The sequence below is a fragment of the uncultured Cocleimonas sp. genome (assembly GCF_947495625.1).
In the GTDB taxonomy this organism is placed as follows: domain Bacteria; phylum Pseudomonadota; class Gammaproteobacteria; order Thiotrichales; family Thiotrichaceae; genus Cocleimonas.
The window spans coordinates 1-57671 of record NZ_CANLZW010000014.1 but is presented as its reverse complement, the minus strand read 5'-3'; the positions used below and the strand labels follow the sequence as shown (position 1 = coordinate 57671).

Below are 57671 nucleotides of genomic sequence, written 5' to 3'. Positions count from 1 at the left end.
ATCTACTGATTAAAATTCTGGGAATCTTTGCGGTTGCTTTGTTAATTTTTAACGCAGTAACATCAGTCATATAAAATAACTCCATTTGTAGTCCTAAAAAATAATCAAAAAACGCCACAAATTTGTGGCGTTTTTTGATTAATTATCTAGTTCTAGCATTATGCTTTTTGCGATATATATTTTTTGATGCGCGATTCTGATGTTTATGAATTCTTATACGCTCACGCTTGGTAAAAGTACCATCTGCTTTTAAACGACGCTTTTGATGGTTAATTCGTTTTTGCTGATGACCTAGTCTAAACGCTTCACCTCTTGTTAACTCACCCGAACGTATGCCCTGACCAATCCGTCTTGCCTGATTGAATTGTCGATGGTTTATTCCGGGGTTTCTAATGCCTGGGCTATTTGCACCCTGCACTTGTCGATCATGCTTTTGCACATAAATGCTTTTAGATGACTTGAGTAAATCTCGGTGAATTACGGCTCGTTCACGACGTGTAAATTGATCATCCGATTTAAAACGTTGCTCTTTATGGTAAATTTTTCCTTGTTGTTTACCCAGACGCCATGCTTCTTTACCGGTAAGTTCGCCAGAATCTACACCTTGTAAAATGCGGTCTTTCTGGTTCTGTTGTTTTGTATCTATACCTGGGCTATTGGTATTTGCGACTGCCACTTGAGTAAAAAATGCGGAAGTAAGTAATAAGCTAAATGCGCTTAGTGCTACAATTTTGTTTTTGTTAAATAATTTCATAATAGTATCCTCGTTGTTAATTGGAAGCGTGGTTAATAGAAAGCTTGTTTAACACTTTAAATAATTTATATAGAGTGGAATTATCCGCCTATGCCCATTACAACGAGTTAACTTGAATTTGGTTGACAATTTTGTTTAAAAAATTTTTTTATCTTTGTTTGTCAACCAAATCTAAGATCGTGCGTTATCTAGATAAACAGGAATAATTTTTGAATACTGATAACGACAATACCTTTGAGAATCTCGAGCAATTCTTAATCCATAGTGAAAAGCGAGCTTTCATTATGGCGCGAGTTGCAACCAGAGATGAGGACGTTGCCTTTGATATCGTTCAAGATGCGATGATCAAATTGGTGAGTAAGTATTCAAATAAAAACAGCCATGAATGGCCACCTTTGTTTTACCGAATCGTGCAAAGTAGAATTAATGACTGGCACCGTCGGCAAAAAGTAAGAAACCGTTGGCGCAGTTGGTTAGGAAACGACAAATTGTCCACTCAAGGTGAAGGTTTTAGAGATTCACCATTAGAAAACAAAAGCAATGAAAATGACCAATTACCCGAAGACAATATAAGTAGTTTTGAGTTTAGCGAAAAAGTTGAAGTGGCAGTCAGTGCATTACCACTCAGACAGCAACAGGCATTTATGCTTCGAGCCTGGGAAGAAATGAGCACAAAAGAAACTGCTAATGCCATGAAATGTTCTGAAGGTAGCGTTAAAACACACTATTCAAGAGCGCTTTCTAGCTTAAGAGCGAGTTTAGAGGAATTTTCTTTATGACAAACGAAGATAATCAATCAGATATTAGTCAACATGCAAAGCAGGCATTTGACCAACAAGTCGAATCACTCAATAGTGATACTGCGCAGCGCTTGCGTGAAGCACGCAATATAGCCTTATCTCAAACAGAAAAAAGTGTTTGGCTTTCTAAAAAATGGCTGACTGGTGCAGGTGCAGGATTGGCAATCGCCAGCGTCCTGGCTTTTATGATTGTACCTCAGTTAACTGCTAGCAAGCTCTCACCGCTTGAAGATCTTGATATGCTTAGTGCTGATGTAGATATGGATTTATACACGCAACTCGATTTTTATCAATGGTTGGATGAGTCACTGGATGAAAGCTAAACCTGCCATTTTACTCTTCATGGTAATGACAATGTTATCAGCCAAGGCGAATGCAAACAGCAATGAAGGTCAGGATCAAAGTCATGAACAGGTGAGTTCTGACTTCCTTGAGTTTCTCGCAGATATGACAGAAGTCACTGGAGATGGCTTTGAAAACTGGCTTGAGTCAGAAGCCGAATATAACGATGGTAGTGATTTTGATAAACACAGTACGGAAGACCCATTACAATGATTAACCATACACAACTAATAAGAACGTTGATACTCAGTGTATTTCTAGTGTTGAGTTCACAAGTGAGCGCGCTAGATTGGCAGTCTCTAACGCGAGAACAACAGCAAACACTTAAACCATTTGTGAACCAGTGGAACAGCTTTAGTGAGCAACGCCAACAAAAACTGAGCAAAGCGGCATTACGCTGGAAGACACTTACACCAGCACAAAAGAAACGTCTAAAGAAACGCTTTAAAAACTGGAAGAAGCTAAATAATGAAGAAAGAAAGCTAGCTCGAGAGCGTTATAAACAATTTCGTAAGCTTACTCCCAGACAGAAAAAAAGAATCATCAGACAAAGGCTGTGGTTTAATAATCTACCCAATAAGCAAAGACGTGCGTTAAGAAATAAATTCCGTTCTATGAGCCCATCAGAACGTCAATCACTGCGCCAAGAATTGCGTCAGATGGATCAGCAACAACGACGACAATTTCTTAGGGAATTCGCCAATTAACTAAAGAATTATTAATCTAGGAAGCAACTAATGCTTGCTAATAGTTACTGTATAAGAATGGTCATCATCGCTTAAAAGCAGCTCACCATCCTCAATATTGCATTGCAAAACCATATTGCGTTTAACCAAGTTTTCAACGCCTTCTGCTTCGATATGCATTACGCTTAAATTTTTATATCGAGCAAGCTTTGCATTGATCTGATTCCACCAGATATCAGATTTTTGACTGTTATAGGTATACACAATCACCTGATCAGCTCTGCCACAGGCTTTACGAATTCGCTTTTCGTCCAGCTGACCAAAATCAATCCAGAGCTCAATATCACCCGTCAGAGACTTCTGCCAAATCTCGGGTTCATCATCGACACACAAGCCTTTGGTGAACGTCAATTCTTCATTCGCGTTTAACGCATAGGCAATAATTCGCACCATAAAGCGAAAATCAGTCTCTGACGGGTGTTGCGCGGCAGTAAGCTCGTGACTTTGATAATAATGCCGATCCATATCTGCAATATTGAGTAATACTTTATTGATGGTGGCGCTGATTGCCATACAGGTGTCCTGAGCGATTGCGAATAATGAGAAATCGAGATTAAAACACACCCCCCTACTTTCAGGCACTTTTTTCTGGATTCTAGTTATTGGAATTCTAGTTATCGGTTGTTCTAGTTATCTGGATTCAAGATTTTTCGACATTAATGAGCTAATACGCTGAAACTCTGAGAGTTCTTCTTCAGAGAGGTTTTTCGTCATCATCTGCATTGTATTAGCATCTATTTTGGCAATTTCGTCGACTAACGCAGTCCCCGTTTCTGTGACGCATAAATATTGACTGCGCTTATCGTTAGGGTTGGGTTCTTTACTTATCAGATCCTTTTCGATCAGTGTATTCACCAAGCGCGTTACCTGTGCTTTATCGCGCCTTAGAAAACTGGCGATATCTATCGCAGTACACGGTTTCTTGCGATCGATAATTTTCATCACCCGAATATGCATCGGCGTGAGATTTACATTGAGTTGTTCTGCTTGTTCAAATAGTTGCCGTTTTAAGGCATGAACCAGGTGAAAAAGACTTTCTGATGATTTTCGATCAGACATTTATTCACTTCCTAAAAGAATTATAGTTGACATTATCAATTACATTACTATATGGTTGCTATTATCAACTATATTTACACTTATTACAAGATTGAGCGTTTTGTTAAACACAACATTCACTCAATCTAGTAAAAATACAGGATACATAATGAACATTATCGAAAGAGTTAAAAATGCCAAAACCCGTCGTGTACCCAGAACACTACAGGTAAAGTCAGCCAATAATCTGACACCCAATATGCGCCGGGTAACATTGCAGGGCGATGCGCTGGCTAGTTTCCCCAAAGATTCGGAAGGTGCTTATATCAAGCTTCTTTTTAATCAGGCAGGTAAAGAAAAACCAGTCATGAGAACCTACACAGTTGCAGAACAACGATCTGATCAGAATGAAATCGATGTGGATTTTATGCTACACAATAGCCTCGACAACAATACTAATCATGGTATTGCTGCGCCCTGGTCGTTAGACACTGCGGCTGGCGATGAAATTTCAATCGCAGGCCCGGGGCCAGCTAAATTCATCAATACGGATGCAGAGTATTTTTTACTTGCGGGCGATATGACGGCACTTCCTGCACTAACAGCGAATCTAAAACGTTTACCGGAAAACGCCAAAGGTCAGTTATTTATTGAAGTTTTATCGGAATCGGACATACATAACCTGATTAAACCCGAAGGTATTGAGCTACAGTGGGTAATCAATGACAACCCCGGCTCAGATGCCTCACCGCTGTTTCATGCCATAGAGAAAGACCTGAGGCAAGCGCAAGGTTTATCCACATGGGTTGCCTGCGAATTTAAGACGATGAAAAAAATCAGACAATACCTGAGAGAAGAATGCGCTATTGAAAGATCACATCTATATGTTTCCAGTTACTGGAAACAAGGCAATACCGAAGAGGAGCACAAAAAGGCAAAACAAACTGATGCCGATCAAGCAAACGCTTAGTTTTAAAACCTCAGGTGTTTGTGGCGAGTATTATTTATCGCAGTCATTATTTGTAGCAATCATTATTTACTACAGTCATAACAAAGGTTAGTAACACATTTTAATAGCATTAAGCTTACAAATTAACCTATAGCAATAGGAAGAAAATATGAAAATCGCAGTAACCGCAGCAAGCGGACATTTAGGAAAAGAAATTGTTAAGGCATTACTCGCTGTAGTCCCCAAAGATGATGTCATCGGTTTGGCTCGCACACCTGATAAAGCGAAGGACTTGGGTATTGAAGTGCGACCTGGCGACTACAATGACCTTGACGCCTTGGAAACATCGCTAGAATCGGTAGATACTTTATTATTAGTCTCTGGCATGGATGATCCGGATAAACGTATCCAGCAGCATCGAAATGTGATTAATGCCGCCAAGAAAAGTGGCGTGAAGAAGATTGTCTATACCAGCGTTCAAGGCGCTGAAGAAGGCACGGCTTTTTCTCCAGTGATTCAAAGTAATCGACAGACCGAGCAGGATATTATCGACAGCGGTCTGGATTGGGTCATCGGACGCAATGGCATATACATAGAGCCTGATATTGAATATATCGAAGCGTATAAAAAAGCGGGAGTGATTGCCAACTGTGCGGCTGATGGCAAATGTGGTTACACCTCACGCCCAGAACTCGCATACGCCTATGCAAAAATGCTCACCGAAGATAAGCACAATGCGCAGATCTATAACTTACATGGTGAAGCTATTAGCCAAAGCCAACTTGCAGAATACCTGAACGCAGCATTTGGCACGGATTTGCGTTATGAAGCGATGTCTGTCGAAGCATTCCGTGAAGATCGGGTGGCTGAATTAGGCGAATTTTTAGGTACTGTTATCGCTGGGATTTATCAAGGGATTCGCGAAGGTAAGTCGGATAATCCGAGTCAATACAGTAAAGCGGCAGGCAGAGAACACCAGAGTTGGACGGCTTATTTCGCCACGCTTAAATCCAAGGCGTTTTAATACAAGGCATGAAACTATTTTTAGGGCGATTAGGAGTCTGACTAAAATAGCATAGTCACCCCCCTACTTTGAGGCTGTTTTTTCTATTGATGATAAAACAGCCTTCCAGGAAAACACGAAAGTTATTATTGAGTTACAGTCATTCTTTAACTTAAATAAACGACTTATTGCACCTGCCATTCAACGTCTACAAGTAAGTCATCATTCTCAAAGATCTTACCCACAAATACATCACCCTTGTTTACCACACCCACGCCTTTAGGCGTACCAGTCATGATAATGTCGTTATCAGCAATCGTCATGAATTTGGACACTTCTTCCAGTATTTCACTGGGCTTATAAAGCATAAGCGGGGTACCGCCATATTGAATTAACTCACCATTGATAAACAATTCAAGACGCAACGCGTGTATGTCGCCATCGAACGGTTTGAAATCACTGAGCACCGCTGAATTATCAAAGGCTTTGGCTCGCTCCCACGGTAATCCTTTACCTTTCAGATTTGACTGGACTTCTCTTTTGGTTAAATCCAGGCCGAAACCTACCGCAGACAGTTGCTTATCATGCACTAAAAAACTGATCTCAGCTTCGTAATGAATTGCATCTATCTCGTGAGTAACGATTTCATGTGAAATTGCTGAGTTCGGTTTAAGAAAAATCACCGGCTCATCGGGCATTGCATTATCCAACTCCTGAATATGCTCCACATAATTTCTGCCAATACAGATTATCTTAGACGGAATTATGTCTTTACCATCGCAACTAATTGTTTTCATTTATTTAATCCCTGCATTTACTGGTGCTACGCTATGTTAACGTCTGATTATCCGATGATTTGTAACGCACTTTCAAGTCTCCCGGACGATCATGAGTATAGACAAAAAATTAATTTAAGCGTTAAAAAAGCTCTGAAGAATTAACATCCATTCAGAGCTCTTTTGTACTAGCTAGTTTTAGGTACAAGCACTTGGCATCAGTAAAAATGCCAGTGTCAATGCGTCTAGAAAACAGTTCCCGTTTTGAAATAAAACTTATCTTTATTTCTGCTAGAACGGCCTAACACGTTAAACATCGTACCATCAGGGTCTTTGGCGTATCCATGACAGCTGAACTCCATCCGTTTTTGCGGCGTAACACCCACGGTTGCAGCAGCTCTGACATTACAACTCTTCATGTCTTGTCGCATGGTGAAGGCATTAATTGCGGATAATCCAAGGGCTCTATCTTTTTGTACTAATTTAGATAATTTCCAGTAACCATTACCCGTAATGGCAGAAATTCCCTTCTCATCACCAGTTGTATGAACCGCATAAATATCGCCTGTTCCACATTCGGTGATCAGTGACAGGTTTTCTGAATAGGCTAAACCTTTAGGCCATTTAGAAGGTTTCTGGGTGGATGATTGATTGATGAGTTTTAATGAAGAAGGACGACCGTTAGACGTTTCTAGAATATAAAACTGATTATAACGTGGTCTATTATCTTGTCCGCCAGGGCCAGTAGTTACAACTAGATGACGATCATCAGCCAGTTTTACAATACCCAGACCACCGCCAAAATTCGCCTTTTCAATCGGCAAACTAAATTCAAGGTCTTGATTCTGGCTATTGATATCCATGAAATGAAGGCGTTTGCCTAAACCATACACCAGGTATTTACCGATAATATGCACACCACTCGGATGTCTGCCCTTGGTACGGTGCAACGTCGACAAATACTTTGTGCCATTACCCGATTGTTTCACAACAAAGATGCCGCCGCGTTTTTTATGACTATGGCTTCCGGCATAAGGGTAAAGCGATGAGTTAGTGCGCACAAAGCCTTGAACATGCGTATCAGGAATACCTAAAGCATGCGCAGGATCACCATTAAAGATATCCAATGGTCTTAGGTTTTGCGGCGGATATTTTTGTGGCCAGGTAAATGACCACGGCTTGGTTTGCCATCTGATTTGATTCGCTGCTGCGCGCTTGAATTGCTGTTGTACGTTCGCCGCACACATATTGCAGTTAGGTTGCCCAATTCTACAGTTGGTGTCACCTTTGGATAAATTTCTTTTTCTATCACGTCGATCACCACGGTCTCTTTTGTTATCAAAATAACCGTTATTGGTAGTCGTTCTTTGCACTTTGGTATTACGCGCCGAATCACTTGGGCCAAAAACTAAACCATCATTATATGATCGGCTATTCCCTTTGTAATTGTCTTGTGCATTTCCATATATGACCGTATTGCTATGTCTAGTGGTATTGCTATTTACCCGAGTTCCTAAAGAACCTGCGCCATGTCGATGCGCAAAGCCCTGAGCAGGTAAAGGATGAGTATGCTGTCTGCCATCGTGAAAGTGCGATGAGCTAGAACCAGAGCTAATAACTGTTGTTGTCTGATTACCACTGGATGAAAAATCATAATAATCTGGTTTAGGCGGTTTAGCCGTTGGTCGAGATGGCTGAGGATTTCCGTAAACAATCGTGCCAGTGCGTCTCACAACATTAGATGTCGCCTGTCCAGGAGCTCCCCCATGTCTATGTGCAAGTCCTTCTGCAGGTAACACATGACTATGCTGTCTACCATCATGCGTGTGCGTAATTGAAATCGGACTGGCAAAACTCATTGATGTCGTTAGCAATGCCAATATTGACAATATTCCTATGTTTAAGAAAAACACTCTCATTGTTACACCCCTGTATTAGAAATTGGTAGATAGCCTGAAAGTAGCCTGAGTTAAAAGGCCAATGAATCAAAGATTGATTCTTTGTGACTATGTTATTTATTTTACATTTATGGAATCTATGAAACTTATCATAACTAAATCAAGTTACAAAATAACGCACTATGAGGGCTTATTGAAATTTAGTACTATTTGCCTGATTAAAAATCAGATTAGCGAAAATCACACAGCAACCTGCTACATGATTATTCTTGTTTCACTCTCTATGCCTGTTTCACTCTCTACTCTTGTTTCACATTCCACTCTTGTTAAACTATCTGTCTGATAATAAGCGTAAATAGTTCACAGTTTCATTTGTAAGTTTATTTTAAACTCTGTTCTAAGCCAGCTTTTAAAAAGTTGCACAAAACTGGCAACACTTTCACTACTTCAATAACCACTACGACCACAAAGTTACGAGGAACACTTATGAATGATAATGCGAATAACCCCTACACGCCGCCAGAGTCTGACGTTAATAACAATTTAGTCGCGCGCAGTTCAATACCTAAAGTCATCGGAATCATTTCAATTATATTAGGCGCATTAGGTTTAATTTTTGGTTTGTTTGGATTGGCGTCGATGATGTTTGCTTCAGGCGCATTAGACGCGCTTTCTCAAGGCGGAGGAATGATGGGTATGAGTAAAACCTACCTGATTGGTTCTACAGCTTTGTCTATTTTAACCTCTATATGGGCTATCTGGATTGGATTTAAACTTCTCAAGTATCTTGATATTGGTCGCCAACACTTTAATTACTATACAATTTTCACTATCGTAGTGAGTATTTTCACTTTCTTCTATACCAAAAGCATGATGGAAGAAATGTTTGCAGATATGAGTCCAGAAATGGCAAATGCAGCAGGCGGAATGTCTTCAATCACATCTCTCGGTGCTTTTATCGCCCCTATTATTCTTATCATTGTGGCGTTATTACTTAACCAGCAAAATGTTAAAGATTGCTTAAGTAAATAAATCGATAAAAAAGAAAACACACCCCCGTACTTTAAGTGACTTTTCATTTCGTAGTTTGAAATGACTAAAGGAACTTATGCAGAGCTTGTCACTTTTTAGAAATAGTGCCCAAAAGTACGGGGGTGTGTTATTGCTCAACTAAAATTAGTTCTAATCAAGGTTCACCTGAAGCTGAAGCAATACTCTCTGTCGCAGCATACAAATCATACCAATGCGACTCTAATTTAGAACCCGTTTCCTCAACGTTTATTGCCTGATACAGGTCCTCATTTCTAAAAACCAATCCATCTTTTTTTAATTTAGATAAAGCATCTTTCACTTCAAAATTAATCGATACATTAAAGTGTTTTTGTAAGAAGTCTTCAGCGAGTGATTTAATCAGCGATGCTTCCAAAGCTGATTGTCTGGCATTCAAAAGAATATAATAGGCAAGTACCGATTCTTTGACGTCTTCATCCAGGGCTTGATCTAGAAGTGTCGCGATGACCCCCACATTAATATCCAGACTATGCGTATAAAGACTGCGTGAAAGTACCATTTTATAATGGTTTTGCTGGTTTAACACGCTACTGACTTGCCGACCCAGTACACCGCCAAAACCAACCACCGCAATCAAAATGGTCAACGGTTTCACGGCTAAAGCCAATTTGGATAGGAAAGCCATTATCCCACCCACAGTTCCGGCACCACCTGCTGCAGTTAGTTTGATTTTATCCAGCAAAGTAAAGCGTAAGGTTGAGTTAGGAAATAACATCTCAAGATCTGAGCATGGAATGTCTCGAAACTGACGCATAAAAATATAATCATCGGAGCTTTTATCCTGCATCAAACGCTTATGTCTGCGCAGATAAAGCCATTGGTTAAAACGATTTTTACCCTTATCGATTAATAGCTGTTTTAATTCCGTTTCACCACGAAAACGAAACACCATATTCAAACGACTATAGATCGGAATATCGACATCAATTTCTTTAAGAAACAACGTTCTCCAATGCCTTTGTTTGACTCTCACCAGAGATTTACCACGGGTATAAATCAATACCTGCTGATAATCATCAAGCTCCACACCAATTGACAATCCACGTGACATTTGATTATTAAGTGCCTCATTTATATCAACTTCATCAAGCTCTTCATAATTTGCTTTTTGTAATAATGCAGAGACTTCGCTAAATAGCTTTTTCTGTAAACAGCGCTTTTCATTATCATTCCACAATCGATTTGATACCACATCTCTATCTGGATTAAACGGCCGATACGCTGTTTTTAGTGAGATATAATGGCGATGGTAACGGGCATGATAAATTGTCTGTAAGACTTCTGTGAAGGTATGCAAATTACGAACAGTCTGTTTGTCTAAACGTTCGCTTTCTCGCGCATTGCATATAATTTCTTTGATCAACTCTCTTCGAGATACAGGGATAAATGTTTTGTCCGCAGAATCCGTATTGTTTAATAAATTATCATTGAGTAAATTATTGCTGAGCATATAGAGGGGTCAGTGTTTGTGTTAACGATTAAGTAAACGCGAGAATGATTTATTTTTTAATAGATTTTTTTTCACGCGCAACCCTATCCTGCTCACGTAAATGTGTAAGCTTTTCGCCGATCTTAATTTCCAGACCCCGGGGAACAGGCTCGTAATACAATCGTTCTCCCATCTCTTCAGGAAAGTACTTCTCACCCGCAGCATATGCGCCCTCTTCGGTATGCGCATATCGATAGTCTTTACCGAAATCAAGATCCTTCATTAAAGTGGTTGGCGCATTACGTAAATGCATCGGTACATCTAAAGAGCCTGATTCTCGCGCATCTTTCATCGCGGTATTGTAAGCGGCGTACACAGCATTACTTTTGGGCGCTGAAGCGAGATAAACCAAAGCTTGTGCGATGGCTAATTCACCTTCGGGACTACCTAAACGTTCATAGGTTTTCCATGCATTTAACGCCAATTCTAAACCCCGCGGATCAGCGTTGCCGATATCTTCACTGGCCATGCGTACCACGCGTCTGGCGATATAAAGTGGATCACATCCGCCATCTATCATCCGACAAAACCAATATAATGTAGCATCAGGGTTACTACCGCGCATTGATTTATGCAATGCTGAAATCTGTTCATAGAAAAGATCGCCACCTTTATCAAAACGACGCACACCTTCGCTGGCTATCTCTTCGATGGTTGCCTGTGTGATCTTACCCTCATCAGCCAAATCAGTAGCTATCTCTAACCAATTCAAACCACGACGCGCATCTCCATCCGCGGCTTTGGCTAAAAAGTCTAAGGCATCAGGATCAATTTTAAGATTCTTCTCACCTAGCCCTCTTTCTGAATCTTGAATCGCCGATTGTAATATTTCTTTAATGTCATCTTCACTAAGCGAACGTAAAACATAGGTACGTACGCGTGATAACAAGGCGTTATTTAATTCAAAGGAAGGGTTTTCGGTAGTCGCACCTATAAAGCTGAATGTGCCGTCTTCAACATGCGGTAAAAACGCATCCTGTTGGGATTTATTGAAGCGATGTACTTCGTCTACAAATAACACTGTCGAACGACCATCAAGTTCGTGGCTTTGCTTTGCTAATTTCACCGCTTCACGAATGTCTTTTACGCCAGATAGAACAGCAGACATAGTGATAAACTCGGCTCCACTATATCGGGCAATCAATCTTGCAAGTGTGGTCTTCCCTGTTCCTGGTGGGCCCCAGAATAGCATCGAGTGTAATCGATCCTGTTCAATCGCTGCACGCAATTGTTTGCCTTCACCTAGTATGTGTTGCTGCCCCGTATATTCTTCCAATGTTCTAGGACGCATTCGCTCTGCCAGCGGTTTATGCTCAGCATGATTATTGATCATTGGCGGGTATGGTTGGCTTAGTGTTATTCACATGGGAATTGTATCACTCAAACAAATACGCGTATAACGATAACGTTCTCAGTTGTGAACAGTACGGACAGTGGAAGTGAACTGTTCTCGGTGTGGCAACTACTAAAATATGCCTATAACTAGGGGGGTGTGTTTTTAAAAGATTAATCACGTATAATCTTATAAAATACAAGACAGTAGCAAGCTTTCTTAGCTTATATACTTATTAGATCTTAATTTACCGAGATTCACAGAGGTGACCTTATTATCTACACATAACTACTTGTAAGTTATTGTAAATAGGTGAACTTGTTTGGGCGCAAGTTGACAAACCATCCATAAGTAACAAAATTATAAATATCAAAACATGAAATAACTTATAAAAAGTTAAATAAATTGGGGAATAACGTGGGCTATAACGCAACTGTAACAAAACCAGGAATAAAATCAGTTTTACTCTTACTGGTGTTTAGCACTTTAACCGCTTGTGGTGGTGGAAAAAGCAGTTCTTCTGATGATACCGTCACACCTGTTATACCGGAGCAGATAAATACTTCTGAGCTAGCCGTTTCAGCCAGCGGCGTGATAACTATATCTGGTCAAGCGTCTCCCAATTCTGTAGTGAATATAACATTTCCGGATGGCTCTAAAGAAACGGTTACTACCGACTCCGATGGCAACTACTCTGCAACCAGCACTCACTCTCAACCTCCTGGCGATACCACAATTATTAGTATTTCGAGCAATGGCCCAGAGACTATGATTATCTCTCCTACAGACGCACCCACTATTAGCAATCTAAAAGCGAATTCGGATGGTTCCATTGTAATTACCGGCAAAGCAGCCCCTGATTCTGCAATCACTGCTATTTTTCCTGATGGAAATACTGAGATTGTAAATACTAATAGCAACGGAAACTACAGTGTCACTAGTCGTGAATCACAACCTATGGGTGAGGTTTTCATCACCAGTACTGATAACGATATTACTTCTGCGCCAACAATCATAGAAAGCAATGCAATCGAAAAAGTGCTTTACCTAGCAACAGGCGTTATCCCTAAACTATCGTTTACACCATCGGTAGGTGTTAACACAGAAGCACCACAAGGTGGAGCAGATACTGCGGGAATGCCAATGCCTTTTGCTGATATTTTCAGAACGGCAAGACCCTTTGCTGAGCTTTCTGCCGAAGGTACTATTCTAGATGAGAATGGCTGGGTGGTTGAATTTGCCGATGAGTCTGAGTTCGCTAATGGCATACGTTTCGCACGCACCAAACTATTACAAGGCACCTTAGACGATTCCATTCCAGAAGGTCAATACACCGTTATCTACGAAGGCGAAGGTATTCTGGAATTCGGATCTTCCGGAGCTGTTTCGAATGTCAAAAAAGTAAGCGGTGAAAATAAATACACCTTCGATTTAAACCTTCGAAGTTTTGATCTCGAAGATGAAGTTGCCGCTTCAGACACCAATGCTTTTAATATGAACGTTAAAGACATTAACACCTCTAATCCGATCAAAAATATCAGAATAGCTATGCCTGGCGGAACCTGTGCAGGCAACCCTTTTATTAGAGTAGATTCTCAGGATGAGTGTCCCGACGGAGATATTTATGAATCATTTGCAGAACGTTTAGCAGCGGATAGAAATGCGATTATTTTCAATCCTGATTACTTAGCGTTTCTTCGCAACTTTAAAGTTGTAAGAATGATGAATCTGATGGAAGCGAGCCTTAAGAAGCTATGTTTTACTGCGGATGATTGCCCTGAAGGTGTAGGCACCTGGGATCATCGCGCGAAACTCGAAGATGCGGTTTGGGGCGGTAACGATGGGCGTACCTCTGATGAAGACCACAAAGGTGTACCGATTGAAGTGATGATTGCATTAGCAAATACCTTGCAACGCGATATCTGGGTCAATATGCCGCATGTAGCTGATAACGATTACGTTAAAACCTATGCGAAATACGTTCATGAGAACCTCGATACGAATCTGAAAGCCTATGTGGAATATTCAAACGAAGTCTGGAATCCAGGTTTTTCTGCGCATAGTTACGCCGTAGCGAAAGGAACAGAACTTGGATACGACACTGTTCCTGAAATATTTGAAGGCAGTAATAGAGATGCCGATTACTTTGCGCGTTTACGTTTTTACAGCAAACGTGCTGAAGAAATTTTCATTCTCTGGAAGGCTCAGTTTGATGCTGAAAGTGATACCCGCTTAGTACGGGTTTTAGGATCATTTATTGGTGATAAAGTCCTTACTGAGCAAATGCTAAAAGATAGTATCGTCAACATAGATAACATCGATGCAGTAGCGATCGCACCCTATTTCTTTGGTTGTCCTTACGAAGCGATTTGTATCGATGCAGAGAACAATCTACTCGATGCAACAACGGTCGATGATGTATTCGCCGCAATTGATCAATCAAGTGATATTGATGTTAAGTCTCTAGATGGCACGATCGAAGCCGTTAAAAGCCAGCTGACGATAACCGGTGCTTACAATCTCGATCTTGTTGCTTATGAAGGTGGACAACATTTAGTAACAGGTGTGCTGGGTAGCAACGATGTCAGCGAAGATGATAAAGCGAGATTGCGTGGGCTGTTCAATGATGCGAATCGTGACCCGCGTATGAAGCAACGCTATATTACCTTCCTCGATGCCTGGAAAGATCTATCGGATGAAGGTACGGCGTTATTTACGCTATATACACTCCCGCAATCGTATTACCGTTTTGGTAACTTTGGGATGAAAGAACATTTGAATATGTCGCGTTTAGATTCACCAAAATTTGATGGTGTTATGACCTTTCAAGAAGCTGCAGAAAGCTGTTGGTGGGATAATTGTGAATAAGGTTGTCGCTAGAATAGACTAGACATCTACTTAAGATAAATTAGGTCACCCCCCTACTTTTAAGTGATTTTTTATTTTGTTGTTTAAAATAATCTAAGGAACTTATGCAGAGCTAGGCGTTTTTTTTTACCGAGCATGAGTGGTTTGTCTTAACTTGTTTCCTTAGGTCACCTTCATGCTAGACGGCTTTGCTTTCAGGGTAATCTACTTAATACGGTTTCTAATCAGATGTCTTATTTCTGGTTAAGCGTTTGTTTAACGCCTGTCTAGTCAAACCGAGTATTTTCGCCGCTTCACTTTGATTATTATTGGTTCTACGCAATGCTTCTTTGATCAAATTATCGTTAAATTCTTTGATGGTTGGTAAGGTCTTGGTCTCGGGCGATATTGATAATTCAGGCGATAATCCCTCACTATCATCGATAGGATTATGATGGCTCGCATTTAAGGTAATCTGTTGTTTTAAATGTTCCACATTCAAGACAGACCCAGTCGTTTGCGTTACCGAATCATAAATCAGCATTTCAAGTTCTCTGACATTCCCCGGGAAATCGTATTGAGATAAAAACTCATACAAGGAATCGGGGATTTCTATCTTTGATAGTTGTAATTCATTACAGGCTTTAATCGAAAAGTATTCACACAATAACGGAATATCTTCCTTACGCTCTCGTAACGGTGGAATTCTAATCGTATGTATTTGCAGGCGATAGAATAAATCCTGCCTGAAATTCCCTTCGGTAATCAGCTTATTAAGCTCGTGATGCGTGGCCGTAATAATACGCGCATTATTTTCTTCGAGGGTATCGGAACCCAGCGGATAATAATTATTTTCCTGAATTAATCGGAGCAATTTGATTTGTGATTGATGATCCAGATCGCCAATTTCATCGAGGAAGATAGCGCCTTCACCTGCTTGCTTAATAAGCCCTTCACGAGATGTCGATGCACCTGTAAACGCGCCTTTTTTATGTCCAAACAAAGTATCACTAAAAGCGGTATCATCAAGCCCCGCAATATTCACCGATACCATTTTGCCTTTTTTATTCGAAACATCATAAACCGCTTGAGCCATCAGCTCTTTACCTGTTCCGGTTTCGCCTAAAATCAATACGGGTCGCTTCGATTGTGCAATCGCTTCGATATACACAAACAGCTTTTTCATCTCTTCATTAACGGTCAATATCGAGGCAAAAGCTGGATTACTGGATTGCTTCACCGACATCAAAAATTTTTGCACAGACATTAGCTCATCGCTGAGTGATTTATTCTCCAGTGCATTTCTAATAACATGTATCAGGCGTGATTGATCAACGGGTTTAACGAAATAGTCGTGAGCGCCCAATTTGGTACATTCAACGGCGATACTCACTTGATCATTAGCAGTCACCATGATCACGATAATTTCCGGGTATTCGGTTTTGATTAATTTGAGTAATTCACTGCCTTCTATTACTGGCATGTGAATATCAAGCAAGATTACATCTGGTGTGTTGTTTTTAAGGTACGGCATTACCTCTTCTGAATTTGATATCGCCGTAACATTGGTGAATTTTTCAGTACGAAATAATAAAGAAAGACTGCGCAGTACATCCTGCTGATCATCTACCAGTAAAATTGAACTCGAATTACTCATTTATCACCCTAAGGAGGATCCTTTTTTGTTACTTTAGTTACTTACTTTTTTATTGACTTTTTATTTGTTTTTTTATTTAGCTTTTATCTGATTTGGCTTGTTTAATCGGTAATTTTACGGTGAATGTAGAACCAAATCCTTCTTCACTTTCTACCGATATTTCACCCTTATGTAGTTTTATCAATGAATATACAATGGATAAACCAATACCTGTTCCGCCAATTGTTGATTTAGATGACTGGAACAAATCAAAAACCTTGGTGATATCCTTTTCTTTGATACCGATACCGTTGTCTTTGATAATGACACAAAGATAATCTTCTGTCATAGATGTGTCTATTATTACCTCACCCTGTTGATCATTTTGAAAATTCTTCGGATCACAAGCTTCCACAGCATTCAAAATCAGGTTAACAAATACCTGATTGATCAATGCGGCATTAGCATCAAATAAAGGCAATGGTTTGTAGTTATTAAACTGAATATTAACCCTACGTTTTTTAATTTGTGGTTGAAGCATTTTGATGGTTTCTACGATTATTTTAGCCAGATCACATTGACTCATCTCCAGTGTTTCTTCGCCTCTGATGAAGGTAGATAAACCCGATATGATTTTTTCGATGCGTTTACTTGCAGTTGATGTATCCTCCATCGCCCCAGTCAGTAATCCGCGCATTTCATCGTAAGGAATATTCTGTAGGTTTTTTCCTGGATGCTTTGCGTAATAATCATCCAGAATGGGCAACACTTCATTCCAACTATTCTGAATCACTTCCGCATTAATCTTGATCAGATTATTCGGATTATTGACCTCATGGGTAATACCAGTAACCATTACACCCAAGGTATTCATTTTATCTTTTTGAATTAACTTGGCTTGTTGTTCTTTTAAGCGTTTCTTCAACTGTACTGCTTCTGTCACGTCAACAAACATTAATAAAGTACCAAATTTATTATGCCAAATAGCAGCTGAGCTATAAAAAATAAAATCCTGATTGGTCTTATCTAAATGAAGTTCATTTTTTACTTTTCTATAATCTTCATTTATCTTTGTAAGCGTATCTATATTTACGTTGTAGATATCTTTACCATAATTAATTAAGTGCGGCGAAAATTGTTCATAATCGATATCTTGCAGCGACTTTAAACCAAACATCCTAAGAAACTGTTTATTGCAAAAATCGATCTTACCCTCAGTACTTATCAAAATTCCCTGATTGGAATTGTCTACTAACTGGAAGAAGTTATTTTCACTGATACGATAATTTTCCCAGAGTTCTTTCAAATTTATTAGCAACTCATTGATAGAACTGACCACCACATCTAATTCGTTTCTTCTACTGCGGTTTCCTTCTAACTTAATTTCATTGTCTAATAATTCAAAAGACTCGATCTTCTTCAGCGAGGTGGTGATTTTCACAAGGTGTCTGGTAATAAGGAAATCCACGATAAACAGGATAAAACCGGCTACCAGAAAGGTTCGAATGAAATTAATGAACAGAACGATAAAAAACTGATTAATGAGGGACTGAATAGCATTGTCTTTACTAATGTGGAAATTAAACTCCCCTATATGGATCACTTCTTCGCGTCTTTCGTATTTCAGATCTCGCTGGTGCTTTATTGAATTTTTATTATTTGCGTCACCCGATTCTGAAATTTTATCACCCTGAAACAACACACTGGCGTAAGTAACTTCGGGGATGGCAACCAAGCCATCTAGCAAAACCTGAATTTGTAATACATCCATATTCCAGGCTGCAGTTGACAGGCCCTTTACATGACTTTTTTGTATTTGCGTAGACAACGTATCGAGATAAGCGAGATCCTGTTTGTAATCTAGATATAACTGCGTGGTTGTCGCTAACATAGTCACGAAGGTACTAAAGACGAAGACATAAAAAAGAAGCGCTTTGTTTAATCTATGTGTGATTGTATTCATTTCTTATTCTTCTTTTCAGTTGAGTTCGTTCATTAAGAGTTTACTATTGACGAGTTCTTTAATTAATAAATGAGAGCCAAACTCAGTCACAGGTCCATTATTGTTATAAGCCTTACTGAATTTTTTAAAATCTATATTTTTCCATAATTCATCTTTAAAAATAGTTTCAATAACACTCAAATTTTTACTTGTTACTGTAGTGAAATGCGTTTGTTCCTGAACGTATTGAGGATATAGATGATTGAACTGATCATGCAATAGAACCATAAGCCAGGCGCCATCAAAAATATGACCACCAATAGAGCAAGCCAGATGATCTTTGTTAATTTGATCAAAAGAGACCGGTAACCAATCAATGCCACAAATCAGGATATCTTTACCCACTCTACGCTGCATAGTTTCTGCTCCACTAATAGCACCTAAAGCCATCCAATCAGATGCCGACCAAATAATGTTAGTTTCCGGATACAATTTTAATAGTCTTTCCACTGCACCCTGAGCTCTGTCTTGACTCCAGTAAGCATTAACTACATGCAATAATTTAACATCCGCATTTTCATTAACAAAACGCTTTAAGCCCTTTTCTCTACTCTTTGGCACTAAACTTCGATGATTGCCGTTAATAGCGATAATATTAATTTTTCCATCTTTATCCTGTATTCCTTTTCTTCTAGCCTGCGTCACCAGCACCTTAGCCAACTGATAACCTGATTGTTCGTCATCAGGCAACAAACTCCCAAACCATGAAGCTGAATTTTCTGCATGATATCGATCATACAATTCGGCTTCGATAGCCCCATTAAATAAAACGTTTTTTGTCCCTGATCATGCGCAAGTTTCATTAAAACCGGGGTAGAAGATATATCGTTAACCATCACCAGATAATCAGCTTTATTCTTGCGATTTATTATTTGAGTACCTTGCTCCAGGATGTTAACAGGATTATCGTTTCCATAGACCACTTCTAACGATACACCCAGGCTACTCGCCGCTGCTTGCATTATTTTAGTGACCGTATGAAAAAAATCACTTTCAGGAAACTCAGGGCTTAAAAATACGATTGATGGTTTTTTAATCTGGGGAACTGTTGAAGCTGAGGAATAAGTAATAGCAAATACACTGATGAGAAAAACTGTAAACAGTTTAGTAATAAGCCCTTTCATAAAAATTAAATCACCATTATCCCAATTGATCCGTATTGACTATTACTAACACCATTTACCAACAACCATTGCTTAAAAATAGTTTTGATATCCATGCAACTGAATATAATAGTATAAAAACCACATTATTTATAACTGTTAGATAAATTAATATCCTGTTTTCTATCGTTAACTATGCTAAATATTTATAACGAGTGTTGTCTGAAGGTCACCCCCGTACTTATAGCAAGTTTTTTTTAAACTCTAATGGATATCTGTCATGAACGATATAATAATCAAAAAAGGTCTTGATGAAATTGCTACGCATGATTCAGATGTTGCTAAGGCATTACAACTATACGGCTACCCTGAACCACGAATCCGTCCGGCTGGTTTTGAAACCTTCTTTTCAATCGTGGTCGGCCAACAACTATCCACCCATGCTGTGGCAGCGATAATAAAACGTGCACGTGATTTACTCCCTGAATTAACTGCTGAAAAAGTATTAGATCTAAGCGATGAACAATTGCGTGAAATTGGCTTATCCAAGCAGAAAACCGGATACATCAAAGGCATGGCCAGTGCAATTACTCAAGGGGATTTTGCACCAGAGTCTCTTGAAACAATGGATGACGAAGCAGCGATTAAAGCCATTGTTGCACTCAAAGGGTTTGGACCGTGGAGTGCCGAAATTTATTTAATGTTCTCTTTGCAACGCAGCGATGTTTTCCCTTCTGGGGATTTGGCTTTACTGGTAGCACTACAAAAGCTTAAAGGTCTGGACGAAAAACCAACACCTGCGGAAGCTAAAGAAATCATAAAGCACTGGTCTCCGTGGCGCTCTGTAGGCAGCTTGTTTTTATGGCACTATTACCACGGTGCTCCGACTTAACTAGTCGCTTAACGAATGTATCAATAGGACTTAAATATAAATTAAATAGAAAATAGAATAATTATTTAATTTTTGACACCCCCCTACTTTGAATGATATTACGTTTTTGTTTTCAAAAAACGTAAATAGAATTTATGCAGAGCTGGGGCTTTTTTGCGTTATTATTCGACTGAATTGAAAAACAGACTCCATTCAAATTATACTTTTTAAAATTAATTTAATAACTATTTTCCAAAATCCCAATATATTTTCAATACAAATCTAAACATATCTAAATAACCTAAACATCTATAAAAAAGAGTACCGCTATGAAATTAGAATCACTTGCACTTCACCACGGCTATAAATCAGAAGCTACTACTAAAGCAGCAGCTGTTCCTATCTATCAAACAACCTCTTATACGTTTGATAATACCCAGCACGGCGCTGATCTTTTTGATCTGAAAGTACCTGGCAATATCTATACCCGAATCATGAATCCTACCAACGATGTTCTGGAACAACGCGTTGCAGCAATGGAAGGTGGAATTGCAGGTCTTGCTGTTGCCTCAGGCATGTCAGCGATTACCTATGCGATTCAATGTATCTGTGAAGTAGGTTCTAATATCGTTAGTACCAGTCAGCTTTATGGTGGCACTTACAATTTATTCGCACACGCATTCCCACGTCAGGGCATCGAAGTTCGCATGGTCACGCATGATGATTACGAAGGGTTTGAAAATGCCATCGATGAAAATACCAAAGCGATTTTCTGTGAGTCTATTGGCAACCCAGCGGGTAATATCGTTGATCTAGAAAAATTGGCGGAAATTGCTAAAAAGCACGGCATACCGCTAATGGTAGATAACACGGTAGCTACACCTTTCTTATGTCGCCCGATTGATTTTGGGGCTGACATCGTGATTCATTCTTTGACTAAATACATCGGTGGTCACGGTAACTCAATCGGTGGAATGATTGTGGATTCGGGCAAGTTCGACTGGGTCGCAAACAAAGCAAGATTCCCAGTAATGAATGAGCCAGATCCTTCTTATCACGGCGTGGTTTACACAGAGGCGTTAGGTCCTGCGGCTTATATCGGTCGTTGTCGTGTTGCTCCATTAAGAAATACCGGTTCTGCACTTGCACCACACAGTGCATTTCTGATTCTACAAGGTTTGGAAACTCTCGGTATTCGTATGGAAAGACACTGTGAGAATGCAGAAAAACTAGCCGCTTACCTTAGCAATCATGAAAAAGTGAATTGGGTGAATTATGCAACTTTACCCGATAGCCCTTATGCCGAAACCTGTAAGAAAATCACCAAAGGTAAAGCATCAGGCATCCTAAGCTTTGGCGTTAAAGGTGGTTTGGAAGCCGGTGGAAAATTCATCGATGCACTTGATATGATTTTGAGACTCGTCAATATCGGTGATGCAAAATCACTAGCGTGTCACCCTGCAACCACAACACATCGCCAGTTAAACCCTGAAGAATTAGCCAAAGCTGGGGTCAGTGAAGACCTTATAAGAATCTCGGTGGGTATCGAAAACATCGACGATATTATTGCTGATGTGAGTCAAGCTCTGGAAAAGGTTTAAGCCACACCAAGCGTTATATACTCTATAAAAGCGCTAAGACTGCCGGGAATTCTTTCCGGCAGTTTTGTTTCTGATTAGCTAAAAATCAATTCAGGCACACTAAATACCCCATCGTTTTTCTTCGTCATTCACCCCTATTATTCTAAAAAAATGCGCTCAAACTCATTGCAAAAATAAAAGTAAATTGAGTGATAAATATCAATGCTACAGTTTTTTTAAAGGAAGATACTTTCGTTCGCGCACAAGCAATCATGGCTATCATTACTGATGATGTCATGACAAATAATGTCTAACTAATAAAGGACTAAAAAAATGGAACAAAGTATTATTGATCTAAAACGTAGAAACATTCTTAAGAAAAGCCTTTTTGGTTTATCGGCTGTTGTAGCAGCTTCAATCGTTGCACCTAGTGTTTACGCTGATGATTTACCAGAAGTCACTGAAGATGATCCAATGGCAATAGCCCTGGGTTACAAAAAAGATACAGCCACTGTAGATGGTGCTGTTCAAACTAAGCACACCGCTGAACAGAGCTGTTCTTCATGTGCTTTATACACAAGTAAATCTGACACATTAGGAACATGTACTATCTTTGCTGGAAAGCAAGTTAGCGCAAAAGGCTGGTGTACGGCTTATGTTAAAAAAGCTTAATTTGTATTAGCTTTTGTATCAGGATTTGTAAAAGCGCTGTAAAAAGTGCTCTAAAGCCGAGAAGCTGAGAATGCTTTTCGGCTTTTTTTTGCCTTGTTTAAACACGTATTTATATCCACAACACTATCAATAAACACTAAGAATAATTGTCTGGTTTGATTAGATTTGATCCAAGTTAGAATTACTTTATCAATAAATTATCATCTATATTCATTGCCTTATTGACCCACGAACCATCATTTACCCGCTATTTTTAAGCTTTAATACACTCATTACGTAAGTTTTAATAAGTAATTGTAAAGAAGTGTAAAGAACGAAACCTTCCTGACTTACACCCCTCTTACTTTACATAGGTTGTGACAATCTATTTATAAAAATTAACTAACTCAGGAAGGAGTATCAGATGAAGAACTCACTATTAATAGCATTGCTAGGCCTAACGGTTTCGGTAGTAACACCTTCAATCGTAGCAGCGGATGACTTTAAGTTTGGTCCAAATAAAAGCTATAAGAATGACCAGAACCGCAGCCAACAACACAGAAATCATAAACAAAGTGCTCAAAAGCATAGAACGTATAAACAAAACAGCCGAGATGCAAAAAAGCATGCATCTAAACAGTACAATTCAAAACACAAACAAACACATCGTGTGGTTAAAGCTAAACCGCCAAAGCCATCAAATCTTCCACATAAGCGTATTATCAGGAAGCTAGATAATAAGATTCATAACAAGCACAGAAATGATAAGCGCTATGTAACTAAACGTCATCACAAAAAGCCAAAATCATCCTTTTCAATTACCTGGAGTAGTTCTGCACCAAATGTAATTTATAACCGCGGTTATAACACTGGAAATTACAATAAAGTACCACGTCATGTCGTATCAATTTTTGAGCGTCAAAAAAGACAGCAACGCAGAATTCATCAGGGTAGAGAAAATGGTCAGTTAGTGCGTAGAGAAGTAAAACAATTGCGTCAGGAACAGCGTCAGATTCAAAACAAGATTGCTCATTACAAGCGCGATGGCAGATTGAACCGTCATGAGAAATCAAGAATCAATCGTATGCAGGATGTTGCTTCAAACAATATTCGCCATAAAAGTTCTAATCGATTAACTCGTTGGTCTCAGCCAAGACAGAATCACAACAATTACGCCTGGTATTAAACGTTACATTTACCTGTAGCGATACATTGACCCATAGTATTTAAAACAGAAAAAAAAGCCCGGCATAACCGGGCTTTTTTAATGTTACCTTATGAATTAAACATAATATCGATTAATCTTTTTTTGATATTTTGTCCTTAACTTTATCGACGATATCATCAGTAGCATCTTTGACATTGTCATAAGCTTCATCGGCTGCTGATTTCACTTCATCAGTCGCTGAACTTAGGGCATCGGTTACCGACTTTTTACAAAACGCAGGTCCTATAATTTTAGCACCCAAACAAACTCCGGTTACCGCCACAAATGCTGTTGCAATTAAACCTATAATGGCAAAAAACTTGCCAAACAATGCAGTCAGTAAAAAGACTACGGACAAACTTGCAAAGACCACGCGTAACTCACAACTTAAATTTTTCTCAAACATAACGACACCTTCTATTAATTAACTTAATTGATAGGACTATAAGCTTAGTTATAAGTTTCGACCAGTATCTTGATATCTAAATTTAAATGATTAAAATTTAGATAAAATGGAGTCAAACTGCTAAGGTTAATTTAAGTGTGAATTCAGTAAAAACTGAGTATGAATTCAGTACTAATAGACGATACAGATGGTTTTACAATGATAAAATTTAACAACTTTTTCAACAACTTAAGCGCTGAAGAAATACAACAACGCCTAAACAGGCAAGTTCCAGCTAGTTTTGATGTTCCATCGTCGCTACATGCCAATAGCTCAGCTGATAAAAGTCCACTTGATAATAATTACAACACTACTCAAAACAGCCAGCGCACTGCCCAGCTAAAAAAAGTACAACGTAAAGCCGCAGTCCTGATTCCTTTTCTTAGAATTGAAAATAGCTGGCACCTATTATTTATTCGACGCTCGATCATCGAGAATGATATGCACAGCGGACAGGTTGCCTTTGCTGGTGGTAAACAGGAAAAAACCGATCAATCATTGATAGATACCGCACTGCGCGAAACCCACGAAGAAATCGGAATAAACCCTGATGATGTGAAAGTACTGGGAGAACTAAACCCACATTTTACGGTGAGTCATTTTGAAGTAACCCCCGTAGTTGCAATAGTAAGTTGGCCTTACGAACTTACCCTGCAAACCTCAGAAGTTAGCCATGCCTTTACTCTGCCGCTAGAGTGGTTGGCGGACGAAAAAAATTACGAAGTGCGTTATCGCCAGATACCCAATGTGGAAGAACCCGTTCCTGTATTGTATTTTAAAGAGTACGGCGGCGAATTATTATGGGGTGCGACCGCTCGAATGACGCATTCTTTGATTAAAACACTAAGGTATGACCCAAAAGAATAATTTAGGTCACCCCCCTACTTTTAAGTGACTTTTCATTTTGTTGTTTAAAATGACTAAAGGAACTTATGCTTTGCGGAATGATATTAGGTTTTTGTTTTGTAAAAAACCTAAATAGAGCCGAGCTTGCGAGACAAAAGCTTTAGCTGACCCTTTAGGGTGAGGCGTAGCCGAATAATTTATGCGGAGCTAGGTGTTTTTCTCAACAATCTACTTGGTCAGTAAATCACCTTCAGCTGCGCACAATGCCAATACCTTATCAACGATTTCCTTTGTTGTATCAACATTGCCCAGAATCAAACGAATTCCGCTTCGACCTTTAAAGCTAGCGTAATCGATAAAAGCAGATCCTTTGCTTTTCAGATTTTTACAGATAGTAATATTAAGCTCGCGCAATTGTTCTTCTGTCAGTTCTGTTTCTGGTTCATATCTAAATAGGATATTCAAGTAGGCTGTGGGTGCTAAAAGTTTAAAACGAGGATGGTTTTCAATCTGCTCCACGCAATGTCTTTTCATCGCTTGTAGATGATCGACTTTATTTGCAAAACCATTGGCGCCATTGGCTTTCCAGCTCATCCAGACTTTTAGCGAATCAGCTCTGCGACCGCACTGAATGGATTTTTCGCCTAAATTAAAATCTGCATTCTCGTCTTGATGGAACAAGTACTCACCGCCACCACCCGCAATCGCCTCTTTTAATATGCCCGCTTTTTTCACCTGCACCCCCGAAGAAGTCAGCGGCACGCTTAATAGTTTATGCGCATCCCAACTCATCGAATCGGATAGGGACACATCATCCATTAAATGGCGATGTTCCTTACTAAATAAAACGGGTGCGCCCCAGGCACCATCGACATGCAACCAAAGGTCATAGCGTTTGGCGATTTCAGCACAGGGTTTAATCGGATCATAAGCACCAATCACCGTAGTGCCAGCGGTTAAACCTATATAGAAAGGCGTATGATCTTTGGCCAATGACGCTTTGATTTCTTTTTCGAGTTCATCCGGAATGATTCTGCCATCTTCATCACTGGCGACTGCGATCAGGTTATCGGTGCCAATACCTAATAAATTTGCTGCTCGTTGACTAGAGTAATGCGCTTGGTCAGAAACATAAGCGATCAGGGTTTTACCTTGTAAACCCAAACGTTTACAGTCACCCAGTTTATGATGTCGGCCCAACATCATTCCAATCAGATTAGCCTGACTACCGCCGCTGACTAACACGCCCTCACCCTGTTCGTAACCAATCAACTGATTCCATTGTTTGATTAACTCTAGCTCCATCAAAGTGGCAACAGGACTCATTTGATAGGTATGCATATTGGCATTGCTTAAACTGGCGACCCATTCACCAAACAATCCGGGCGCATTAATCCCGGAATATAATAATTTGAAGAAATCTGTCTGGCTGACATCAGGATTTAACGCCACATATTTCTTCGCGAAATCCACCAAGGTATCCTGGTCGCAACCCGAATCTGATAAGCCTACATCCAGCGTTTCGAGTACTTCTCTGGCTGAACCCGCTGTATTTACAGGTCGCTCTTTTTCAAAGTCCTGGATGACTTGCTTGAGCATTTCTAATTCATTGTTCAGACTGTGCATATTACGCTTCCAGATTGTGTGACTGATTTTGATGTATGATCTATTGTAGTTTAACAGCCGGTTAAAATTTAAAACTTTCGAGCTGGTCAAACTAACGATTGAGTATAGGTCGATATTTGAAAAATATTTAAAATCTTAACAAAGCATCTTAGCAAAGCAGATGAAAGCCCTACGAATTTAAAGCGCATTTAAACCTATATTTAACAGAACATGGATTAAACAGAACATGCATATTCCCTAAGACCTGGAAATAAGGTAAAAAGGGCTTCTGAAATAATTGAGGAAAAACGCATTAAAATTCCAAAGAGAATACAACCTCTGGTAGATGATGGCCTAGTAGATGAAGTGATCGGTCGATTAATGAGCGGTAAAGAAGCGGATGTCTATGTGGTGCGTTGTGGCAATGAAGTACGTGCAGCTAAAGTATATAAAGAAGCCGCCAAGCGTAACTTCAAAAAAGCAGTTCAATATACTGAGGGGCGAAAAGTAAAAAACAGCCGCCGTGCCCGCGCGATGGAAAAGGGCTCTAAATTCGGCCGTCAGGAACAGGAAAAAATCTGGCAGAACGCCGAAGTCGATGCGCTCTATTTACTCGCAGATGCCGATGTGCGCGTCCCTGAACCTTATGGTTGTCTGGATGGTGTGCTGTTGATGGAGTTAATCGTCGATGAAAATGGCGACGTCGCTCCGCGCCTTGGCGATGTCACCATGACCGAAGAAGAAGCGATTCAAAACTTTGCCATCGTCATGCAAGATGTGGTGCGAATGCTGTGTGCAGGAACAATCCATGGAGACCTATCTGAATTCAATGTGTTACTCGACGAATACGGTCCAGTGATTATCGACTTGCCACAAGCTATCAATGCAGCCGCCAATAACAACGCCAAATCCATGCTATTTCGCGATGTACAGAACATGGTGACTTACTTCGGCCAGTTTGATCCTTATCTACACGAAACACATTTCGCAGAAGAAATCTGGCAACTCTATGAAGAAGGCAAACTCCAACCCGATACCGTATTAACCGGTGAGTATGTTGCTGATACCACTGCAGCTGATGTCGATGGTGTGCTTGAAGAAATAAAAGCAGCGTTCGATGAAGAGCAAAATCGCTTAGAGCGTTTACGCGAGAATGACGCTTAATAATTAGTCACCCCCCTACTTTCAGGGCATTTTTTAACAAATAATCGAATTTAACGGAAAATCAAACAATCTTAAACTACGCTTATAGATCTACAATTAGTTCTATATTTGTACCTATAAAAAAAGCGTTTATTTTTAATCAGAAGGATTCATTTATGAAATCACAATTTGCGGTATTCATCGCTACCCTAGTTTTAGGTTTAACCACTAGTTTTAGCACGCAGGCAGAAACACGCGTAACGTTTAAATCTGCGAAAACCAGCTCATCATATTATCAAATGGCAGTTCAACTAGCTGAAGCCATGAAAAAAGGCAGCGATGGCGAAGTGATCGTGACCGTTGAGGAAAGTCAGGGTTCGGTACAAAATGTCATGGAAGCGGCAAAGCGCTCAGGCAATTATGTATTCACGACCCCTCCGGTTTTAGTAAAATTAGCGCAAAAAGAAATCGCGATGTTCAAAGGCAAAGGAAATCCTAAGTTTAATGACATCCGTGCATTATTCCCTATTCCATCACTCACCATGCATTTCGTAGTTAGAGCAGACAGCGGCATTACTGACTTCGCAGGATTAGAAGGAAAAACAATGCTGATTGGTAAAGGCTCATTCGGCGCTAAAGAAGGCACAAAATACCTAAAACTATTCGGTCTTGAAGGTAAAGTGAAACAAGCGGGTGCTGAATTAAATGCCGCCGTTGCAGCGTTGAAAAACAAACAGATTGATGGTTTTGTGACTGCAGGTTCTTACCCTGCACCTAACGTCATCGAAGCTGCAGCCAGCACTGGTATTTCTTTACTATCGTTAACAGATGATCAGATCAAGCAGACCAAACGCACTCGTCTAGTGATCCCTGCTGGTACTTACACGGGTGTTGATAAAGACACTGTGACCACATCATTACCTGTAGTTGCGCACGCGACAACTCAAATGGATGACGATACAGCGTATTTATTAACCAAGACTTACTGGACGCAAAAAGAAAATCTTGGAAAAGATACAGCGTGGTGGAATGCTGTTACACCAAAAATGTTAGAAAACGTTTATGGCAAACTGCATCCGGGTGCATTGAAGTATTACGATGAAATCAAAGCTGAAGTACCTGAAGCGCTTCGTTAATCAAGTAATTACAATAAGACCTAAAATAGTAAAAAATATAAAAGTATAAAAAATGCTCAATAAAAAAGAGCCACTCGGCTCTACTGAACCACTGTGGGTGCTCCTCGGCGCACTCTCAGTGGGTTTTCATATCTGGCTTATTTTCAGTGGTTTAATCCCAAGCTTAGTCAGTCGCCCTTTGCATATGGCGCTCGCACTTCCGTGGGTGTTTATCTTTCTGGCTAAAACAAAAAGTGCCCAAAAGTGGGGGGGTGTGTTTACAGTATTAGGTTTAGCAGCCTGTTTTTATATCGCCTTCAATCATGAGCTATTATCAGATCAATACGGATCTTTGGAAGGCCAATGGCAGATCTGGTTTGCCGGCTTTCTGATTATTTGTGTATTAGAAATGGCGCGTCGCGCGATCAGTTGGCCACTGCCAACGATAGCTGCACTGGCTCTGTTATACGGATTATTCGGTAATCATTTACCCGGTGAATTTGGCCACCCTGGCTTACCCATCGAAAGTTTTCTAGGAACCATGACCGTCGCTGAAGGTGGCTTATGGGGCAGTCTCACTGGCGTATCAGTAAATATCGTGGCGATATTCGTGATTATGGGTGCGGTATTAAATGCCGGTGAAGCCGGACAAGGTTTTATGAATCTTGCTACAGCAGCCGCTGGCAAACTTAAAGGGGGGGCCGCTAAAGTCTCGGTATTATCCAGCGCATTGTTTGGCTCAATCTCTGGTTCGGCTTCTGCCAATGTCGCCTCAACCGGTGCCATCACCCTGCCAGCGATGGAGCAGCTTAACTACCCGAAACGACTCGCCGGTGCAGTAGAAGCTGTAGCGTCTTCGGGCGGACAAATCATGCCTCCACTGATGGGAGCGGGTGCTTTCGTCATGGTAGAACTGACTGGAACGCCTTATACCCAGATCATGGGAGCCGCCATTCTGCCTGCGATTCTTTATTTCTTCACTGTTTGGATAGGTATAAACGCCTATGCGGATCGTTTCGATTTACAGCCATTGGCAAAAGATCAATTACCCGAAAAACGTACCGTATTTATCACAGCAAGCTTCTTCGCCGTACCTTTTATTATATTACTGGGACTGATGTTTATCGGTGGATATACACCCCAGTTTGCTGCAGCCGGAGCGATTCTTTCGGGATTTATTCTGCTATTTCTCGATGCCAATTTAAGTTTTGATCTTAAGAAAACAAGCCAACGTCTAAAAAATGTTTGCCTAAATGCGGGTGAACAAATCGCAGTGATTGCCTCCATAATTTTATGCGCAGGTTTGATTATCAGTGTGCTTGGGCAAACTGGCTTGGGCATCAAAATCACCTCTTTGATTCTATCCGTAGGTGGCGAACAAATCTGGCCCGCATTATTGCTTACCGCCTTGGCCTGTTTGATTTTAGGCATGGAAGTGCCTACCACCGCAGCTTATGTGATTTGTATATCGGTTGCAGGTCCTGCTTTACAAAAATTGGGACTAGAACCACTGATCGCTCACTTATTTGTATTCTGGTTTGCGCTTCTATCTACTATCACCCCCCCGGTTTGCGGCGCTGTTTTTATCGCAGCGGGAATGATTGGTGAAAACTGGCTGAAGGTTGCATTTACCGCAATGGCGTTAGGTGTCGGACTTTATATTATCCCATTAGGAATGATTGCAAACCCCGCGATTATTACACTTGTTACTAATCCTCTAATGGCGCTGTTAGTGTTTATAAAACTTGCGCTGGGATTGGCGTTGGTATCTTATGGGCTTATTGCAAAGCCCAAAATGATCATCAAGATTGGGTTGATTGTTGCGGGTTTATTTGTGGTATTCATTTAACACCTAATCCTAAACACCAAAATTTGAATTGATAAATGAGTTTGAAGGTCACCCCCCTACTTTTAACTAATTTTTTTCTTGTTGCAGGTTTTTTTCAATCGCTTTAGATCGTGAAAATTGTTGATAGGTCCAGTCTTTTAGGTAAGCCTTTTCACGCATGTAATTGATTGAATTCATCATTCTGTTTTCTAGAATATAAGCATCGGTTTGCAAAGACAGAGCGCCTGATTCATTAAAAAACATAACGGCGGGAAGTCGACTGAACGATGTTTGTTTATACCATTTAGCAGGGGTTGTGAGCTTACCGTTTGGTAATATCACCGGTGTCTCGCTATCATTCACATCCATGCGAACTACTTGAAATTCTTGCAGCGCATCTCTGACATTTTTTCGCTTCAATACATCATTGTGAAAACCTTCACATTCTCTACAGCCGGTCTTTTCAAACAGCACCATTAATGGCTCACTCGCATCAAAATAGCTTCGGTCCAAGGCATAAGGTGGCGTATCGAAAAGCTTATCAGTGCGTAATTGGGTATACGCAGGTGAAGTTTTATTATCCAAGGTTTTTGTTGCTAAATACTCACTCAGACTTTGTTTGTCATACGATTTGTTAGCGACATAATCCATTAAATGTACAAAACGGTCAGGGGCCTGATAACCTACCTGACGCAATACACGTCGGCCCTCGTCATCATAAAACAATAAAGTCGGAGCAAAACCAACACCTTCCTGCAAGGCAAATTGCTTCACTGACATTGTAACCCCTGCTGGTGAGACCATTTCGGTATCATCGAAGATTTCTAAACCTATCGAAGCGAAATGATTTTGTACCTGCTTGGCAATTTGAGGATTGCCGAGACTACGTTTAATAAATTGCGCACAATAGGAACATCCCTGAGTGGTAAAAAGAATCATCAACCCTTTTTTATCTTCACTTATTGCCTGATCTTTTGCTTCTTCCATATCCAGAAACGGGCTATCAATAAACCAGTCAGGATAACTATGTGAATGGCTTATTTCGAAGCCATTTGAAGCGGCGAAAGACGGTTGCAAGAGTGTAAAAATAGAGAGAACTGCGCTAAATATGACGAAAAGAATTGTTCTTATTAATTTTAGTTGCTGGCTGTTAGTAAACAATTTCATCAGAGTAACCTCAATATATCTAAATGTATTAATGAGTTACGGGGTTGTAACTAAAAATCTAAGATATAAATATGTATATATAATTAAAAGTATAACTCAAATCAAAAAATTAAATAAATTCACACCCCCCTACTTTGGGGCAGTTTTTAATTAGATATACCTTTCAACTGACGTAGTTTTTGTTTCGCTCAAATAACAAAGCCGGAGCAGTGGTGACTACTCCGGCTTTATCAAAACGAAATAACGAAAGTTTCTATCGTTGTTTTTTCATCTTATTTCTTCTTTATATAACAAGGTGATTAATTATAACGCTTCTAAATCGGCAATAACCGCATTGATATGCTTGGTCGCTTCAGTCGCTACAGCCTGAATCTCAGGATTCGTATCAAGCGTTAATACTACTTCCGGTGCCATAAAATCAAAGAAAGTTTCGCCATCAACTTCACGAACTGCAATCGTACAAGGTAATAATGCGCCCGCTTTAGGTGACGCTGTTATCACTTGTTTTGCCATCCCCGGATTACAAGCGCCCAGAATTTTGTAAGGCGGGATTTCTTCGCCCAGCTTGTTTTTAATCGTAGCCTGAACATCGACTTCACTCACGATACCAAGCTTGTGATTCATGCAGGTGGCTTTGAGTGTTTCGATAGCTTGATCGATAGGTTGTTTGATACTGGTAGATAATGTGTAAGACATATTGGCTCCAAAATAATGAATGTGATGAATTGTAAAAGTACAAGAATACTAGGGTGAAAGACAGCTATCCACATTGATATTAAGCAAATCGATCGAGTTTGGTTTGATTAGCTTCGTAGATTAAGACGCGGCACATAATCCCAAAAAATTCCCGCTGCTTTAGAACGAGGCTCTAATGGTTTACGCGCTATCACAACCCGAAAATCAGAAGCCGGACTAAGTGGGATGATTTTTACCCCTTCGATCTTTTCAGGTATCGATAATGATGAAACGATGGCATTCCCAAAGCCCGCTTTCACCATCGATAATATTGAATAGGTTTGATGGATGCGGTGTGAAATTAAAGGCTCGACGCCCTCACGATCAAACCATTTTAAAATCGCCGGGCCACTACCACCCAGTGAAAATATAAAGGGTCTATCGGATAACATAAGCGGAGAAATTTTAGCCGATGATGCCAACTCATCCTCCTCTGGAATCAATGCAACTAATCTGTCTGTGACTAAGGTGATGCTGTCAAAACCATCTCCCGGGTCTCTGATAACTGCGACATCAACACGGTTTTCTTTCAGCGCTAATAATGCGCCCTGATCTGGATCTTCCTGAATGCTCAGTGCAATATTTGGGTAGCGTTTACTAAAGCCTTGTAATAACTCCGGCAGTAAATGCGTTGAAGCGCTCGCCCCAAAAGACCCGATACGTACTGAACCTGCTTTATTTCGCCTGAATGCGTCAAGGCGCTCACCCAGAGCGATCACCGATTTATCAATCTCATTCGCATGAGAAACGACTATCTTACCTTCTTCGGTTAATTCAAGAGGGCGACTATCTCTTCTAAAAAAGCGTAAGCCAACAGCTTTCTCTAAGGTTGCGATTGAACGGCTAACCGCTGATTGTGTTAGCCCCAGTTCTTGAGCCGTTCGAGAAACACTGCCTGTTTTTTCAAGACTTTTTAAGGCGCGTAATGCGGTGAGCGAAGGATCAAATACCATACTATGACTATAAATCATTTAATTATTACTAATGATTCATTTATAACATACTTATTCGATTAATCCGTCATAAACAGATCAATAAGGTAGGTATGAATTTTGAAACATGGTTGGCATTTGTTGCCGCTTCACTCGTTTTAACCATGACTCCGGGGCCGAGCATTCTACTGGGTGTGGTGCACTCGATGAACTATGGTGCGAAAAAAACACTTTTTACCGCACTAGGTGATATCAGTGCCAACTTTATTCAAATGATTCTAGTTGCGATTGGTTTAGGTGTAGTCATCGCAAGCTCTGAATTGGCTTTTCAGTTGATCAAGTGGTTTGGTGTTTTTACCCTGGTTTATATGGGAGCCAAAATGGTGTTAAGTAAACCGAAAGCGTTAGAGCTAGCTCATCTTAAACACAATATCACCCGACGAAAACTCTATATCAATGGCTTTTTAGTTGCCGCCGGAAATCCCAAGGCAATTGTATTTTTTACTGCGTTCTTCCCACAGTTTATCGACCCTGACAAACCTTTATTGGCTCAATTAATTATTATGTGTCCGACAATGGCAATATTAGATTTTATCTGGGTGATGCTCTACGCCTTATCTGCACAACGTTTTTTAGGGTTTATGCAGAATCGCCCTGCTTTATTGAACCGAGTAGGTGGCTCAGCTTTACTCGGCGCTTCTGCTTTTTTGGCGACGACTAGTCATGCCTGATTGATTTGTAAATAGTCGTGAGCGTTAAAAATCAACAAACCACTCTGGTCTTAACAGCGGCTCTTTACAGCGGCTATTTACAACGACTACTTACAGCTATTCATCTGCATCGGACTTAGTATCTGGTTTCTTTTTCCATTGATAGCCTGCTGGAGGTGCTACGTTAGACGACCCCGCAGAGGTAGGTTTTGCCGCAGAAGGTTTCTTAGCTGACGGCTTTTTCGCCGTGGTCTTTACAGTAGAACTCGAAGGAGTAATTTTATCGGGACGATGAATCACCTGCAGACCATGCAGGAAGTTACGTAAAATCTGATCTTTGCATTCACGATAATGCTTATGACCGGGCTTTCTAAAAAAAGCACTCAGTTCGTGTTTGCTCATTTTAAAATTAGCTTTTGCCAGAATATCCAGCACATCTTCAGCTTGTAAACTCAAAGCGATTTTCATTTTCATGAAAACCTGATTGTTATTGAGTCTCTTTTCAAGCGGTGGTTTAGGGCCTTCGCGTTTACCGCGTTTGGATTCGATAAAGTTATTCAAAAATAATGCGAGTTGGCTATCAGTCAGCGCTACTTGTTCTGGATCATCATCACGTTTCAACCAATTACTGATTTGAGCACGTGTTACTTTTTCATCCGCAGAACTCATTAATGCGATCATCTTTGAATCATCAAAATTAAAGATAAAACGAACGCGACGCAAAATATCATTACTTTTCAAAAAATATACCCTCAAGGCAAATAACGGTGATTGTCTTTACAGACCTTATAGTTAAGAACTGTACCAGAGTTTTAAAATATATACTCTATTAGATCAATAGGCACCCCCCTACTTATAAGGCCCTTTTTTACGCACTGTTAAATCAATCCTTCTATAAACTGTTTTTATCAGTTTAAGCTAACATTCATGTCAGGTGAGATATAGTGTCCGAAAATTTTATAATAAATAAGGAAAAAACATGTCAGCGAATAATCCATACGCAACGCCACAAGCGCCACTCACTACTCGAGGAACAGAATCTGGTGGAGTGGGAGATCTTAATATATTTACCGCTGCTGGCAGACTCGGTCGCATTCGTTATCTGATGTATACCATGGGTGTTGGCCTTCTTGGCGGCATCATTGCCATGTTGTTATTTATGATTCCAGTCGTTGGAATTTTTCTTGGTATTGCAGCTTATGTTGGGTTGATGGCTATTACTTTCTTGTTAACTATTCAACGTTGTCATGATTTCAACAAAACCGGATGGTTAAGCCTGATTGTATTAATTCCACTGGTTTCATTGGTCTTTTACTTTTGGCCAGGTACTCAGGGTGAAAATGATTATGGACACCAGCCACCACCAAATAGCACGGCTATTAAAATAGGTGCGTTTTTACTATTAGGTTTATTCGTACTAAGCATGGTTGCGGCGATAGCATTACCTGCCTATCAAGAATATGCAATTCGCGCTGCTGGGTAATGAATTGGTCAAATAATTGAACGAAAAATTGAACGAAAAATTGATCAAAAGTTAAAATATAATAAAGCCAGCTCTATGAGCTGGCTTTATTATTTCTACAGAATGTATATTTGTCCTTACCGATCAAACAAGATTCAACTGATACTCTTCCCCGTTAAATTCAATCACATCACCATTAACGACTTTTTTTCTTTTTCTCGTTTCAGTCACACCATTTAACGAAACAAACCCTTCTGCAATTACATGCTTTGCTTCGCCACCACTCGGCAAAATACCTTCAAATTTTAATACCTTATAAAGTTCTACTGGCTCACGAGTGATTTCGATAATGTGCATGGAGGTTACTCTTCAATTAATGCTGTAATAATGGAGCATAATGACAAAGGATTAGTCGTGAAGATAGTGCGAGACGCAATTAAACTGAGTTAATTTAGACAAGTTATAGTATCGGGATACAACATTAGATTAGATCTAAATTAGTTTAGAGATGATTAGGTCACCCCCCTACTTTAAGAGGTTTTTTATAAGATCTCATATGGAGGCTGAAAAACGGGTGTATAAACTAAGAAATATCAACCACTTTGCGACTGCTTTTATAAATTGGATATAAAAACGTTTCTTCACGTGTGATTCGATCTTCTAACAGGATACCCATCTCTTTAAATTCCGAGATAAAATATTCTATATTGTCGAAACTTACAGGGATATAGGGGCTTTGACTTAGAAATGAGAAAATTGAAATCGAAATATTTTTCATCTCTGAATAAAATTCAGCCACTACTTTCTGTTCGGTAGAACTTTTATTTCTAGCCATTGATTTCAGATAGCCGTAAAACTGTTCGTCTTCCATTTGAATATGATGGGTGAATGCGGTCGAAAATTCCAAAAGTGTAAGTTGTAAGCCGGCTAAATCTCCTTCACTCGCTTTGCGCAAAACCTTTCTATACAGGGTCAAAATTTCTGCATGGTCGTTTTCTAAAGCGCCAATTAAGCTGATATCGTAGACAGGTAAAGTCGATCCGTCACGCTTTAGCTGATTATCAATTTTTGATTCAGAGCTTTTATTATTTCTGAGATTTTTAAAGGCTCGATCCTTGCTTTGATCTTTAATTCGAACTTTACTTCGACCTTTTTTGAGCTCTTTTGTTAATTCTTTAAAAGCAGACATTTAATATTCCAAAACAACATTATGTTTATAGTTTTTATAATTGTTTATTTATTAGAGAATTTGCTTATCCACTGAAATAAGATTCAAAATAAAAAAACTCAAGCAATAACAAATTTCCACTTGAAAATCATAGCATTATTTTGACTAAATCATTACCGAATCCGATAAGCCGTATGACAAGAAACGCACGCAGCCGTGATATCAGAAAGTGCTTTGTATGCTGGTAACAAGTCGCCCTCCTGCGCTTTTAACGCAAAACGACTTGCAGCACGATGCATACTGGTACCCGCAGCCTGCATTCCTTTGGGCATCATACTCGCCATATGGCTAGCGCCGTGGTTATCCAGCGAACTCATACCTAATCTGTTTTCAGCCACGTCTGCCGCCTTATCAGGTTGGTTATTTCCCATAAACTCAAGAATTTCATTCAATGCAGCGACGTGATCTCGCATATTCGCCATCATATGTTGCTGCATCATCTCAGGAAATTTCACTAGCTCACGTGAATCATCACTCGACATATTTGCGCTGGAGTTAGCGCTAACTGAAAATACCGATAAAAGAAGGATTAATTTAAGAACATTGAGTTTGTTTTTCATAGTAATTTCTCTATTTTAATTGGTTATACTACCTCTACTTTAAAATAAGTATGGTATTTCAATCAATGCAAAGTCCACTTCAATTATTGTCGAGTGTCGTCAATATTCTTATCGCCATCAACATCGTGATGTTTATCGGCACTTCAGGAAACCAGAGTGGATTAAACGACCTGCTTGCATTGCACTTTTACAAAAATGAAAACTACCAAGTCTGGCAATACGTCACTCATATGTTTATGCATGGGAGTTTGCCACACCTGCTATTTAATATGCTCGCCTTATGGATGTTTGGCACCCAGCTAGAGCGGGTTCTGGGTAAATCGCGTTTCCTCTTATTTTACTTCGCCTGCGGTATTGGAGCGGCGCTCATCTATAACGCTGTCAACCAGTTCCAGTTTAATGAAGTGTACGACATCCTGGTTAATGCAGGTATCAGTAGTGCTGAAATTAGCTCAATGATCGCACAACAAGTATACCCTCCAAAAATACTCAGTGCCGATCAAGCCTCGACAATGCTGAATATTTACCATGCACCCATGGTAGGTGCTTCCGGTGCCATTTACGGCGTGTTAGTCGCATACGCGCTAACCTTCCCCAATGCCAAACTGATGCTGATATTTATACCCTACCCGATTGCAGCAAAATACTTTGTACCGGTGCTTATTGGTATAGACCTGTTTTCTGGTGTAACAGGCTTCTCGTTATTCGGCGGTGGCGTTGCCCATTTTGCACACGTCGGCGGGGCAATCATTGGTTTCATCCTGATGATTTTATGGCGTAATCTAATCAAAAAAGGACAATCGTTTAATAATTTCTAAAAGCTTTTTAAATAATATGTGAATAGTAAATACACCCCCCTACTTTTAAGGGGTTTTTCTGGGTATTTTAATAGATTTAATCGTATAGAGAAAATCTACCTATTCTTGCTACAATTTATGGCCCGGCTAATAGCTAATAGGGCGAGCAACCCGAAGTCGATTTCTTGCGCTATTTTGGGAAACACACTATTGGATAAGAATTCTGGTGATGAACCCGTAGCTACTAACACTATCGTATTAACCGATTTATTCCGGCTAATACAAAACTGTGCGTCGCTGATGTCGGATATTGTAAATCACCTTATTTTACCAATCGCACACCTAGTAGTGGCTAGTAGCGGCCTAAGCCTATCTTCTACAACCTGTTCGAGTGATGGTGGCTCTAATTACACCTACCCTGCACCAGCAGATGCCGAGGGTGCGAATACAATGGTTACGAATTTAAAATCTGCAATGAGTGGGAGTTTTCTTCCACAAACTGGGACAACTGCTCCCTGGTTCACTTTGAAGTTTAGAGTGATAATAGAATAATTTGGCGATTAATAACTGAGTTAGTTTAAGTTTATGGTTAGGCTCATTCCAAAGCCGGACGACTATCAGCCATAATTCTATCCAGATCCTGTTGTGCTTTTTTCGGATTGGCTTTGTCTTTTTCATCCAGCATTTCACATTCATCGTTAACCATTTCAGCAATCGTGGATGGATAGAAACGACAATCTTCTGGGCGATCGAAGTAGATATCACAGGTATATACATTAGAATCTGGCGCTTTTCTCAGCCATGGACATAATTCAATAAGCTTGCCTGTTTCGGGGCTTGTCCATATATTGCTATTACTCACGTACTCTGCGATTTCAGGTCTAAATACCTCCCAGTATTCAACTTCATCTTCTGATGCAGAAAGCTGGCCGTTGCTGTATTTAATGCAACATTTACCGCATGAATTACATTCTTTGATAGTAAACATCCTTTTTCTCGAATATATGAATAACTAAATGATAAATACACCTGCCAACTTTAATTGTTTTTTTGAAAGCTGAATAGCAAAACAGAGAGAGGGAAGAAAAGTAGCTTGGGGCGGCTCAAGCAAATGAAAACAGCTAAAGCTCACTTTTATAGCTTTAGCTGTTATTTTAAATTAATTATTTTTACGTCGTAACACTTTTGTTTAAACGGTTAATCAGTCGCGCAACAAAACATTCAAATGATCGACAACAACCGCCCAGTCCGAATCTTCCGCTATCGATTCTTTTAAAAAATCTGCCTGAGAATTGCTCCAGAATTCCGCTTCATAAAGCTCCATATCCTCTGGGATCGGCTTATGCGTGATGATAAAGTTTTCGATACTTTCGTTGCTTTCTTCCAAGCCTAATTGTGCAAATAAAGCGTTCATATCATGAATTGATGTTTCCATTGTTATCTCCACAGTAATTTAAAAAAGTATTAGGTTTATCTTTATAAGATAAGGCTTAGGTTTAACAGGTTTATCCGAGAAAAGCAGTTAACCGTATAATGATAAGGCATTAGCAAACCATCATACGGAACTGTTTCTCAGGCAAACTCAGGTGATGTATCAGCCTTGTACTTTCCAGCTACCATCGGCTTGACGACACGCTCTGCCGTATATCTTTTCTTTTTTACCACCAATGATTGCGTCCACCGTATATTCTCGACAAGGTTGTGCTGAATTAACCATATAAGTCCGTGTAGGCACCACGACATAGTGATTATGCGTGTCTGGGTTGTTCCACGTTGTTGGCACTCCGGTACGTACTGTTTCCAGCGAATGGGCTATTTTTAAACGATCAGTATCATCCATAGATCGACCAATTGCTCCACCAATTTGTGAGCCTACAAGCGTACCAACTATGGTCGCGACCGTTCTACCATGTCCTTTACCGATTTGGTTACCTGCAACACCACCTAATACACTACCAATAATAATTCCGGCCTGCTCATTAGGGGCGACAGTGCCTGTGCAGCCAGCCGCAGTAATACTTGCGACTAATACTGATGTCATCAAAAACGTTTTTTTCATTGTTGTATCCAGGTATTTTTTCATAATCTTTACTCAGTTTTATTTACTTTCTGCCAACAGGGCCACTGTTAGGTGACTCCGTTGGCTTCTACTAAAACTCCGTTAGTGGCTAATAAATAGACCACCATTTACAGGAATTAAAGCGCCTGTTGTGTAACTATTTTTCTCATCAGCCAGCCATAAAACTGCCGAAGCAATCTCTGCTGGATGACCCATTCTTCCCATCGGAATACCACTAATAATTGATTCCAATACTTTCTCAGGCATATCTGCGGTCATTGCCGTTTCAGAATAACCAGGAGCAACGGTGTTTACGGTAACGCCTTTACGTGCGCCTTCATACGCAGCAGACATGGTAAAACCATGGATACCCGCTTTGGCTGCCGAGTAGTTTGGCTGCCCAAATTGACCGCGTTGTCCGTTTACCGATGAAATATTAATAATGCGTCCGTAACCGCGTTCAGTCATTCCCAACAGCACAGGTTTAGTAACATTGAATGCGCTGGTTAGGTTGGTATCAATGACTGCTTTCCACTGGTCTATCGTCATGTGTTTGATAGATGCATCACGAGTGATACCCGCGCAGTTAACTAATACATCGATGGGGCCAATTCTGCTTTCGATATCAGTAATCATTGCACCTGTTTCGTCAAAATCTGATACGTCTGCTGGAGCGATTTCGATATCAAACCCCGCTGCTTTTTGCTCGGCTTGCCATTTTTCTGAGTGTTCTTTATCAGCAGGATAGTAGTTTGCGACTACCTTGCAACCTGAGGTAAATAACTGTCGACAGATTTCACCGCCGAGCCCGCCTGTTCCGCCTGTTACTAGTGCAACTTTATTCTTACTCATGTTTATATTCTCCATTTTTGATTCAAGTTTTATTAAGAAAAACTCAAATTAATCTACTAATTAAATTAGTCCATGGGGTAAATATAATGAATCAACGCAAGCTTTGTTACTGGGACTTAAACGTAATTTAACTGTGGAAAGTACGTAATTTCTATTCTTACAAAAAACTACACGTCATTCGGTTTCAATTCTAATTCCTATAATTTAACTATTGTCTGAATAGTCAGTTTGACCTCTCCATAAAGCAATGTTGTTGGCATTTATTTTTATTGTAAAAGTTATGATTCTTAATTTTGAAATATTTATACCGTTACGCACACAATCAAGTTTATAAAAACCCTATAACAATATTTGTATCTACCAGTGAAATGTTTAGTAAATTTATTTTCACATAACAACTTCACATCTTGGATAAAACAATCGCCAAGGCAACGATAACTCCACCCCCCAATGCAACTACGCTGTATTTCTTTGGCTCTTGTTCGGCTCTTGGTAATAGGTGAGTAGCACCCACGTAAATCAATGCCCCCGCGGAGACAGCCAGTAAAGATCCCAAGGTTTGCGTATCAATTCGGCTGATCAGAGGATAAGAGACTAAGGTACCCAATGGTGTGCTAAATGCAGCTGTTATCAGGGATAGTATTAATGCATTCCGCTCACTAAAGCCCCCTTTAATCAATAACAAATAAGTAATGATGCCTTCTGGAAACTCATGTAACACCATGCCCGCAGTTGCCAGAACGCCAGTAAAAGCACTTACACTGAAAGCGATTGAATAGATAAAGCCATCGATAAAAGAATGAAAACCAATTCCCAGTGCAGGTGTAATACCAATACCAGCATCGGATTTACTCGGATCTTTTTCACAAACAAATGCGGTTAAAAATCGATTGAATAAATATAAGCCTAGATATCCAGCAAGCAAAAAACCAGGCGCATGCGGTGACATGGAAAATGCCTTAGGAATAATATGCAAAAAAGAGGCAGATATAAGCACACCCGCTGCAAAACACATGAAATAAGTCGTATTGTTACGACCCCATGTTTTAAAACGTCTAATGACGTAAATCCCTATCGAGGTAACAGTTGCCGCTGCGACACTGAACCCCATTGCTATCCAGAAATCAGGTTCCATAACAGGCTCTAGTTGAATTAACAAAATCCATCTGTTTAGTTCTTAACGATATGTTAGTCCCAGTTTTTTCTTACTTTTTCTAAATTAAGGCGATAGTTTTCGGCATCGCCATAATCGAAATAATTCTGTGTTCTATCATGTTGTGCCAATGTACGTTTTGCATGTTTTATAGGACACCAGTATTGTTCGGTTCGGGCAATGACCTCTCTCACATACTCAATCAAACCATTACCGTAACCGCAATAAATACAGTTAAATTTTTCAACGGTATTTAAATAAGATAACTGCCCCCTATCAATAACCAGATAGTCCGCTCTAACCACTCGTGGAATTCCATAAATACGAAAACAAATTTGCTGGTAAAGGGTAATGGTGATATCAAGAAAAAACAGAGGAAAAATCATGCCATAGATTAATGGAGAAGAGAGAATATAAATAATCGGAGCCTTACTTATATATTGCCATGTACGAATCCGCTGAGATTTCAATTTTTGACGTACATTTTTTTCAAAAATGACTTTACCACGCTGTAATCGGTAATCAAATTGCCTGCGTTTCTCCACAAGCATTTTGTCTAACTCCTGCTCAAGCTCTTGTTGCACTTTGTGCAAACGCTCTAAAATTTCATCAATTTTTGTATTGGTTTGCATTTTTTCTCCACATTTATTTAGGAGTAACGTTTTGGCTTTTCACTAGGTCTAGATTATTTGTGTCTAGATGCTCATGAATTTCAATATATCAGTCAACTTGCTTCGTTGTAATTAGCATTAAACGCAAGTTGCCTGTGGTAAACACCTAGCTATTCTATACTTTTTTTACGTTAAGTTACCTGATGTAATAATTTGTTTAAGATAATCTAATCAAACACACCCCCCACCTTTTGAGGCTTTTTCTATTCAGTATTACCCGGAGGCACTTTCTTCCATACATCCTTTTTCTGGCCTTCTTCATAACCCTTTTTAAATAATCTATTCATTTCCTTTCTATCAAATTCATCACTCTCTGTGGGCTCATATTCTTCAGGCAGTGCCACCCAGTTGAAATCCAGACCTTGTGTTTTTGCCAGCCCGTAGACTCTATTTAAATCATTGAGAGCCTGCGATTTGATCATAGAAGAAAGGGCGCGTTCAGATATTTTTGTGAGATTTCTGGGGACTTGTTGTATTTCGGGGCCTATCTCAGCATTCCGAATAATAAAAATACTCATTTTACGATTTGGCGCTTCCACCAGATTTAATTTTTTCCTGAAATCCGTTAAATCCAGTGTTGCGGCAAGAAAGAATAATTGCGCTTTAACACCGCCATCCACATGCATTTCATCATAGGTTTTACCATCAGACTCTACTTTAATTAACACAGGAGGAAACGCCACAGGTACTGAAGATGATGCCAGTATGATCTGTTGAAAAAGTGCCAACGCCTTGGGATGCCCACTATTCGCAATGGCTCCCATATTCCACACGACCAGTCGATCGGTATCTAGATTAGTTGTACCGATAAATAGTCGTCGCCCTTGTCTGTGAGCCAAAGCAACCTTATTGACGACATCTTTTGTAATATAGCGCTTAATCAATCGTAATAAGGGGGCAGTATCTGTAAAAGAATCACTCCACATAAAGCTAATCCAACGTGGAAAGTAAATATTACTAGCACTAATTGTAGTAAAGGCTTCCTCTAGAGTGCTGTCATATTCAGAACCAATAAAAGCAAAGGGAGCAATAAGCGCACCGGTACTGATTCCAGTGACGAGTTTAAATTTAGGACGTTTACCTGTTTTACTCCAGCCCTTCAAAAAAACCAGCTCCAAAAGCGCCGTTTTCGCCGCCGCCAGAAAGTGTTAAGACGCTCGAAGCGGGTAATTTAACGAGACTGCTAGTGGCTAAATGGCTCTTTTCCTGTTTTATTGAGAGTAATAAATCGGATTCGAAATCCTTACTAAATGTACCTGACCAGGCTCTTACCCCTGACATTCCTGATATTTTTGCGCTTAACATTTTATCCAAAGGCGCAGGATGGCGGGGCAAGGTGCTACATGCTGTTACTGTGGCAAGTAACAGAAGTAACATTAAATTACGCATCAGGTATCTCATCTACTCTCTCTGCTTAAAATCAGACTTGTTAACCATAATTAGTCTCTCAATGGTTCTCAACGTTTGTTTTTATAATAAGTAATTAAAAGCTTTTAAATAAAAACTTAATGACAAAAGTCAAAGATTGATAAGACTGTTTACTTAATTAGCACATAAAAATGTACCTTAAGAATCATAATCTAAGAGGATAAAAAAATGGTTTCCAAAAAACAGCACGAAGAACATCAGCAATGGGATAGTGACCATGAAATGTGGCTAGTTGATATTGCAATGTGGCAGAAAGAACATCAGCATTCAGAAGAAAAGTTGCTCGCTATTCAAGATGCCATACGTCAAAGAGCGGCCGCTTTACAGGAGCATGCACAAACTATTCACGCGCATCAACGCCAGAATCATCATCATGAAACATTGATGACAGAGGAAGAAGATGCAAAAAGCGAGATAACCCATCAGGAAATGGAGCTTAAACACGCAACCGAAACCCAGATACATCAGCACCTGAAACAGGAACATCGAGAAGTCGCTATTTTGGTAGATAAGCTCTATAAGCTTCTAAAAAAGTAGGGCTAGAGTTCGACAAGGAAAAGACCAAGTTATGAATGGCAATTCGGCACATGCAGAGAATAGTAGGCTTAAACGCGCGCTAGTCCTGAGTACCCGCGCCTATATGAATATGTTACCTATCATTGTTGGGATGATATTACTCACTGGACTGATAACTGAATTTATCCCTATGGACAAATTAGCCTCTTTGTTTGGCAACAACACTTTTCTTGATGCCTTTACAGGTGCTTTTATCGGGAGTATCTCTGCGGGAAATCCGATTACTAGTTATGTATTGGGCGGAGAATTACTAGCTAATGGAGTCAGCCTGATTGCCGTTACTGCGCTTATCATTAGTTGGGTTACGGTTGGAAGTATTCAGTTACCCGCTGAAGCATTGATGCTCGGCAAGCGTTTTGCGATCTACCGGAATTTGATGAGCTTTATATTTGCGATTGTTATCTCATTATTAACGGTAACCACTTTGACACTGTTGAACTAGACATTGCTGAACTAGGCAGATGAAACAAAAGACAAAACAATCTCGAGGTGGTCTCTGGTTTTTCATTATCATGTTGATCATCTACTTGATCACGTTTTTTCTGAACTCAGAAAAAACCATAAATGCAGCAGAATATAGCAGCAAACTACTATTACAGATTGTTCCCATATTACTGTTAGTTTTTGTATTGCTATTCATCATAAATTTTTTCGTAAATCCTGGCTGGGTTAAAAAGCATCTAGGTAAAGAATCGGGCAAAAAGGGCTGGTTGATTGCCAGTGTAGGTGGTGTTCTTTCCGTCGGCTCAATCTATCCCTGGTATGCCTTACTTAAAGACTTCAAAGACAAAGGTATGCGTCCCGCTCTTATCGCTGTATTTCTTTACAGCCGAGGGATCAAATTACCGCTATTGCCCTTACTTGTGCATTATTTTGGGCTTGGCTACACCCTGCTTTTAGCTGCTTATATGTTAACTTTTTCTTTATTGGGAGGGGTTATTATGGAAAAAATACTGCCATCTAATGAAAAATAATACTCTCTTTATTTATGCGTTTTTTCTGAATTTGTGGAGCGAATAGCGGTAAAAAAGAAAACTAAGTCACCCCCCTACTTATAAGCACTTTTTTAATGTTGCGCCCTTTTCCTCCATCTCTTTTATCACAAAAATATCATTTAATAATTTCCAACTAGGTATTTTCCACAGTGCTGTTAAGCATATGTTCTAGCTATTTTTTTTATTACTGACTGTTAGTGTTCTACCTGAGATAGATCAACACTCTTTGTTAATAAAATGAATAGTATTTGTTACACAATCAACGGATAAAAAGTTAGAACGAGCAGGTAATTAATCAAATGAATCAAAAAGATAAATCATTGCCAACAGTGACTGAAAAAGTGAATGAAAATTGTCAGGATTCTGTATCGCAATACAAAGCGATTGATCATGCATTTAAAGCTAATCTTGCGAAGTTTACTTTAGGTCTAAGCCCTGCTGGGCTAATGCGGGATTATTTTGACTGGGCTTCACATCTCGCCCTGTCACCCGGAAAGCAATTAGAACTGACTGAAAAAGAGTTTAAAAAAGGCGCCAAGCTGTTACGTTACTCTATTCAATCTGCGTTAAACCCTGATTTAGAACCTTGCATAAAGCCACTTCCTCAGGATTACCGCTTTACTGATAAGGGCTGGCAATCCTGGCCGTATAACCTTTATTACCAATCCTTTTTGTTAAACCAACAATGGTGGCACAACGCAACCACAGATATTGATGGCTTATCCACCCAAAGTGAAAATGTCATTTCTTTTATCGCCAGACAAATACTGGATAAATGGGCTCCTTCAAACTTTCCTTTGTTAAACCCGGAAATCACCAGAGAGACTATTGCAACATTTGGGGCAAACCTTGTTGTAGGCGAGAAAAACCTCATGGATGATGCCGATAGATTAATATCTGGCAAACCGGCAGCAGGCATAGAAGATTTCGTTGTAGGAAAAAACCTTGCGGTAACGCCTGGCAAAGTGGTTTACCAGAACCATTTAATTGAATTAATTCAATATACGCCAAGCACCAAAAAAGTATTTGCTGAGCCAATCTTAATTGTGCCTGCGTGGATCATGAAATATTACATTTTAGATCTATCCGCAGAAAATTCTATGGTCAAATATCTCGTGGATAAAGGACACACGGTGTTCATGATCTCATGGCGCAACCCTGGCTCTGAAGACAGAGAATTGCATCTGGAAGATTACCGTAGAATGGGCCCTATGGCTGCATTAGATGCCATTTCATCCATAATCCCCGATCAGAAAATTCATGCTACGGGCTATTGTCTTGGTGGCACACTTCTCTCTATTGCAGCGGCGGCTATGGCGCGTGATGGCGATGTACGCCTTGCCTCAATATCGACTCTCGCAACTCAGGTGGACTTTACCGAAGCTGGCGAACTCACCTTATTTATCGGTGAAAGTGAGGTCTCTTTTCTTGAAGATATGATGCAGGAACAAGGCTATCTAGATGGCTACCAAATGGCTGGGGCTTTCCAGATTTTACGTTCAAATGATTTGGTTTGGTCACGTATGGTTCGTGATTATATGCTGGGTAAACGCCGTCCTATGAATGATTTGATGGCATGGAATACTGATCTAACACGTATGCCATACCGGATGCATTCTGAATATCTACGTAAACTATTTTTAAATAACGACCTCGCCAGTGGACGTTACCAAGTAGGTGGTCGACCTATCGTTATTCAAGATATCCATATTCCGATATTCGCTGTTTCTACTGTCAAGGATCATGTTGCTCCGTGGAAGTCTGTGTACAAAATTAATCTTCTAGCTGATGCCGACGAAATCACTTTCGTACTTACCAGTGGTGGGCACAATGCCGGTATCGTAAGTGAACCTGGACATCCTCATCGTAAGTTTCAGGTGGCAACACATCGTGAATGTGAAAAGTATATTGACCCAGAAACATGGCAACAACAAACCCCTTCAAAAGAAGGGTCGTGGTGGCCAGTATGGGAAGAATGGCTGTGTGAACATTCTTCAAAAAAAGTGTCGCCGCCATCTATGGGGAATGAAGAATATCCGCCTTTAATGGATGCCCCAGGCAAATACGTAATGATGACTTAATCAGCACACAACACTTAACACATATATCACTTATCAGAAGTACAAAGGAATCAATTTAAAATGGACATCTCACTCCCCTTACTAAAAGGGAAAAAAGGAATCGTAGTCGGTATTGCTAACGAAAATAGCATTGCTTATGGCTGCGCTAAAGAAATACATAATGCAGGTGCTGAACTACTACTGGGTTATGGCACTGAGAAGTCTGAACCTTATATTCAGCCTTTATTAGCGGATTTAGGTAATCCAGATTTAATACTCTGTGATGTGACTAATGATGCACAACTGGAGAGCTTATTTCAGCATGCTAAAGACAAATGGGGGAAAATAGATTTTCTGGTTCATTCCATTGCATTTTGTCCAAAGGATGATTTATTTGGCAGGGTAACGGATTGCTCTCGTGAAGGATTTAAAATAGCGATGGATATTTCCTGCTATTCCTTTATTCGTATGGCACATCTTGCTGAACCCCTTATGAAAGATGGTGGCACATTGTTAACCATGACCTATTATGGATCCGAAAAAGTAGTTCCTAATTACAACATCATGGGGCCTGTTAAAGCTGCGCTGGAATCATCGGTGCGTTATCTGGCAAGTGATCTCGGCCCTAAAGGCATTCGTGTACACGCCTTATCACCCGGCCCTATTAAAACCCGTGCAGCAAGTGGTATCGATCATTTTGAAGCGTTACTTAATGCAAGTGCAGAGCACACACCTATTCAACAGCAAGTGACCATCGAAGATGTGGGTGATGTAGCTGTTGGCATGATTAGCGACTCAGCAAAATCTCTAACGGGTCACATCGCATACGTCGATTCTGGTTACCATATTTTAGGTTAATGTTGACTGTTATTTTTTAAACACATTTTTAAACAAATTTTAAACAAAGTAATGACTCGTTTCTTTATTTCACTTTTTATTTTTATTCCTGGGGTCCTATCCTATGAGCACTAAATCCACACTAAAAACAATCAGTACCGTGGTCATTCTGGCATTAGTTGCCGGTGGTGGATGGTATGCCTGGCAAGTTCTAAAATCGGATAAAATCCCGGAAAAACTAGAACCCTACTCAGAAGTCATTAATGAGGTAAAAAGCCATATTAAAACGACTGAAGAATTGCCTGATTATATTGCTTCAGGTAATGGACGTATCGAAGCGACAGAATATGATATCGCCACAAAAATTGCAGGTCGTTTGACTAAAGTACTCGCAGAAGAGGGAGATACGGTAGAAGCCGGCCAAACGCTTGCTGTGATTGATACTGATGACCTTAATGCGCAACTGCGCGAAGCAAATGCCAGTTATAAAGAGGCTGTTGAAGCACGCAAATACGCGATAGCAATTGTTGAGCAATATAAGAGTGAACTGACTTATGCGCAGACTGAATTACGCCGATTCCTTGAATTGTCGAAAAAAGGTCATGTCTCACAAGAAAATGTTGATCAGAAACGTATGATTTTTAAGACAGCTGATGCCGCGCTTAAAGCTGCCAATATCAAAGTCGTTCAATCTGCATCTGGCATAGAAGCCGCAGAAGCACGCATTCAAAGACTAAAGGCGAATATTGACGACAGCACACTAAAAGCACCTATAAAAGGTCGTGTACTTTATCGACTTGCAGAACCCGGAGAAGTCCTTGCCAGTGGTGGTAAAGTCATGACAGTTCTAGATTTAACAGATGTTTATATGAGTATTTTTCTTCCTACTGCCGAGGCTGGCAAAGTCACTATAGGCGCTGAAGCTCGTATGATTATTGATGCTATTCCTCAATACACGATCCCTGCAAAAGTAACCTTTGTTGCTGCGGAAGCACAGTTCACTCCGCGTTCTGTGGAAACTCGCGCTGAACGTGACAAATTGATGTTCCGCGTTAAGGTGAAAATTGATTCTGCCTTACTTAAAAAGCATATCCAAAAAGTAAAAACAGGTGTGCCCGGCGTTACATATATTTCACTCGATCCTGAAAAAGGATGGACGGATAAATTAGAGTTGAGACTTCCTGAATGAATTCAGAGGATACATCTGTTATCGAGGTGAATGACACCGATAACAATGCCGTTAAAATTCAAAACTTAACGCATTGTTATGCGGAGAATCATGCATTAGATGATATTAACCTGGATTTACCTGCCGGATGCATGGTGGGTTTAATCGGCCCTGATGGCGTGGGAAAATCTACATTGTTAGCGCTGATTGCGGGTGCTCGAAAAATCCAGACAGGTGAGATACAAGTACTAGACGGTAATATGAAAAGTAGTCGTTTCCGTTCGACTATTTCTCCTCGTATTGCCTATATGCCACAAGGTTTGGGTAAAAATCTTTACCCTACTTTATCGGTGTTTGAAAACGTGGATTTCTTTGGTCGCCTGTTTGGTCAAAGTAGAAAAGAACGTAAACAACGGATTACAGATTTACTTGAAAGTACCGGACTAGAGGCCTTTGCTGATCGCCCTGCGAATAAACTATCAGGCGGGATGAAGCAAAAACTCGGTTTGTGTTGCGCATTGATTCATGACCCACAATTACTCATTCTGGATGAGCCAACTACCGGGGTCGATCCGCTCTCAAGACGTCAGTTCTGGGAGTTAATCGATCGCATTCGTAGTCGTGAAAAAGACATGAGTGTCTTGGTCGCAACGGCATATATGGAAGAAGCAAACAACTTTGATTTTTTAGTCGCTATTGATGATGGAAAAGTAATCGGCACCGGTGCGCCCGAAGCATTAAAAACCCAAACAAATCAGGATACTCTGGATGAAGCCTTTATTTCATTACTTCCAGAAGAGAAGCGTCACGACCATAAGCAATTGGTTGTTCCGCCAAGAGAAAAAGCTGAAGGAAAAGTAGAAGCCGCCATTACTGCTACCGATCTGACGAAACGTTTTGGTGATTTCACTGCGGTCGATAAAGTCAGCCTAAACATAGAGCGCGGTGAAATATTTGGTTTTCTGGGTTCCAATGGCTGCGGCAAAACGACTACCATGAAAATGTTGACTGGTTTACAACCTGTAACCAGCGGAGAAGCCTTGTTATTCGGTAAAAAGGTAGATGCCAATAATATTGAAACACGCAAACGCGTGGGGTATATGTCGCAGGCATTCTCGCTTTACAATGAATTAACGGTGCAGCAAAACTTAATGCTTCATGCACGCTTATTTCATTTACCTCCGAATAAAATCAAACCACGCATCAAACAATTAACCGAACGTTTTAATCTTGGTGAATACAGTGATGACTACCCTTCTGAGTTACCTTTAGGTATCCGTCAGCGACTTTCTTTAGCGGTTGCGGTGGTTCATGACCCCGATATTTTGATACTCGATGAACCAACATCAGGCGTTGACCCGGTTGCACGCGATAATTTCTGGGAGCTACTAATCGAGCTATCACGCGACCAAGGTGTGACTATATTTATCTCTACCCATTTCATGGATGAAGCAGCACGGTGTGACAGAATATCATTGATGCATGCGGGTAAAGTACTTGCCAGTGATACGCCTGCCGCATTACGCGAGTCACGTAATACGGATACCCTTGAAGAGGCTTTTATTGCTTATCTGGAAGAAGCGGTAACAAAATCGTCTAAATCTAACAAGGAAAATCACAACGCCGTATCCAATAGCAATAAACAAAACGCTGATATAAAAGACGCAAACAACGATAAAGAAAATACGGACTCTTCACCACTCGTTTCAAGCACAATCCAGAAAAGTGAGGTTAAGCCACCCAAAGCATTCAGCCTTTTGCGCTTATTTGGCTACGCACACCGTGAAACACTAGAATTATGGCGTGACCCTATTCGCCTTACTTTCGCCTTACTTGGCTCTATCATCCTGATGTTTATCCTTGGTTATGGCATTACCTTAGATGTTGAAGATCTCAGTTTCGCCGTACTGGATCACGACCAAACACCTGAAAGTCAAAGCTATATTGAGAATTTATCTGGTTCTCGTTATTTCATTCAAAGAGCGGATATAAAAGACTCCGATGAACTCGATAGAAGAATGCGTAGCGGTGAACTCAGCTTTACTGTCGAAATTCCTCCTAACTTTGGGCATCAATTAAAACGCAGTAGAGCACCTGAAGTAGCAGTAAGAGTTGATGGTTCAATGCCTTTTAGAGCAGAAACAATATCTAGTTATCTTACTGCCAACCACCTCGCTTATTTGAGTGATTTATCATTGAGGACATACGGGGTCGTGCCCACTCTGATACCCGCTGATATAGAATCCCGGTATCGCTACAATCAGGACTTTAAGAGTCTAGAAGCAATGGTACCTGCAGTCATACCCTTGTTACTGGTATTTATTCCCGCCATTTTAATGGCTTTGGGTGTGGTTCGTGAAAAGGAACTGGGTTCAATCACCAACCTTTATGTTACCCCCGTTACCAGACTGGAATTTTTAATAGGTAAACAATTGCCTTACATTTTAGTCAGTATGGTGAGTTTCTTTGGTCTTGTAATGCTCGCTATCTTTATCTTTGGTGTGCCTTTAAAAGGCAGCTTTTTCGCCTTAAGTCTACTTGCGCTCTGTTATGTGACAGCAACCACAGGTATTGGCTTATTAATTTCAGCTTTTACTAATACACAAATTTCGGCGTTAGCTGGAACTGCTGTCATCATATTAATGATAGCGGTAAATTTCTGTGGACTGATTGATCCTGTCGCATCACTGGAAGGCGCTGGCGCGATTATTGGAAAATTGTTCCCCACTACTTACTTTCTTGAAGCAAGTCGTGGCGCATTCAATAAAGCCCTTGGTCTATCTGACCTCTCTCAATACTTTCTTCCGATGATTGCATTCATTCCTGTGCTGACAATTGTTAGCGTTTTCTCACTACGTAGTCAGGACAGATGATATGAAACATCGTGGCAATATCCTACAACTTGGCATCAAGGAATTACGCAGTCTTTGGCGCGATAAAGCATTGTTATTATTTGTTGCTTTTGCGTTTACCGGCTTAATTTATGTCGTTTCATCTGCTACGTCTCAAGAGTTGAATAACGCCCCAATCGCAGTCGTGGATGAAGACCAGTCTCCTTTATCAAAACGCATCATCAATGCTTTTTACGGTCCTTATTTTAAGACGCCTGATATCATCACACTGCCTGAAGTTGACCCTGCGATGGATAATGGCAGTTACACTTTTGTGATCAATATACCGCCCTACTTTGAGCGTGATGTTCTGGCAGGCAAGCAGCCTGATCTGCAAGTGAATATCGATGCTACACGAATGACGCAGGCATTCATCGGCGACGGATATATTCAAAATATCATTGGAACTGAAATCAACGAGTTTGTGAAAGGCTATCGTGCGACGTACGTGTACCCTGTTCAGCTAACGAGTAGAATTAAATTTAATCCGAACCTGACCAGTGTCTGGTTTGGAAGCGTGATGGAGCTGATGAATGTCATCACCATGATTTCTATCATCCTAACTGGCGCAGCGGTCATTCGCGAACGTGAACACGGTACGCTGGAGCATCTATTGGTAATGCCACTCACGCCATTTGAAATTGTTGTCGCCAAAATCTGGGCTAATGGCCTGGTGATATTACTCGCAGCGGCTTTCTCCCTGTTTGTGGTGATTGAAGGCTTTTTGCATGTGCCTATTCACGGCTCAGCAGCCCTGTTCTTATTCGGCGCAGCGATTCATCTATTTGCGACAACATCCTTGGGTATTTTATTGGGAACTCAAGCGCGAACCATGCCTCAACTTGGTCTATTGATCATCTTGATTCTCCTGCCCCTACAAATGTTATCTGGCGGTATCACACCCAGAGAGAGCATGCCTGATATCGTGCAAAACATTATGCTGGTTGCGCCCACCACGCACTTCGTTAAATTTGCACAGGCGATACTTTATAGGGGTGCAGGCTGGGAAGTTGTTTGGCCTTATTTCCTCGCATTACTCGCCATAGGTACCGTATTTTTTCTTTTTGCCTTGGCGCGCTTCCGTAAATCTGTGGCTCAAAGCTAAGTCGAGCTCAGCTATGTTCTATCTAACAAGAAACTCTATCCAGTAAGATCAATGTAAATAGATAGATAGTAGGTCACCCCCCTACTTATAAGGAGTTTTTCTTTTTGATAAAGGACTATCTATGCCAGACCTTAACCATTAGAATATTTGATAAGAAACATCATTGAAATCTTCTTATCTAACTGGCATCTTTATGAATAACAACCCTTATGAACCACCACAATCAAACGTATCTGGCTCTGCCGGAGACCTGAGCATCAGACCTAAATCACCTAAGGTAATCGGAATTATTTTATTAATTTTTTCGATTTTAGGATTACTTAGCATGGCGTCTCTCATCTTTTCCATGTTCGCAATTACAGACGAGACGTTAAAAGCGAGCATGTTTCCGTATGGAGAAACCTATTCATTAGTCACTTTTGTGATTGGTGCAATCTCTACCCTATTCGCTTTTTATATTTCGATTTTACTCATTAAATACAAAGATAAAGGAAGACGATTCTTCAATTATCTGATGATTTATAGCGTTATTTCATCAATTATCTCATTAGGTTATATTCTATTTTTTGTACTAGACGATTTTACATCCAGTATTGCAATTTCAGCTATAACCAGCACAGCGTTAGGCTTAGCTCTGTATTTTGTAATTTGGTATATCATCAATAAACCGAAAGTAAAAGCTAGCTTACATTGATACAAGTTGCTCATCCAATCTAGCTAGCTATAAAAGTATCTAACTAGATTGGTTATTTTCTTTTTTCACTGAAGGCTACTTTACGGTATTTATTCATAACTACCATATATCTTCTATGCAAAGATATTTTATGCAGAATCCTATATAATCCGAAGTTACTGATAATAAAAAGAATTACTAATAAACAGGATGGGTTTTCGTAAGACAGGCAATGCCCTCAAAATCTTAGTCACAGGTTTTGTGCTTACACTAGCAAATAGTTTAAGTGCAGCTACGTTTGTGGTTGATGATAATTACGATGGAATAAACAATGCTAGCGCCTGTGAACAACCTGCTGGCGCTTCCTTTTTCAGTAACATTACCAACGCTAGATTAGCAGCAGCCACAAATACTTTAGCCCTGCCTCACACTATCAGGATCTGTCCTGGAACGTATACAGAAGACAATACGTTTAATGATCCTGAATTCATCGGTATGACCATTGAAGGCACTACTTCAAACCCGGCTGATGTTCAAATTAATGGCGTAGACCCTGCTGGCTCAGTTATTTTCTTACGCCAGAATAAAATGACGCTAAGAAATGTGAATATCTACGGTGGGCGTTATGGTGTTCGGTCATTAACATCAGATTCTACGGTACTCGACAACCTCATTTTAAATAAACAGGATTATGATGGAATCATAATTCAGTCTTCAGATAACCGAATTACAAACACAGTGATCGAGAACGTCGGCCGGATGGGTATATTTTTCACCTCATCATTAACAACAGTAGAAACACTTTTAATTGAATCGACGAAAGTGCTGTCTGTCAGCCGAGATTGCATAAATAGTAACAGAGGCAATATCACCCTTTTAGATGTTACCGTTGACACTTGTGGTCGCTACGGCGCGATTTTCAATAAAGCTACCGGATTATCTGAGAACTTGAGCATTAGTAATTTAAGCGTAAATAACGCCACTTCGGACGGCTTATATATTCGAAACTATAACGCCAGTGCAGCGACAGATACTGTCGAAGTGGATAATGTTCAAATAACGAATGCCGCACGCTTTGGCACCTATCTGGTGGCTAACGATTCTATCAATCTTAGTAATATTAAAATTGATCAAACCGTTAACGATGGCATCGTTTTTAATAATACCGCGAATAGCATTTTTAATGATATTAGCATTAATAATGCGGGGGATGACGGCCTCTCATTCAATGCAACTAGCACTAAGAATCAATTACAAGCTATCAGTATTAGCAATAGTAAAACCTTTGGATTCCGAAATAACGGCGGGGATGATAATACCATCGAGAAACTAAGTATCTCTGACTCAAACGGCACTTATGGGATTTATTATGGGAATCAGGCGGAAAATAATGTTATCAAAGAGTATGAAATTTATAGAAACAACTATGGTATTTCTTTGACGAATTCACAGGCAAATACCTTTGCCTACGGAAAAATATACGCCAATAATTATGGCGTTCGGCTCACCGGAAGCTCCGCAAAAAATGAATTTATCGACAATTACATTCATGACAACAGTATTCTGGGATTATCCATCTCAGCTTCCGGCGCTAACGAGAGTAATGCGTTTTACAGAAACTGTTTTATCAATCCTGCAGATAACATCAACAATGCAGAAACAGGAGCTGTTAACAGCTTCGATAATGGATCGATCGGTAACTTCTATGGCAGTTCACCTGCAGGTAGCGGCTATTCTGAGACATGTCTGGATTCAGATACCAATGCTATCTGTGATGCGAGTTATACGATACCCGGGGCATCCCCAGATCAGGATAATTTCCCCAGTAGAGATTTAACCACTATCGATGCAGCCTGTTTTTCTGATGCGGTAGCCTTACCTAATATCAATTTTAAAAAGACCTCCCAAGTTGTATCTGACCCCGTTAACGGCACTAGCAACCCTAAAGCAATTCCAGGGGCGATAGTTGCTTATACGTTAACAGTGACCAACTCCGGGATTGGGAATTCTGATAACAATACCGTGGCCATCATCGATAATTTACCCGCACAGACAAAACTTGTACTTGGCTCTTCACCAAACCCAATAGTTTTTGCCGATGGAACACCGAGCAGTGGATTAAGTTATACGTTTAGTGGGCTTAGTTCTACAACTGATGATATTGAATTTTCAAACGATGGGGGCGCAACCTTTATTACACCGAGTGTTGATATCGATGGTGTTGATATCTCATCTCCCCATATTAACTTCATTAAAATAATCCCTAAAGGAGTTTTGAATGGCGATTCTGGATCAGGAACGCCATACTTCACGATGACCTATCGGGTTCAGGTTAATTAAACACACCCCCCTACTTTTGAATGATATTTATGCGGCTATGCCTTTCCTTCGGATCAACTTTAAAAAACAAAGTTGTTGTCTCACTGCGTTCGGCACGTTTTTGTTTTTAAAAAACGTAAGTAAAAATCCACGTTCTAAGAACGTGGTTTTGTGTTCGCCCTAGAAGGGCGTATGAAGACTAGCCCTCTTAGAAG

Annotated in this window: 59 protein-coding genes (1 of these 59 running past the window's edge); 31 read left to right on the top strand and 28 right to left on the bottom strand. The window is 40.2% G+C overall.

Annotated features, from left to right (window positions below):
• Positions 1–74 carry the 3' portion of a hypothetical protein gene (locus Q1A31_RS09660; RefSeq protein WP_299875791.1) on the top strand. Its footprint begins 394 nt before the window's first position, so the window shows 74 of its 468 coding nt (coding positions 395–468); the start codon falls outside the window, past its left edge; its stop codon occupies positions 72–74.
• Positions 75–142: 68 nt separating this feature from the next.
• Here the strand turns inward: Q1A31_RS09660 and Q1A31_RS09655 are convergent, their stop codons facing one another.
• Positions 143–754 carry a hypothetical protein gene (locus tag Q1A31_RS09655; protein WP_299875789.1) on the bottom strand — a complete coding sequence of 204 codons (612 nt, stop codon included), beginning with the start codon at positions 752–754 and terminating at the stop codon, positions 143–145.
• A 209-nt stretch (positions 755–963) separates the two neighbouring features.
• Between Q1A31_RS09655 and Q1A31_RS09650 the strand changes: the two genes are divergently transcribed.
• From Q1A31_RS09650 to Q1A31_RS09635, 4 genes are read left to right on the top strand one after another with little or no spacing between them, the layout of a single operon-like run.
• Positions 964–1533, top strand: coding sequence for an RNA polymerase sigma factor (locus tag Q1A31_RS09650; RefSeq protein WP_299875787.1), 570 nt, complete (start codon positions 964–966; stop codon positions 1531–1533).
• Entirely contained in the window at positions 1530–1877 is a 348-nt protein-coding gene (locus Q1A31_RS09645) for a hypothetical protein (protein WP_299875785.1), read from the top strand. The genes Q1A31_RS09650 and Q1A31_RS09645 overlap by 4 nt, the downstream gene beginning before the upstream one ends.
• A complete protein-coding gene (locus Q1A31_RS09640; RefSeq protein WP_299875783.1) occupies positions 1867–2109 on the top strand; it encodes a hypothetical protein in 243 nt (80 codons plus the stop codon). Before Q1A31_RS09645 ends, Q1A31_RS09640 begins: the two co-directional genes overlap by 11 nt.
• The gene (locus Q1A31_RS09635; protein ID WP_299875781.1) at positions 2106–2603 is read left to right on the top strand and encodes a DUF3106 domain-containing protein; all 498 of its coding nucleotides are present in this window, start codon (positions 2106–2108) and stop codon (positions 2601–2603) included. Before Q1A31_RS09640 ends, Q1A31_RS09635 begins: the two co-directional genes overlap by 4 nt.
• A 27-nt stretch (positions 2604–2630) precedes the next feature.
• Here Q1A31_RS09635 and Q1A31_RS09630 read toward each other — a convergent pair whose 3' ends face one another.
• On the bottom strand, positions 2631–3155 hold the full coding sequence (locus Q1A31_RS09630) for a YaeQ family protein (RefSeq protein WP_299875779.1): 525 nt from the start codon (positions 3153–3155) through the stop codon (positions 2631–2633).
• Between the two features lie 117 nt (positions 3156–3272).
• Positions 3273–3701 carry a MarR family winged helix-turn-helix transcriptional regulator gene (locus Q1A31_RS09625; RefSeq protein WP_299875777.1) on the bottom strand — a complete coding sequence of 143 codons (429 nt, stop codon included), beginning with the start codon at positions 3699–3701 and terminating at the stop codon, positions 3273–3275.
• 148 nt (positions 3702–3849) lie between these two features.
• Between Q1A31_RS09625 and Q1A31_RS09620 the strand changes: the two genes are divergently transcribed.
• A complete protein-coding gene (locus tag Q1A31_RS09620; protein WP_299875775.1) occupies positions 3850–4650 on the top strand; it encodes a siderophore-interacting protein in 801 nt (266 codons plus the stop codon).
• Positions 4651–4798: 148 nt separating this feature from the next.
• A complete protein-coding gene (locus Q1A31_RS09615) occupies positions 4799–5653 on the top strand; it encodes an SDR family oxidoreductase (RefSeq protein WP_299875773.1) in 855 nt (284 codons plus the stop codon).
• A 164-nt stretch (positions 5654–5817) separates the two neighbouring features.
• Here the strand turns inward: Q1A31_RS09615 and Q1A31_RS09610 are convergent, their stop codons facing one another.
• Positions 5818–6429: a fumarylacetoacetate hydrolase family protein gene (locus Q1A31_RS09610; protein ID WP_299875771.1), complete on the bottom strand. Its 612-nt coding sequence runs from the start codon at positions 6427–6429 to the stop codon at positions 5818–5820.
• Between the two features lie 224 nt (positions 6430–6653).
• Positions 6654–8327 (bottom strand): hypothetical protein, encoded by a 1674-nt coding sequence (locus Q1A31_RS09605; protein ID WP_299875769.1) that lies wholly within the window; start codon positions 8325–8327, stop codon positions 6654–6656.
• Between the two features lie 465 nt (positions 8328–8792).
• Between Q1A31_RS09605 and Q1A31_RS09600 the strand changes: the two genes are divergently transcribed.
• Positions 8793–9338, top strand: a complete 546-nt coding sequence (locus Q1A31_RS09600; protein WP_299875767.1) for a hypothetical protein — start codon at positions 8793–8795, stop codon at positions 9336–9338.
• A gap of 154 nt (positions 9339–9492) precedes the next feature.
• Here Q1A31_RS09600 and Q1A31_RS09595 read toward each other — a convergent pair whose 3' ends face one another.
• Both Q1A31_RS09595 and Q1A31_RS09590 read right to left on the bottom strand, forming a co-directional pair.
• A complete protein-coding gene (locus Q1A31_RS09595; protein ID WP_299875765.1) occupies positions 9493–10827 on the bottom strand; it encodes a DUF3754 domain-containing protein in 1335 nt (444 codons plus the stop codon).
• Positions 10828–10876: 49 nt separating this feature from the next.
• The gene (locus tag Q1A31_RS09590; RefSeq protein WP_299875763.1) at positions 10877–12199 is read right to left on the bottom strand and encodes a replication-associated recombination protein A; all 1323 of its coding nucleotides are present in this window, start codon (positions 12197–12199) and stop codon (positions 10877–10879) included.
• A gap of 417 nt (positions 12200–12616) precedes the next feature.
• Here Q1A31_RS09590 and Q1A31_RS09585 point away from each other — a divergent pair, with 417 nt between their 5' ends.
• Positions 12617–15067, top strand: a complete 2451-nt coding sequence (locus Q1A31_RS09585) for a hypothetical protein (protein ID WP_299875761.1) — start codon at positions 12617–12619, stop codon at positions 15065–15067.
• 220 nt (positions 15068–15287) lie between these two features.
• Here Q1A31_RS09585 and Q1A31_RS09580 read toward each other — a convergent pair whose 3' ends face one another.
• The 4 genes from Q1A31_RS09580 to Q1A31_RS09565 form a co-directional block, all read right to left on the bottom strand.
• Entirely contained in the window at positions 15288–16703 is a 1416-nt protein-coding gene (locus Q1A31_RS09580; RefSeq protein ID WP_299875759.1) for a sigma-54 dependent transcriptional regulator, read from the bottom strand.
• Positions 16704–16779: 76 nt separating this feature from the next.
• Positions 16780–18645 (bottom strand): ATP-binding protein, encoded by a 1866-nt coding sequence (locus Q1A31_RS09575; RefSeq protein WP_299875757.1) that lies wholly within the window; start codon positions 18643–18645, stop codon positions 16780–16782.
• 15 nt (positions 18646–18660) lie between these two features.
• On the bottom strand, positions 18661–19374 hold the full coding sequence (locus Q1A31_RS09570) for a substrate-binding domain-containing protein (RefSeq protein ID WP_299875755.1): 714 nt from the start codon (positions 19372–19374) through the stop codon (positions 18661–18663).
• Positions 19326–19808, bottom strand: a complete 483-nt coding sequence (locus Q1A31_RS09565) for a hypothetical protein (RefSeq protein WP_299875753.1) — start codon at positions 19806–19808, stop codon at positions 19326–19328. Before Q1A31_RS09565 ends, Q1A31_RS09570 begins: the two co-directional genes overlap by 49 nt.
• Before the next feature lie 259 nt (positions 19809–20067).
• Between Q1A31_RS09565 and Q1A31_RS09560 the strand changes: the two genes are divergently transcribed.
• The 4 genes from Q1A31_RS09560 to Q1A31_RS09545 all read left to right on the top strand — a co-directional run bounded on the left by Q1A31_RS09560 (position 20068) and on the right by Q1A31_RS09545 (position 24075).
• On the top strand, positions 20068–20679 hold the full coding sequence (locus Q1A31_RS09560; RefSeq protein WP_299875750.1) for a DNA-3-methyladenine glycosylase: 612 nt from the start codon (positions 20068–20070) through the stop codon (positions 20677–20679).
• Positions 20680–20987: 308 nt separating this feature from the next.
• The gene (locus tag Q1A31_RS09555; protein WP_299875748.1) at positions 20988–22259 is read left to right on the top strand and encodes an O-acetylhomoserine aminocarboxypropyltransferase/cysteine synthase family protein; all 1272 of its coding nucleotides are present in this window, start codon (positions 20988–20990) and stop codon (positions 22257–22259) included.
• Between the two features lie 312 nt (positions 22260–22571).
• A complete protein-coding gene (locus Q1A31_RS09550) occupies positions 22572–22910 on the top strand; it encodes a high-potential iron-sulfur protein (RefSeq protein WP_299875746.1) in 339 nt (112 codons plus the stop codon).
• 403 nt (positions 22911–23313) lie between these two features.
• Positions 23314–24075 (top strand): hypothetical protein, encoded by a 762-nt coding sequence (locus Q1A31_RS09545; protein WP_299875744.1) that lies wholly within the window; start codon positions 23314–23316, stop codon positions 24073–24075.
• 112 nt (positions 24076–24187) lie between these two features.
• Here Q1A31_RS09545 and Q1A31_RS09540 read toward each other — a convergent pair whose 3' ends face one another.
• Positions 24188–24502: a hypothetical protein gene (locus Q1A31_RS09540; protein ID WP_299875742.1), complete on the bottom strand. Its 315-nt coding sequence runs from the start codon at positions 24500–24502 to the stop codon at positions 24188–24190.
• Between the two features lie 159 nt (positions 24503–24661).
• Here Q1A31_RS09540 and Q1A31_RS09535 point away from each other — a divergent pair, with 159 nt between their 5' ends.
• Positions 24662–25408: a CoA pyrophosphatase gene (locus Q1A31_RS09535; protein ID WP_299875740.1), complete on the top strand. Its 747-nt coding sequence runs from the start codon at positions 24662–24664 to the stop codon at positions 25406–25408.
• 207 nt (positions 25409–25615) lie between these two features.
• Here Q1A31_RS09535 and Q1A31_RS09530 read toward each other — a convergent pair whose 3' ends face one another.
• Positions 25616–27013: a pyridoxal-dependent decarboxylase gene (locus tag Q1A31_RS09530; protein ID WP_299875738.1), complete on the bottom strand. Its 1398-nt coding sequence runs from the start codon at positions 27011–27013 to the stop codon at positions 25616–25618.
• Positions 27014–27304: 291 nt separating this feature from the next.
• Here Q1A31_RS09530 and Q1A31_RS09525 point away from each other — a divergent pair, with 291 nt between their 5' ends.
• From Q1A31_RS09525 to Q1A31_RS09515, 3 genes are all read left to right on the top strand, one after another.
• Positions 27305–28156 carry a PA4780 family RIO1-like protein kinase gene (locus Q1A31_RS09525; protein ID WP_299875877.1) on the top strand — a complete coding sequence of 284 codons (852 nt, stop codon included), beginning with the start codon at positions 27305–27307 and terminating at the stop codon, positions 28154–28156.
• Between the two features lie 155 nt (positions 28157–28311).
• Positions 28312–29271 carry a TAXI family TRAP transporter solute-binding subunit gene (locus Q1A31_RS09520; RefSeq protein WP_299875736.1) on the top strand — a complete coding sequence of 320 codons (960 nt, stop codon included), beginning with the start codon at positions 28312–28314 and terminating at the stop codon, positions 29269–29271.
• A gap of 52 nt (positions 29272–29323) precedes the next feature.
• Complete coding sequence (locus Q1A31_RS09515; protein ID WP_299875733.1) at positions 29324–31099, top strand: TRAP transporter fused permease subunit; 1776 nt, start codon at positions 29324–29326, stop codon at positions 31097–31099.
• Between the two features lie 66 nt (positions 31100–31165).
• Here Q1A31_RS09515 and Q1A31_RS09510 read toward each other — a convergent pair whose 3' ends face one another.
• From Q1A31_RS09510 to Q1A31_RS09500, 3 genes are all read right to left on the bottom strand, one after another.
• The gene (locus Q1A31_RS09510; protein WP_299875731.1) at positions 31166–32245 is read right to left on the bottom strand and encodes a thioredoxin fold domain-containing protein; all 1080 of its coding nucleotides are present in this window, start codon (positions 32243–32245) and stop codon (positions 31166–31168) included.
• A gap of 303 nt (positions 32246–32548) precedes the next feature.
• Positions 32549–32941 carry a DUF302 domain-containing protein gene (locus Q1A31_RS09505; RefSeq protein ID WP_299875729.1) on the bottom strand — a complete coding sequence of 131 codons (393 nt, stop codon included), beginning with the start codon at positions 32939–32941 and terminating at the stop codon, positions 32549–32551.
• A gap of 107 nt (positions 32942–33048) precedes the next feature.
• Positions 33049–33951, bottom strand: a complete 903-nt coding sequence (locus Q1A31_RS09500; protein WP_299875727.1) for a LysR family transcriptional regulator — start codon at positions 33949–33951, stop codon at positions 33049–33051.
• Between the two features lie 74 nt (positions 33952–34025).
• Between Q1A31_RS09500 and Q1A31_RS09495 the strand changes: the two genes are divergently transcribed.
• The gene (locus tag Q1A31_RS09495; protein WP_299875725.1) at positions 34026–34643 is read left to right on the top strand and encodes a LysE family translocator; all 618 of its coding nucleotides are present in this window, start codon (positions 34026–34028) and stop codon (positions 34641–34643) included.
• A 96-nt stretch (positions 34644–34739) separates the two neighbouring features.
• On the opposite strand, the gene Q1A31_RS09490 is transcribed toward Q1A31_RS09495, so the two are convergent.
• Positions 34740–35363 (bottom strand): DUF1456 family protein, encoded by a 624-nt coding sequence (locus Q1A31_RS09490; protein ID WP_299875723.1) that lies wholly within the window; start codon positions 35361–35363, stop codon positions 34740–34742.
• Between the two features lie 238 nt (positions 35364–35601).
• On the opposite strand from Q1A31_RS09490, the gene Q1A31_RS09485 reads away from it, so the two are divergent.
• Positions 35602–36105, top strand: coding sequence for a DUF805 domain-containing protein (locus tag Q1A31_RS09485; RefSeq protein ID WP_299875721.1), 504 nt, complete (start codon positions 35602–35604; stop codon positions 36103–36105).
• Between the two features lie 123 nt (positions 36106–36228).
• On the opposite strand, the gene Q1A31_RS09480 is transcribed toward Q1A31_RS09485, so the two are convergent.
• The 3 genes from Q1A31_RS09480 to Q1A31_RS09470 all read right to left on the bottom strand — a co-directional run bounded on the left by Q1A31_RS09480 (position 36229) and on the right by Q1A31_RS09470 (position 37872).
• Positions 36229–36441 carry an RNA-binding S4 domain-containing protein gene (locus Q1A31_RS09480; RefSeq protein ID WP_299875719.1) on the bottom strand — a complete coding sequence of 71 codons (213 nt, stop codon included), beginning with the start codon at positions 36439–36441 and terminating at the stop codon, positions 36229–36231.
• 226 nt (positions 36442–36667) lie between these two features.
• Positions 36668–37273 (bottom strand): hemerythrin domain-containing protein, encoded by a 606-nt coding sequence (locus Q1A31_RS09475; protein ID WP_299875717.1) that lies wholly within the window; start codon positions 37271–37273, stop codon positions 36668–36670.
• 152 nt (positions 37274–37425) lie between these two features.
• The gene (locus Q1A31_RS09470; protein WP_299875715.1) at positions 37426–37872 is read right to left on the bottom strand and encodes a hypothetical protein; all 447 of its coding nucleotides are present in this window, start codon (positions 37870–37872) and stop codon (positions 37426–37428) included.
• Between the two features lie 65 nt (positions 37873–37937).
• On the opposite strand from Q1A31_RS09470, the gene Q1A31_RS09465 reads away from it, so the two are divergent.
• Positions 37938–38690, top strand: a complete 753-nt coding sequence (locus Q1A31_RS09465; RefSeq protein WP_299875713.1) for a rhomboid family intramembrane serine protease — start codon at positions 37938–37940, stop codon at positions 38688–38690.
• A gap of 189 nt (positions 38691–38879) precedes the next feature.
• Positions 38880–39221, top strand: coding sequence for a hypothetical protein (locus tag Q1A31_RS09460; RefSeq protein WP_299875712.1), 342 nt, complete (start codon positions 38880–38882; stop codon positions 39219–39221).
• A gap of 43 nt (positions 39222–39264) precedes the next feature.
• Here Q1A31_RS09460 and Q1A31_RS09455 read toward each other — a convergent pair whose 3' ends face one another.
• The 8 genes from Q1A31_RS09455 to Q1A31_RS09420 form a co-directional block, all read right to left on the bottom strand.
• On the bottom strand, positions 39265–39657 hold the full coding sequence (locus tag Q1A31_RS09455) for a YkgJ family cysteine cluster protein (RefSeq protein WP_299875710.1): 393 nt from the start codon (positions 39655–39657) through the stop codon (positions 39265–39267).
• Between the two features lie 213 nt (positions 39658–39870).
• Positions 39871–40104 carry a DUF2789 domain-containing protein gene (locus Q1A31_RS09450; protein ID WP_299875708.1) on the bottom strand — a complete coding sequence of 78 codons (234 nt, stop codon included), beginning with the start codon at positions 40102–40104 and terminating at the stop codon, positions 39871–39873.
• Positions 40105–40263: 159 nt separating this feature from the next.
• Complete coding sequence (locus Q1A31_RS09445; protein WP_299875706.1) at positions 40264–40728, bottom strand: RT0821/Lpp0805 family surface protein; 465 nt, start codon at positions 40726–40728, stop codon at positions 40264–40266.
• 102 nt (positions 40729–40830) lie between these two features.
• Positions 40831–41580 (bottom strand): acetoacetyl-CoA reductase, encoded by a 750-nt coding sequence (gene phbB, locus Q1A31_RS09440; protein ID WP_299875705.1) that lies wholly within the window; start codon positions 41578–41580, stop codon positions 40831–40833.
• A gap of 400 nt (positions 41581–41980) precedes the next feature.
• Positions 41981–42739, bottom strand: coding sequence for a ZIP family metal transporter (locus Q1A31_RS09435; RefSeq protein WP_299875703.1), 759 nt, complete (start codon positions 42737–42739; stop codon positions 41981–41983).
• A gap of 29 nt (positions 42740–42768) precedes the next feature.
• The gene (locus Q1A31_RS09430) at positions 42769–43365 is read right to left on the bottom strand and encodes a hypothetical protein (protein ID WP_299875701.1); all 597 of its coding nucleotides are present in this window, start codon (positions 43363–43365) and stop codon (positions 42769–42771) included.
• A gap of 242 nt (positions 43366–43607) precedes the next feature.
• A complete protein-coding gene (locus Q1A31_RS09425; protein ID WP_299875699.1) occupies positions 43608–44507 on the bottom strand; it encodes a patatin-like phospholipase family protein in 900 nt (299 codons plus the stop codon).
• Entirely contained in the window at positions 44491–44793 is a 303-nt protein-coding gene (locus Q1A31_RS09420) for a hypothetical protein (RefSeq protein ID WP_299875697.1), read from the bottom strand. Before Q1A31_RS09420 ends, Q1A31_RS09425 begins: the two co-directional genes overlap by 17 nt.
• Positions 44794–45000: 207 nt before the next feature.
• On the opposite strand from Q1A31_RS09420, the gene Q1A31_RS09415 reads away from it, so the two are divergent.
• The 10 genes from Q1A31_RS09415 to Q1A31_RS09370 all read left to right on the top strand — a co-directional run bounded on the left by Q1A31_RS09415 (position 45001) and on the right by Q1A31_RS09370 (position 57477).
• Positions 45001–45369, top strand: a complete 369-nt coding sequence (locus Q1A31_RS09415; RefSeq protein WP_299875695.1) for a hypothetical protein — start codon at positions 45001–45003, stop codon at positions 45367–45369.
• 31 nt (positions 45370–45400) lie between these two features.
• Entirely contained in the window at positions 45401–45850 is a 450-nt protein-coding gene (locus Q1A31_RS09410; RefSeq protein ID WP_299875693.1) for a hypothetical protein, read from the top strand.
• Positions 45851–45869: 19 nt separating this feature from the next.
• Positions 45870–46382, top strand: coding sequence for a hypothetical protein (locus tag Q1A31_RS09405; protein ID WP_299875691.1), 513 nt, complete (start codon positions 45870–45872; stop codon positions 46380–46382).
• 320 nt (positions 46383–46702) lie between these two features.
• Positions 46703–48484: an alpha/beta hydrolase gene (locus tag Q1A31_RS09400; RefSeq protein ID WP_299875689.1), complete on the top strand. Its 1782-nt coding sequence runs from the start codon at positions 46703–46705 to the stop codon at positions 48482–48484.
• A 60-nt stretch (positions 48485–48544) separates the two neighbouring features.
• On the top strand, positions 48545–49321 hold the full coding sequence (gene fabI, locus Q1A31_RS09395) for an enoyl-ACP reductase FabI (protein ID WP_299875687.1): 777 nt from the start codon (positions 48545–48547) through the stop codon (positions 49319–49321).
• 103 nt (positions 49322–49424) lie between these two features.
• The gene (locus Q1A31_RS09390) at positions 49425–50489 is read left to right on the top strand and encodes an HlyD family secretion protein (RefSeq protein WP_299875685.1); all 1065 of its coding nucleotides are present in this window, start codon (positions 49425–49427) and stop codon (positions 50487–50489) included.
• Positions 50486–53341, top strand: a complete 2856-nt coding sequence (gene rbbA / locus Q1A31_RS09385) for a ribosome-associated ATPase/putative transporter RbbA (RefSeq protein ID WP_299875683.1) — start codon at positions 50486–50488, stop codon at positions 53339–53341. The genes Q1A31_RS09390 and rbbA overlap by 4 nt, the downstream gene beginning before the upstream one ends.
• 1 nt (position 53342) lies before the next feature.
• Positions 53343–54464, top strand: coding sequence for an ABC transporter permease (locus Q1A31_RS09380; RefSeq protein WP_299875681.1), 1122 nt, complete (start codon positions 53343–53345; stop codon positions 54462–54464).
• A gap of 193 nt (positions 54465–54657) precedes the next feature.
• On the top strand, positions 54658–55158 hold the full coding sequence (locus tag Q1A31_RS09375) for a hypothetical protein (RefSeq protein ID WP_299875679.1): 501 nt from the start codon (positions 54658–54660) through the stop codon (positions 55156–55158).
• Between the two features lie 189 nt (positions 55159–55347).
• Positions 55348–57477: a right-handed parallel beta-helix repeat-containing protein gene (locus Q1A31_RS09370; RefSeq protein ID WP_299875677.1), complete on the top strand. Its 2130-nt coding sequence runs from the start codon at positions 55348–55350 to the stop codon at positions 57475–57477.
• Positions 57478–57671: the final 194 nt, after the last annotated feature.

Bases quoted from the DNA above. Each gene is read 5' to 3' on its own strand.
- Q1A31_RS09655 (WP_299875789.1), bottom strand. From the start codon at position 754: ATGAAATTATTTAACAAAAACAAAATTGTAGCACTAAGCGCATTTAGC.
- Q1A31_RS09645 (WP_299875785.1), top strand. From the start codon at position 1,530: ATGACAAACGAAGATAATCAATCAGATATTAGTCAACATGCAAAGCAG.
- Q1A31_RS09640 (WP_299875783.1), top strand. From the start codon at position 1,867: ATGAAAGCTAAACCTGCCATTTTACTCTTCATGGTAATGACAATGTTA.
- Q1A31_RS09635 (WP_299875781.1), top strand. From the start codon at position 2,106: ATGATTAACCATACACAACTAATAAGAACGTTGATACTCAGTGTATTT.
- Q1A31_RS09630 (WP_299875779.1), bottom strand. From the start codon at position 3,155: ATGGCAATCAGCGCCACCATCAATAAAGTATTACTCAATATTGCAGAT.
- Q1A31_RS09625 (WP_299875777.1), bottom strand. From the start codon at position 3,701: ATGTCTGATCGAAAATCATCAGAAAGTCTTTTTCACCTGGTTCATGCC.
- Q1A31_RS09620 (WP_299875775.1), top strand. From the start codon at position 3,850: ATGAACATTATCGAAAGAGTTAAAAATGCCAAAACCCGTCGTGTACCC.
- Q1A31_RS09615 (WP_299875773.1), top strand. From the start codon at position 4,799: ATGAAAATCGCAGTAACCGCAGCAAGCGGACATTTAGGAAAAGAAATT.
- Q1A31_RS09610 (WP_299875771.1), bottom strand. From the start codon at position 6,429: ATGAAAACAATTAGTTGCGATGGTAAAGACATAATTCCGTCTAAGATA.
- Q1A31_RS09605 (WP_299875769.1), bottom strand. From the start codon at position 8,327: ATGAGAGTGTTTTTCTTAAACATAGGAATATTGTCAATATTGGCATTG.
- Q1A31_RS09600 (WP_299875767.1), top strand. From the start codon at position 8,793: ATGAATGATAATGCGAATAACCCCTACACGCCGCCAGAGTCTGACGTT.
- Q1A31_RS09595 (WP_299875765.1), bottom strand. From the start codon at position 10,827: ATGCTCAGCAATAATTTACTCAATGATAATTTATTAAACAATACGGAT.
- Q1A31_RS09590 (WP_299875763.1), bottom strand. From the start codon at position 12,199: ATGATCAATAATCATGCTGAGCATAAACCGCTGGCAGAGCGAATGCGT.
- Q1A31_RS09580 (WP_299875759.1), bottom strand. From the start codon at position 16,703: ATGAGTAATTCGAGTTCAATTTTACTGGTAGATGATCAGCAGGATGTA.
- Q1A31_RS09575 (WP_299875757.1), bottom strand. From the start codon at position 18,645: ATGAATACAATCACACATAGATTAAACAAAGCGCTTCTTTTTTATGTC.
- Q1A31_RS09565 (WP_299875753.1), bottom strand. From the start codon at position 19,808: ATGAAAGGGCTTATTACTAAACTGTTTACAGTTTTTCTCATCAGTGTA.
- Q1A31_RS09560 (WP_299875750.1), top strand. From the start codon at position 20,068: ATGAACGATATAATAATCAAAAAAGGTCTTGATGAAATTGCTACGCAT.
- Q1A31_RS09555 (WP_299875748.1), top strand. From the start codon at position 20,988: ATGAAATTAGAATCACTTGCACTTCACCACGGCTATAAATCAGAAGCT.
- Q1A31_RS09550 (WP_299875746.1), top strand. From the start codon at position 22,572: ATGGAACAAAGTATTATTGATCTAAAACGTAGAAACATTCTTAAGAAA.
- Q1A31_RS09545 (WP_299875744.1), top strand. From the start codon at position 23,314: ATGAAGAACTCACTATTAATAGCATTGCTAGGCCTAACGGTTTCGGTA.
- Q1A31_RS09540 (WP_299875742.1), bottom strand. From the start codon at position 24,502: ATGTTTGAGAAAAATTTAAGTTGTGAGTTACGCGTGGTCTTTGCAAGT.
- Q1A31_RS09535 (WP_299875740.1), top strand. From the start codon at position 24,662: ATGAATTCAGTACTAATAGACGATACAGATGGTTTTACAATGATAAAA.
- Q1A31_RS09530 (WP_299875738.1), bottom strand. From the start codon at position 27,013: ATGCACAGTCTGAACAATGAATTAGAAATGCTCAAGCAAGTCATCCAG.
- Q1A31_RS09520 (WP_299875736.1), top strand. From the start codon at position 28,312: ATGAAATCACAATTTGCGGTATTCATCGCTACCCTAGTTTTAGGTTTA.
- Q1A31_RS09515 (WP_299875733.1), top strand. From the start codon at position 29,324: ATGCTCAATAAAAAAGAGCCACTCGGCTCTACTGAACCACTGTGGGTG.
- Q1A31_RS09510 (WP_299875731.1), bottom strand. From the start codon at position 32,245: ATGAAATTGTTTACTAACAGCCAGCAACTAAAATTAATAAGAACAATT.
- Q1A31_RS09505 (WP_299875729.1), bottom strand. From the start codon at position 32,941: ATGTCTTACACATTATCTACCAGTATCAAACAACCTATCGATCAAGCT.
- Q1A31_RS09500 (WP_299875727.1), bottom strand. From the start codon at position 33,951: ATGATTTATAGTCATAGTATGGTATTTGATCCTTCGCTCACCGCATTA.
- Q1A31_RS09495 (WP_299875725.1), top strand. From the start codon at position 34,026: ATGAATTTTGAAACATGGTTGGCATTTGTTGCCGCTTCACTCGTTTTA.
- Q1A31_RS09485 (WP_299875721.1), top strand. From the start codon at position 35,602: ATGTCAGCGAATAATCCATACGCAACGCCACAAGCGCCACTCACTACT.
- Q1A31_RS09480 (WP_299875719.1), bottom strand. From the start codon at position 36,441: ATGCACATTATCGAAATCACTCGTGAGCCAGTAGAACTTTATAAGGTA.
- Q1A31_RS09475 (WP_299875717.1), bottom strand. From the start codon at position 37,273: ATGTCTGCTTTTAAAGAATTAACAAAAGAGCTCAAAAAAGGTCGAAGT.
- Q1A31_RS09470 (WP_299875715.1), bottom strand. From the start codon at position 37,872: ATGAAAAACAAACTCAATGTTCTTAAATTAATCCTTCTTTTATCGGTA.
- Q1A31_RS09465 (WP_299875713.1), top strand. From the start codon at position 37,938: ATGCAAAGTCCACTTCAATTATTGTCGAGTGTCGTCAATATTCTTATC.
- Q1A31_RS09455 (WP_299875710.1), bottom strand. From the start codon at position 39,657: ATGTTTACTATCAAAGAATGTAATTCATGCGGTAAATGTTGCATTAAA.
- Q1A31_RS09450 (WP_299875708.1), bottom strand. From the start codon at position 40,104: ATGGAAACATCAATTCATGATATGAACGCTTTATTTGCACAATTAGGC.
- Q1A31_RS09445 (WP_299875706.1), bottom strand. From the start codon at position 40,728: ATGAAAAAAACGTTTTTGATGACATCAGTATTAGTCGCAAGTATTACT.
- phbB (WP_299875705.1), bottom strand. From the start codon at position 41,580: ATGAGTAAGAATAAAGTTGCACTAGTAACAGGCGGAACAGGCGGGCTC.
- Q1A31_RS09430 (WP_299875701.1), bottom strand. From the start codon at position 43,365: ATGCAAACCAATACAAAAATTGATGAAATTTTAGAGCGTTTGCACAAA.
- Q1A31_RS09420 (WP_299875697.1), bottom strand. From the start codon at position 44,793: ATGCGTAATTTAATGTTACTTCTGTTACTTGCCACAGTAACAGCATGT.
- Q1A31_RS09415 (WP_299875695.1), top strand. From the start codon at position 45,001: ATGGTTTCCAAAAAACAGCACGAAGAACATCAGCAATGGGATAGTGAC.
- Q1A31_RS09410 (WP_299875693.1), top strand. From the start codon at position 45,401: ATGAATGGCAATTCGGCACATGCAGAGAATAGTAGGCTTAAACGCGCG.
- Q1A31_RS09405 (WP_299875691.1), top strand. From the start codon at position 45,870: ATGAAACAAAAGACAAAACAATCTCGAGGTGGTCTCTGGTTTTTCATT.
- Q1A31_RS09400 (WP_299875689.1), top strand. From the start codon at position 46,703: ATGAATCAAAAAGATAAATCATTGCCAACAGTGACTGAAAAAGTGAAT.
- fabI (WP_299875687.1), top strand. From the start codon at position 48,545: ATGGACATCTCACTCCCCTTACTAAAAGGGAAAAAAGGAATCGTAGTC.
- Q1A31_RS09390 (WP_299875685.1), top strand. From the start codon at position 49,425: ATGAGCACTAAATCCACACTAAAAACAATCAGTACCGTGGTCATTCTG.
- rbbA (WP_299875683.1), top strand. From the start codon at position 50,486: ATGAATTCAGAGGATACATCTGTTATCGAGGTGAATGACACCGATAAC.
- Q1A31_RS09380 (WP_299875681.1), top strand. From the start codon at position 53,343: ATGAAACATCGTGGCAATATCCTACAACTTGGCATCAAGGAATTACGC.
- Q1A31_RS09375 (WP_299875679.1), top strand. From the start codon at position 54,658: ATGAATAACAACCCTTATGAACCACCACAATCAAACGTATCTGGCTCT.
- Q1A31_RS09370 (WP_299875677.1), top strand. From the start codon at position 55,348: ATGGGTTTTCGTAAGACAGGCAATGCCCTCAAAATCTTAGTCACAGGT.